This is a genomic window from Arthrobacter sp. SIMBA_036 (assembly GCF_046535135.1).
Taxonomy (GTDB): domain Bacteria; phylum Actinomycetota; class Actinomycetes; order Actinomycetales; family Micrococcaceae; genus Arthrobacter.
On the sequence record NZ_JAWRXG010000005.1, the window covers coordinates 224880 to 279506 of the forward strand.

63 protein-coding genes, 1 tRNA gene and 1 pseudogene (2 of these 65 running past the window's edge) are annotated in these 54627 nt (G+C 62.9%); 23 read left to right on the plus strand and 42 right to left on the minus strand.

Going from position 1 to position 54627, the window contains the following annotated elements:
• Both SB659_RS09210 and SB659_RS09215 read left to right on the plus strand, forming a co-directional pair.
• A protein-coding gene (locus SB659_RS09210) for a hypothetical protein (RefSeq protein ID WP_284979379.1) crosses the window boundary here: on the plus strand, window positions 1-224 show its end. 481 nt of this gene lie to the left of the window's left edge; the window shows 224 of its 705 coding nt (coding positions 482-705); the start codon falls outside the window, past its left edge; the stop codon is at window positions 222-224.
• A 137-nt stretch (window positions 225-361) separates the two neighbouring features.
• Entirely contained in the window at window positions 362-946 is a 585-nt protein-coding gene (locus SB659_RS09215) for a helix-turn-helix domain-containing protein (RefSeq protein WP_284979380.1), read from the plus strand.
• A gap of 9 nt (window positions 947-955) precedes the next feature.
• Here the strand turns inward: SB659_RS09215 and SB659_RS09220 are convergent, their stop codons facing one another.
• From SB659_RS09220 to SB659_RS09240, 5 genes are all read right to left on the minus strand, one after another.
• Window positions 956-1312 carry a GNAT family N-acetyltransferase gene (locus tag SB659_RS09220; RefSeq protein ID WP_284979381.1) on the minus strand — a complete coding sequence of 119 codons (357 nt, stop codon included), beginning with the start codon at window positions 1310-1312 and terminating at the stop codon, window positions 956-958.
• Entirely contained in the window at window positions 1309-2697 is a 1389-nt protein-coding gene (locus SB659_RS09225; RefSeq protein WP_410550201.1) for an acyltransferase family protein, read from the minus strand. The genes SB659_RS09220 and SB659_RS09225 overlap by 4 nt, the downstream gene beginning before the upstream one ends.
• Before the next feature lie 86 nt (window positions 2698-2783).
• Window positions 2784-3179, minus strand: a complete 396-nt coding sequence (locus tag SB659_RS09230; RefSeq protein WP_410550202.1) for a DUF1304 domain-containing protein — start codon at window positions 3177-3179, stop codon at window positions 2784-2786.
• Complete coding sequence (locus SB659_RS09235; RefSeq protein WP_410550237.1) at window positions 3176-4096, minus strand: NAD(P)-dependent oxidoreductase; 921 nt, start codon at window positions 4094-4096, stop codon at window positions 3176-3178. Before SB659_RS09235 ends, SB659_RS09230 begins: the two co-directional genes overlap by 4 nt.
• 25 nt (window positions 4097-4121) lie before the next feature.
• Window positions 4122-5612 (minus strand): four-carbon acid sugar kinase family protein, encoded by a 1491-nt coding sequence (locus SB659_RS09240; RefSeq protein ID WP_284979385.1) that lies wholly within the window; start codon window positions 5610-5612, stop codon window positions 4122-4124.
• A 127-nt stretch (window positions 5613-5739) separates the two neighbouring features.
• Here SB659_RS09240 and SB659_RS09245 point away from each other — a divergent pair, with 127 nt between their 5' ends.
• The 4 genes from SB659_RS09245 (at window position 5740) to SB659_RS09260 (ending at window position 9162) form a co-directional block, all read left to right on the plus strand.
• Window positions 5740-6564 (plus strand): alpha/beta fold hydrolase, encoded by an 825-nt coding sequence (locus SB659_RS09245; RefSeq protein ID WP_410550203.1) that lies wholly within the window; start codon window positions 5740-5742, stop codon window positions 6562-6564.
• Between the two features lie 67 nt (window positions 6565-6631).
• The gene (locus SB659_RS09250) at window positions 6632-7351 is read left to right on the plus strand and encodes a FadR/GntR family transcriptional regulator (RefSeq protein WP_410550204.1); all 720 of its coding nucleotides are present in this window, start codon (window positions 6632-6634) and stop codon (window positions 7349-7351) included.
• Between the two features lie 63 nt (window positions 7352-7414).
• Window positions 7415-8563, plus strand: coding sequence for a zinc-dependent alcohol dehydrogenase (locus SB659_RS09255; protein ID WP_410550205.1), 1149 nt, complete (start codon window positions 7415-7417; stop codon window positions 8561-8563).
• 26 nt (window positions 8564-8589) lie between these two features.
• Window positions 8590-9162, plus strand: a complete 573-nt coding sequence (locus SB659_RS09260; protein WP_410550238.1) for a hypothetical protein — start codon at window positions 8590-8592, stop codon at window positions 9160-9162.
• Window positions 9163-9232: 70 nt separating this feature from the next.
• Here SB659_RS09260 and SB659_RS09265 read toward each other — a convergent pair whose 3' ends face one another.
• The gene (locus tag SB659_RS09265; protein ID WP_284979389.1) at window positions 9233-9664 is read right to left on the minus strand and encodes a universal stress protein; all 432 of its coding nucleotides are present in this window, start codon (window positions 9662-9664) and stop codon (window positions 9233-9235) included.
• A 157-nt stretch (window positions 9665-9821) separates the two neighbouring features.
• On the opposite strand from SB659_RS09265, the gene SB659_RS09270 reads away from it, so the two are divergent.
• Window positions 9822-10628 (plus strand): SDR family oxidoreductase, encoded by an 807-nt coding sequence (locus tag SB659_RS09270; protein ID WP_284979390.1) that lies wholly within the window; start codon window positions 9822-9824, stop codon window positions 10626-10628.
• 115 nt (window positions 10629-10743) lie between these two features.
• The gene (locus tag SB659_RS09275; protein ID WP_284977055.1) at window positions 10744-10953 is read left to right on the plus strand and encodes a dodecin; all 210 of its coding nucleotides are present in this window, start codon (window positions 10744-10746) and stop codon (window positions 10951-10953) included.
• A 57-nt stretch (window positions 10954-11010) separates the two neighbouring features.
• Here the strand turns inward: SB659_RS09275 and SB659_RS09280 are convergent, their stop codons facing one another.
• Complete coding sequence (locus tag SB659_RS09280; RefSeq protein ID WP_410550206.1) at window positions 11011-11904, minus strand: helix-turn-helix transcriptional regulator; 894 nt, start codon at window positions 11902-11904, stop codon at window positions 11011-11013.
• 226 nt (window positions 11905-12130) lie between these two features.
• Between SB659_RS09280 and SB659_RS09285 the strand changes: the two genes are divergently transcribed.
• Genes SB659_RS09285 through SB659_RS09300 form a run of 4 tightly spaced genes read left to right on the plus strand, consistent with a single transcriptional unit; the run spans window position 12131 to window position 15875 of the window.
• Window positions 12131-12952 carry an aldo/keto reductase gene (locus tag SB659_RS09285; protein ID WP_410550207.1) on the plus strand — a complete coding sequence of 274 codons (822 nt, stop codon included), beginning with the start codon at window positions 12131-12133 and terminating at the stop codon, window positions 12950-12952.
• A 31-nt stretch (window positions 12953-12983) separates the two neighbouring features.
• A complete protein-coding gene (locus SB659_RS09290) occupies window positions 12984-13955 on the plus strand; it encodes an aldo/keto reductase (RefSeq protein WP_284979392.1) in 972 nt (323 codons plus the stop codon).
• A gap of 37 nt (window positions 13956-13992) precedes the next feature.
• On the plus strand, window positions 13993-14823 hold the full coding sequence (locus tag SB659_RS09295; protein WP_284979393.1) for an aldo/keto reductase: 831 nt from the start codon (window positions 13993-13995) through the stop codon (window positions 14821-14823).
• 2 nt (window positions 14824-14825) lie between these two features.
• Window positions 14826-15875: a lactonase family protein gene (locus SB659_RS09300; protein WP_410550208.1), complete on the plus strand. Its 1050-nt coding sequence runs from the start codon at window positions 14826-14828 to the stop codon at window positions 15873-15875.
• A gap of 72 nt (window positions 15876-15947) precedes the next feature.
• On the opposite strand, the gene SB659_RS09305 is transcribed toward SB659_RS09300, so the two are convergent.
• The 12 genes from SB659_RS09305 to SB659_RS09360 form a co-directional block, all read right to left on the minus strand.
• Window positions 15948-16223 (minus strand): hypothetical protein, encoded by a 276-nt coding sequence (locus SB659_RS09305; RefSeq protein WP_410550209.1) that lies wholly within the window; start codon window positions 16221-16223, stop codon window positions 15948-15950.
• The gene (locus tag SB659_RS09310; RefSeq protein WP_284979396.1) at window positions 16220-16414 is read right to left on the minus strand and encodes a hypothetical protein; all 195 of its coding nucleotides are present in this window, start codon (window positions 16412-16414) and stop codon (window positions 16220-16222) included. Before SB659_RS09310 ends, SB659_RS09305 begins: the two co-directional genes overlap by 4 nt.
• Before the next feature lie 144 nt (window positions 16415-16558).
• On the minus strand, window positions 16559-17596 hold the full coding sequence (locus tag SB659_RS09315; RefSeq protein ID WP_410550210.1) for a HoxN/HupN/NixA family nickel/cobalt transporter: 1038 nt from the start codon (window positions 17594-17596) through the stop codon (window positions 16559-16561).
• Window positions 17596-18474, minus strand: coding sequence for an urease accessory protein UreD (locus tag SB659_RS09320; RefSeq protein ID WP_410550211.1), 879 nt, complete (start codon window positions 18472-18474; stop codon window positions 17596-17598). The genes SB659_RS09315 and SB659_RS09320 overlap by 1 nt, the downstream gene beginning before the upstream one ends.
• Window positions 18471-19088, minus strand: a complete 618-nt coding sequence (gene ureG, locus SB659_RS09325) for an urease accessory protein UreG (protein ID WP_284979398.1) — start codon at window positions 19086-19088, stop codon at window positions 18471-18473. The genes SB659_RS09320 and ureG overlap by 4 nt, the downstream gene beginning before the upstream one ends.
• 13 nt (window positions 19089-19101) lie before the next feature.
• Window positions 19102-19788: an urease accessory protein UreF gene (locus SB659_RS09330; RefSeq protein WP_410550212.1), complete on the minus strand. Its 687-nt coding sequence runs from the start codon at window positions 19786-19788 to the stop codon at window positions 19102-19104.
• Window positions 19769-20242, minus strand: coding sequence for an urease accessory protein UreE (ureE, locus tag SB659_RS09335; protein WP_410550213.1), 474 nt, complete (start codon window positions 20240-20242; stop codon window positions 19769-19771). The genes SB659_RS09330 and ureE overlap by 20 nt, the downstream gene beginning before the upstream one ends.
• A gap of 7 nt (window positions 20243-20249) precedes the next feature.
• On the minus strand, window positions 20250-21995 hold the full coding sequence (gene ureC, locus SB659_RS09340; protein ID WP_284979401.1) for an urease subunit alpha: 1746 nt from the start codon (window positions 21993-21995) through the stop codon (window positions 20250-20252).
• The gene (locus SB659_RS09345; RefSeq protein WP_284977069.1) at window positions 21992-22345 is read right to left on the minus strand and encodes an urease subunit beta; all 354 of its coding nucleotides are present in this window, start codon (window positions 22343-22345) and stop codon (window positions 21992-21994) included. The genes ureC and SB659_RS09345 overlap by 4 nt, the downstream gene beginning before the upstream one ends.
• A gap of 7 nt (window positions 22346-22352) precedes the next feature.
• Window positions 22353-22655, minus strand: coding sequence for an urease subunit gamma (locus tag SB659_RS09350; RefSeq protein ID WP_410550214.1), 303 nt, complete (start codon window positions 22653-22655; stop codon window positions 22353-22355).
• Window positions 22656-22860: 205 nt separating this feature from the next.
• A complete protein-coding gene (locus SB659_RS09355; protein WP_410550215.1) occupies window positions 22861-23481 on the minus strand; it encodes a DedA family protein in 621 nt (206 codons plus the stop codon).
• 59 nt (window positions 23482-23540) lie between these two features.
• Window positions 23541-24644 carry a D-TA family PLP-dependent enzyme gene (locus SB659_RS09360; RefSeq protein ID WP_410550216.1) on the minus strand — a complete coding sequence of 368 codons (1104 nt, stop codon included), beginning with the start codon at window positions 24642-24644 and terminating at the stop codon, window positions 23541-23543.
• A 268-nt stretch (window positions 24645-24912) separates the two neighbouring features.
• Here SB659_RS09360 and SB659_RS09365 point away from each other — a divergent pair, with 268 nt between their 5' ends.
• Window positions 24913-25188 (plus strand): hypothetical protein, encoded by a 276-nt coding sequence (locus tag SB659_RS09365; RefSeq protein WP_284977073.1) that lies wholly within the window; start codon window positions 24913-24915, stop codon window positions 25186-25188.
• A gap of 336 nt (window positions 25189-25524) precedes the next feature.
• A complete protein-coding gene (locus SB659_RS09370; protein ID WP_410550217.1) occupies window positions 25525-26019 on the plus strand; it encodes a hypothetical protein in 495 nt (164 codons plus the stop codon).
• Here the strand turns inward: SB659_RS09370 and SB659_RS09375 are convergent.
• The 4 genes from SB659_RS09375 to SB659_RS09390 form a co-directional block, all read right to left on the minus strand.
• Complete coding sequence (locus SB659_RS09375; protein WP_410550218.1) at window positions 26016-27170, minus strand: N(5)-(carboxyethyl)ornithine synthase; 1155 nt, start codon at window positions 27168-27170, stop codon at window positions 26016-26018. The two genes, SB659_RS09370 and SB659_RS09375, sit on opposite strands and share 4 nt — an antisense overlap.
• Before the next feature lie 5 nt (window positions 27171-27175).
• Window positions 27176-27325, minus strand: coding sequence for a hypothetical protein (locus SB659_RS09380; protein WP_284977076.1), 150 nt, complete (start codon window positions 27323-27325; stop codon window positions 27176-27178).
• A 143-nt stretch (window positions 27326-27468) separates the two neighbouring features.
• Window positions 27469-27702 carry a hypothetical protein gene (locus SB659_RS09385; RefSeq protein WP_284979408.1) on the minus strand — a complete coding sequence of 78 codons (234 nt, stop codon included), beginning with the start codon at window positions 27700-27702 and terminating at the stop codon, window positions 27469-27471.
• A gap of 177 nt (window positions 27703-27879) precedes the next feature.
• Window positions 27880-27952 (minus strand) — tRNA-Lys (locus SB659_RS09390).
• A gap of 134 nt (window positions 27953-28086) precedes the next feature.
• Between SB659_RS09390 and SB659_RS09395 the strand changes: the two genes are divergently transcribed.
• From SB659_RS09395 to SB659_RS09405, 3 genes are all read left to right on the plus strand, one after another.
• On the plus strand, window positions 28087-28746 hold the full coding sequence (locus SB659_RS09395; protein ID WP_284977078.1) for a hypothetical protein: 660 nt from the start codon (window positions 28087-28089) through the stop codon (window positions 28744-28746).
• 295 nt (window positions 28747-29041) lie between these two features.
• Window positions 29042-29659, plus strand: coding sequence for a DUF47 domain-containing protein (locus SB659_RS09400; RefSeq protein WP_410550219.1), 618 nt, complete (start codon window positions 29042-29044; stop codon window positions 29657-29659).
• Window position 29660: 1 nt separating this feature from the next.
• Window positions 29661-30677, plus strand: a complete 1017-nt coding sequence (locus SB659_RS09405) for an anion permease (protein ID WP_410550220.1) — start codon at window positions 29661-29663, stop codon at window positions 30675-30677.
• A gap of 26 nt (window positions 30678-30703) precedes the next feature.
• Here SB659_RS09405 and pstB read toward each other — a convergent pair whose 3' ends face one another.
• The 4 genes from pstB to pstS all read right to left on the minus strand — a co-directional run bounded on the left by pstB (window position 30704) and on the right by pstS (window position 34836).
• Window positions 30704-31483 carry a phosphate ABC transporter ATP-binding protein PstB gene (gene pstB, locus SB659_RS09410; protein WP_410550222.1) on the minus strand — a complete coding sequence of 260 codons (780 nt, stop codon included), beginning with the start codon at window positions 31481-31483 and terminating at the stop codon, window positions 30704-30706.
• 67 nt (window positions 31484-31550) lie between these two features.
• Window positions 31551-32654 carry a phosphate ABC transporter permease PstA gene (gene pstA / locus SB659_RS09415; RefSeq protein ID WP_284977082.1) on the minus strand — a complete coding sequence of 368 codons (1104 nt, stop codon included), beginning with the start codon at window positions 32652-32654 and terminating at the stop codon, window positions 31551-31553.
• Complete coding sequence (pstC, locus tag SB659_RS09420) at window positions 32655-33587, minus strand: phosphate ABC transporter permease subunit PstC (RefSeq protein WP_284977083.1); 933 nt, start codon at window positions 33585-33587, stop codon at window positions 32655-32657.
• Window positions 33588-33717: 130 nt separating this feature from the next.
• Window positions 33718-34836 (minus strand): phosphate ABC transporter substrate-binding protein PstS, encoded by a 1119-nt coding sequence (gene pstS, locus SB659_RS09425; RefSeq protein WP_284977084.1) that lies wholly within the window; start codon window positions 34834-34836, stop codon window positions 33718-33720.
• Window positions 34837-35120: 284 nt separating this feature from the next.
• Here pstS and SB659_RS09430 point away from each other — a divergent pair, with 284 nt between their 5' ends.
• The 4 genes from SB659_RS09430 (at window position 35121) to disA (ending at window position 39746) form a co-directional block, all read left to right on the plus strand.
• Complete coding sequence (locus SB659_RS09430; protein WP_284977085.1) at window positions 35121-36248, plus strand: FUSC family protein; 1128 nt, start codon at window positions 35121-35123, stop codon at window positions 36246-36248.
• Between the two features lie 95 nt (window positions 36249-36343).
• Window positions 36344-37045, plus strand: coding sequence for a phosphatase PAP2 family protein (locus tag SB659_RS09435; RefSeq protein ID WP_410550223.1), 702 nt, complete (start codon window positions 36344-36346; stop codon window positions 37043-37045).
• Between the two features lie 32 nt (window positions 37046-37077).
• Window positions 37078-38451 (plus strand): DNA repair protein RadA, encoded by a 1374-nt coding sequence (gene radA, locus SB659_RS09440; RefSeq protein WP_284979416.1) that lies wholly within the window; start codon window positions 37078-37080, stop codon window positions 38449-38451.
• Between the two features lie 218 nt (window positions 38452-38669).
• A complete protein-coding gene (disA, locus tag SB659_RS09445) occupies window positions 38670-39746 on the plus strand; it encodes a DNA integrity scanning diadenylate cyclase DisA (RefSeq protein ID WP_284979417.1) in 1077 nt (358 codons plus the stop codon).
• 51 nt (window positions 39747-39797) lie between these two features.
• Here the strand turns inward: disA and SB659_RS09450 are convergent, their stop codons facing one another.
• Entirely contained in the window at window positions 39798-40505 is a 708-nt protein-coding gene (locus SB659_RS09450; protein WP_410550224.1) for a hypothetical protein, read from the minus strand.
• 105 nt (window positions 40506-40610) lie between these two features.
• Here SB659_RS09450 and SB659_RS09455 point away from each other — a divergent pair, with 105 nt between their 5' ends.
• Window positions 40611-41573 carry an A/G-specific adenine glycosylase gene (locus SB659_RS09455; protein ID WP_410550225.1) on the plus strand — a complete coding sequence of 321 codons (963 nt, stop codon included), beginning with the start codon at window positions 40611-40613 and terminating at the stop codon, window positions 41571-41573.
• A gap of 29 nt (window positions 41574-41602) precedes the next feature.
• Here the strand turns inward: SB659_RS09455 and SB659_RS09460 are convergent, their stop codons facing one another.
• The gene (locus tag SB659_RS09460; protein WP_410550226.1) at window positions 41603-42136 is read right to left on the minus strand and encodes a DUF2127 domain-containing protein; all 534 of its coding nucleotides are present in this window, start codon (window positions 42134-42136) and stop codon (window positions 41603-41605) included.
• Between the two features lie 72 nt (window positions 42137-42208).
• A complete protein-coding gene (locus SB659_RS09465; protein WP_410550227.1) occupies window positions 42209-42997 on the minus strand; it encodes a helix-turn-helix domain-containing protein in 789 nt (262 codons plus the stop codon).
• An 82-nt stretch (window positions 42998-43079) separates the two neighbouring features.
• Between SB659_RS09465 and SB659_RS09470 the strand changes: the two genes are divergently transcribed.
• Window positions 43080-43595, plus strand: a complete 516-nt coding sequence (locus SB659_RS09470; protein WP_410550228.1) for a VOC family protein — start codon at window positions 43080-43082, stop codon at window positions 43593-43595.
• A gap of 24 nt (window positions 43596-43619) precedes the next feature.
• On the opposite strand, the gene SB659_RS09475 is transcribed toward SB659_RS09470, so the two are convergent.
• The 12 genes and pseudogenes from SB659_RS09475 to SB659_RS09530 form a co-directional block, all read right to left on the minus strand.
• Window positions 43620-43979: a VOC family protein gene (locus SB659_RS09475; RefSeq protein ID WP_284979423.1), complete on the minus strand. Its 360-nt coding sequence runs from the start codon at window positions 43977-43979 to the stop codon at window positions 43620-43622.
• A gap of 2 nt (window positions 43980-43981) precedes the next feature.
• Window positions 43982-44242: a DUF4235 domain-containing protein gene (locus SB659_RS09480; protein WP_284977095.1), complete on the minus strand. Its 261-nt coding sequence runs from the start codon at window positions 44240-44242 to the stop codon at window positions 43982-43984.
• A gap of 96 nt (window positions 44243-44338) precedes the next feature.
• Window positions 44339-44515 (minus strand): CsbD family protein, encoded by a 177-nt coding sequence (locus SB659_RS09485; RefSeq protein WP_284977096.1) that lies wholly within the window; start codon window positions 44513-44515, stop codon window positions 44339-44341.
• Window positions 44516-44604: 89 nt separating this feature from the next.
• A complete protein-coding gene (dhaM, locus tag SB659_RS09490; RefSeq protein ID WP_410550229.1) occupies window positions 44605-45315 on the minus strand; it encodes a dihydroxyacetone kinase phosphoryl donor subunit DhaM in 711 nt (236 codons plus the stop codon).
• Window positions 45312-45968: a dihydroxyacetone kinase subunit DhaL gene (gene dhaL, locus SB659_RS09495; RefSeq protein WP_410550230.1), complete on the minus strand. Its 657-nt coding sequence runs from the start codon at window positions 45966-45968 to the stop codon at window positions 45312-45314. Before dhaL ends, dhaM begins: the two co-directional genes overlap by 4 nt.
• 2 nt (window positions 45969-45970) lie before the next feature.
• Window positions 45971-46972, minus strand: a complete 1002-nt coding sequence (dhaK, locus tag SB659_RS09500; protein WP_284979426.1) for a dihydroxyacetone kinase subunit DhaK — start codon at window positions 46970-46972, stop codon at window positions 45971-45973.
• A 118-nt stretch (window positions 46973-47090) separates the two neighbouring features.
• Window positions 47091-47600: an amino-acid N-acetyltransferase gene (locus SB659_RS09505; RefSeq protein WP_284979427.1), complete on the minus strand. Its 510-nt coding sequence runs from the start codon at window positions 47598-47600 to the stop codon at window positions 47091-47093.
• A 51-nt stretch (window positions 47601-47651) separates the two neighbouring features.
• Window positions 47652-49795: pseudogene (locus SB659_RS09510) on the minus strand (alpha/beta fold hydrolase).
• A gap of 97 nt (window positions 49796-49892) precedes the next feature.
• Window positions 49893-51110 (minus strand): glycosyltransferase, encoded by a 1218-nt coding sequence (locus SB659_RS09515; protein WP_410550231.1) that lies wholly within the window; start codon window positions 51108-51110, stop codon window positions 49893-49895.
• A gap of 95 nt (window positions 51111-51205) precedes the next feature.
• Complete coding sequence (locus SB659_RS09520) at window positions 51206-53698, minus strand: ATP-dependent Clp protease ATP-binding subunit (protein ID WP_284979430.1); 2493 nt, start codon at window positions 53696-53698, stop codon at window positions 51206-51208.
• A 371-nt stretch (window positions 53699-54069) separates the two neighbouring features.
• The gene (locus tag SB659_RS09525) at window positions 54070-54396 is read right to left on the minus strand and encodes a histone-like nucleoid-structuring protein Lsr2 (protein ID WP_284977104.1); all 327 of its coding nucleotides are present in this window, start codon (window positions 54394-54396) and stop codon (window positions 54070-54072) included.
• Window positions 54397-54526: 130 nt separating this feature from the next.
• Window positions 54527-54627, minus strand: the 3' portion of a protein-coding gene (locus SB659_RS09530; protein ID WP_284979431.1) for a hypothetical protein. 73 nt of this gene lie beyond the right edge of the window; 101 of the gene's 174 nt are visible here — the last part of the coding sequence; its start codon lies off the right edge, out of view; the stop codon is at window positions 54527-54529.

The window sequence follows — 54627 nt, forward strand, 5'->3', positions numbered from 1 at the left end:
TGCGGGCTACGTGCCGTGGGCAGGTCATTACCGACGAGCATGACGCCATTGTTTCCCTCAGTGGCTCACGGAAGGACTGGCCATTCGGAGCCACGAGGAACGGATTGCCATACCGGGCGTCCACCGCCCTCCCGCCTCTCCTGCCCCGACGCCGCGCACCGCGACCGAGGCCTGGCCATATGGGCATTATGGAAGTCGAAGGACCCTCCAGCACTCCTAATTGATGACTACCAGTCCCAGCATCGGACCCGGACCGTGGCCCGACCTGGACCGTACCGTGTCAGTTGCCGGTTCTTTCGCCGACGGATACGGTGAACCTGACAAAGGGCACGCAGGAGGCAAGCGATCAGGGGGCTTTCGCATGCCGAATTCCAGCGTTATGAGCTCCGTCCGTACGGAGTTCCTGGCGGCGGTGGCCGAAGGGGTCGGCCCCTATGAAGTAGCCGAACACCTGGGCGTTCCCTTGGATACGGTCCGGCTCTGGTTGTCCAGGCTGGGAGAGCTCACCACGGGACTCCACGTCATCAGCGGCCCCAATTGCGGGAGCAGCAACGCAGTCGCCTTTGTGCCAGGACTGACAGTCATCCACACCCCGGACGTGTTTGATGCCTCTGCAGACCAAGTTGTCACCTTCACCGCGGATGTCATGAACGACGGCGGAACACCCTTGCGGGGGATCACCCTGATTCCCTACTTTCGGCTGGGAAAGTCGCGGAACAAAGCCCGCGCCAACAGCGGCAATCTCGAGGCACTGCCCTGCTCGCCGCATCTGTTGGGCACCCTGGAAGCGGGCGACATGTGCTCCCAAAGGTTCAGCTATTGCATTACCTCACAAGACGTTCGCCGCGGGGCGGACTTGGTGAGCGGAGTGGCAGTCAGGGCCACCACGGGTGAGGGGCAGGAAGTTAGCGAGGAATGCGAAGCTCGGGTGCGACTCTACTCCTAGCAGCCGCGGTCAGTCGTTATCCGGCTCGCCCACGGGCTTTTCCAAAGGCCAGTCGACATCCTGTCCGTATCCTTCGTGCTTCTTCAAGTAGGCCGCTATGTACGGGCAATGCGGAATGATCCGTTTGCCCGACGCCACGACGTCATCGAGTGCGAAGTGGGCGAGCACCTTCGCCAGGCCTTGGCCCGTGAACCCGGGCTTCGTCTCGGTATGTGTGAAGTCGATGTGGCCAGGCCGGTCGAGGAACTGTGAAATCACTGCCAGCTCGCCACCGACGTGAAGCTCGTAGCGGTGGAATTTGTCGTTGCGTGTGGTGGTAACCCCCGCCGGGAACGACTCTGCCAGGGAATCCGTGTACTCGCTCATGACTCGAGGTTGGCACGTAAACCCGGCTCTGGCAACGTGGCCCGAATTTCCGTTGACGGCTCCGGAACGATTTCTTCCAAGGGAGGCAGCACAGGGGTTGGGACCCTGCCCAAAAGCAGCACCGCGAGGGCGAAACACGCCGCTCCCCCGCCCAGCAACGCCAGCGTCAGGCCATTGAAAGCTGCGTCCGCCACAGGGACAAAAACCACGACGGCGGCCGTCACCACAGCGACATGCGACGGGCCGCGCGCGTGGCTGGCCGCCGTCGGACGGTTCTCCAAACGCCCGAAAATCCAGACGACGGGCAACAAGGCAGCAATGACTGCGAAGAAGACCGGGATCCGGGCCCACCACCATTCGGCGGCGTCGTCCGGAGGCAGGGAAATATCCGTGAGCAACAGCAGCCCGGATAGTGCCACCAAGACCGGAAGGTGCCAAAGGTAGACCGTCATGGAACGCCTACCAGCCACAGCGATGACCATCTGGACCCAGCGAATGTTCGCCACGGCATCGATTCCATTCCGGAGGAGCTGGAGGGACGCGGTCTGTGAGATAGCCAGCAGGAGTAGGCACAGGTTAGGAGGATTGAGGTCCACCACCATGTTCCCAGGGTAGACGCCCACCCCCGTGACGAGGCCCAAGAGGACGTTGCTTGATGCGATCGCGCCAACCAACCACGTGCGGCCGCGGTTGTCGAAAAACCCGTCGGCCCGGAGGAACCCCAGCTGCTGTACCGCACACCAGACGAAGATCATGTTGATAAATGCCAAAATCGGAAGGGCGCCACGCAGCGAATCGACCGTGATGATGAGCACCACCAAGACGGCCAAAGTCAGCATCGGCGCACGGCTGTGCAACCGGGACATGACCGGGATGCTGAGTTGGGCGGTGAGGTACGCCGCCAAGAACCAGAGCGGCATCGCGGCGCCGGTGGTCATCAGCTGGATGACCCTGGGGTCCACACCCAGCAGCAACGCCGCCCAGAGGCCTCCCCACATCATGGCGAGGAGGGCCATGGCCGGGCGGACCAGGCGTAGGAGCCGGATTTGGGCGAAGTCGAATCCGTTACCGCCGCGGGCTCGCAGGCGCCGCCATGATTGGAGCCCGGTTTCGCCGCCCAGCACGAAGAACAGCGGCACGATCATGAACACCCACCCCACGGGGTCGAACCAGCTCTGGTCCATCAACGTGTTCCGGGTTGTCACTGTTCCGTCCCTATGCAGGACGGGGTTGACCATCAGGCAATGGGCAGCCACCACCAAGAGTAGGCAAGTAAACCGGACAAGATCGATGGCCGGCTCCCTCTGCGGTGCCGGTTCCCTCTCCGGTGCCGGCTCGCCCTGCGCAGTCCGCTGCTCGGCGGCCGGGTGCCCGTTCCTCTCCATGACTCTCCCTATGAAGCACGCCCGTGCGTGTTGCCTCCATTCTGCTCCCGCAGTGGTACTTGGGCCAGCAAGCCAGCCCCGTGGCCTTAGCTACCCAGGGCCACAGCAAGCACGCCGAGCACGACGGCGAGCGCCGGCGTCGTGCCTTGGATGGCCGCCGCCCGGAGGTACTTTTTGCCGCTGGCCGCGAGGACCAGCGCGGCAAGCAGCATCGATCCGCAACTGGCGAAGATGAGCGTCCAACCGACCTGCGGAGCGCCCATGGCCACGGCAACGATGCCGATCAGCGCGCCGACGGCCAGGAATAGGTTATAGAAGCCCTGGTTATAGGCGAGCGACTTCGTGGTCTCGGCGTCGGCCTGCGAGGTGAGGCTGAACCGCTTCCACGTGGCCGGCTTGGTCCACGTGATGGATTCCATGGTGAAGATGTACACGTGGAGCACGGCAGCGATGAAGGCGAATACCAGGGAGGCCAGGGTCATGGCTTGATCCTAGCCTCCGGATTCCGCTTGGTCGGCGCAAGGACCTTGATAACGGCTGAGTCGTCTGCGGCGGCAAGGCCCTGGGCCTGACCCAGAAGGTAGAGCTGTTCAGCAGCAGCCGCCACAGGGGTGGCCAAGCCGGCGGAGCGGGTGGCTTTGCCCACGATGCCCATGTCCTTGACGAAGATGTCCAGGCGGCTGAGGACCTCTGCGCCGTCGTCGTTATAGGCCTCAAGCATCCGGGGGCCGCGGTTGGAGAGCATGAAGGACCCGGCAGCTCCGGCTTCGAGTGCGGCGAGGGTGTTGGCTTGGTCGAGGCCGAGGGCGTCGGCGAGGGCCATCGCTTCAGCGGCGGCTGCGATATGGACGCCACACAGCAACTGGTTGACGGTCTTGAGGGCCTGGCCGTCGCCCGGCTTGTCGCCCACGACGCTCAGGGTGGACGCCAGCAGTTCGAGCACGGGCCGGGCTTTTTCGAGTGCTTCAGGCGCAGCCCCGACCACGATCAGCAGGTCGCCTTCCCCGGCGCGCTTCGGGCCGCCAGATAGCGGAGCGTCCACCAGCGCCACGCCGTACCGGGAAAGCTGCGCCACCGTGGCGGGGATGGCTTCGGTGCCTACGGTGCTGCCAAGAATGACGACGGCGCCCGGCTTCAGGACCGAGGCCACGCCGTCCTCACCGAAGAGGACCTCGTTGAGCTGGTCGCCGTTGCGCACGGCAAGGAGGAGGGCGTCGGCGCCGTCGCATGCTTCGCGGGCAGAGCCGAAAGTCTTGATGCCGGCCTTTGCGGCGAGCTCCAGTCGGGCGTCGGCGATGTCGAAGCCGTGGACCGTTAATTCGGTTGCGAGGCGAGTCGCCATCGGTAGGCCCATGGCGCCGAGGCCCAGGACGGCGACGGTGAAGTTGTTGCTGGTCATCATGTTCTCCATTGAAACGTGGCGGTCAGAAGGTGTTGCTGAGTTTGCGCGTTACGTCGGTCAGGGATTGGTCGTTGCCCACGTTGCCGGCAAAGACGATGAACGGGATGCCCTTCGCGGGACCGTCCACCGGCTCCCAGAGGGACACGATGCCGGGGAGCATGGGACCGCGGACCACCGCATGGCGGATCTCCAGCCCGTGTGCTGCAACGTCGGAGGACGTGATGCCGCCCTTTGCAATGACGAACCGTGGCGGGAACGCCTTTAGCGTGCGGTTCACAACAGCGACGACGGCGGCCGAGACAGTGCGGGCGATCTTCAGGCTCGCCGCGGCGTCGTCTGTTTTGATGAGCAAGCGGCTGGTGTGGACAATGACATCGCCCTGATGGAGGGCGTCGACGACGTCGGATACCACTATTGCGACATAGGCGTCGGCTTCTTCGCCCAGCAGTTGTTCAACGTCGATCTCGACGGTCCGCGCCGAGCGGTGTTCGGCGGTGAGATGGTTCAGTTGGCGGGTGGTCACGCCGACGTGGGAGCCGACGACGATCAGGCCCCCAGCTGTTGAAGGAGAGTTGCCTGCGTAGGCTTCGTTGGAGGTCAGTGCGGCGCGGATTTCCTGGCCGATGCGGCCACGCACGAATGGTGGACCCACGCGGTAGAGGAGTTTCTTGCCGCGGCGTTCCGCCTCCTCAAGACCCAGGGCCAGGGCGCGGAAGTCGTTTTCGGTGACAATGTCGGCCACTATCGGGGTGGAGTTGGTGGCCCGTTCGAGGACATCGGCAATGGCGTTGGCGGAGATTGCGGGATCGTTGGCAGCGGCGCCGGCGCGGATAATGTCCAGGTCCAAGACAATCACGCGGTTCGCAGGGAAGCGGCCTTGCGACTTCTCTTCCACGTACTTGGCCAACTCGGAGTTGGCGAACCCGAAGGATGCATCTTTGGCGAATTCAGTCTCGGCAACGGGGGTGAGGGTGCCAGAGTCTTCTCCGGAGCCCCGCATGTAGTGCACACCCCCGATGGTGACCCGGCCGGCGTCGGGAAATGCCGGAACGATCACCACCCCGTCAGTGGTTTCACCGGTTTCGGCGGCGATGGTGGCCGCGATGACGTCCGGTTCCAGCGGGTAGTGCCCACGCAGGGTCGAGTCGCTGCGGCTGATGAAGCCCAGCACCAGCCCGGCCGTTGCGGCAGCGGCAAGGGCATTGCGAACGATCTCCTGGTTACGGCTTGCGGCCTCTTCGGGGTCCAGGCTCCTGGTGTTCGTGAGGACATACACGGCGGGCGTGGTCAGGTTCTCACGGATGTGCGCGAAGGCCCAGGTGAAGTCTGCTTCGTCCCAACGGGTGAGCACGGGGAGGTCGGCGACGGACTGCGTTCCAGTGGGGTCGTCGTCGAGGACTACCAGGACTCGGGGGCTGGTTGCGGACGATGCCGCGACGGCGTCGGCAACCAGCTGCGCGGGAATCCGGATCTCGGGCGGGAAACCGGCCAAAATCTCAGCTTCAAGGATCATGTGTCACTCCGTGGGGATGCGCGGCGATGGTGGAATGTAAGATGTCAGACATTTGCTGTTTTAGCATGGCACAGGGGCCTTCGGGGCGCAACGTTTCGCTAGGCTCAACCGTCGCTAGGCTGGACGCATGGCTGGCTCTTCGGTCCCCCTTCCGTTCGTGGATGTCCGCGGACCAGCCAGACCCGCAGCCGACGCCGCGCCCGCCGTACTGATTCACGGGTGGGCGTCAGGCTCGGTCTACTGGGAACCGCTGGCCTCGACACTGCTCGACGCCGGTTGGCCAGTCTGGATTCTTGACCTTCCGGGCTACCATCCCGGCGAGTTGTGGCCATCCGGCCGTGAATGGACGCTGGAATCCGCGGCTGCGTCTGTGTCCGCAGCCATCGCGGCCCGAACCGAGGTGCCGGTACACCTCGTGGGCCACTCGATGGGAGGCAGCGTTTCCCTGACCTTGGCAGCGGACCGACCGGACCTGGTGGCCACGGTGACGTTGGTGGGCATGGTTCCGGCTCCGCCGAAAGAGGCCTCTAAGCGCCTCCTGCTCTCGCAAGTGGAGCAAGGGTTCGTCGACGCCGGGACCAAGGCCAAACTCATGGATTCCTGGTTCGGGCCCCTCCTGCCGGAGGATGCCAGGGAGTTGCTCAGCAGTGGCTTTGATGTGCCCTTCCCCGTACTGTCCGCCAGCGCCACCGCGGCGATGACCGGCGTCGAACCTTCAGTGCCCGGGCGTGTTCACGCGCCCTTGCTGGTGATCGCGGGATCGGGTGACCGGGTGCGGTCCATGGACCAAATGGAGGCCTTTGTCCAGGCTAAACCGGGTGTCCAGGCTAAACCGGGGCGGCAGTTGAGGGTGGTTCCCGAGGCTGGGCACAGCGTGCACTGGGAACGGCCGGACGAATGCGCCGCGGCACTGGTCAAGTTCTGGAGCTCCGGCGGGCCGCCACCAGCGTAAGATGTCTGACATCCCTGCGGCCATAGGAAGACTCGGGCGCAGGCCGGAGTTGAGGAAACGGGGACACATGGCACGCAAGTCGCTTGTCGGCGTCGTAGCTGATGAGCTACTGGACCGGATCATCGCGGGCGAGTTTCCGCCCGGAAGCGTGGTCCCCGGTGAACTTGAGCTCAGCGCCAAGCATGAGGTGAGCCGCATGACCGTCCGGGAGGCCATGAAAACCCTCGAAGCCCAGCGGATTCTGAGCGTAGAGCGGGGGCGCGGCACCTTCGTAACCCCACTCAACCAGTGGGGCTCGCTCGAAGCCGTCCTGCGGGCTGCGTCCGAAGGAACCAACGACGCCGTCGCGGCCGTCCAGCTGATCGAGCTACGCCGCATGCTTGAAACCGGCGCCTGTGAACTGGCCGCCGGACGCGTCTCAGACCAGGAGCTCAGTGACCTTCAAGGACACCTGGAGAAGATGCGGCAGGCCCACGAAAGCAATGACCTCGACGCCTTCGTCAAAGCGGACCTCGCCTTCCATGACGTCATACTGCACGCATCCGGGAACGTTTTCGTGGCCGTCCTGTTCGAACCTTTGCACCGCGTCCTGGAGGCCCGCCGGGCTGAGACGTCCGCCTTTGCCGAGATCCAGGAACACGCAATCAGCCATCATCGAAAGATCGCCGCTGCCCTGGAATCGCGGAGCTCCAACGAGGCCCGGCTCGCGATGGACGCGCACATGCAGCAGACCTTGGATGACTTGAAGACGTATGTGCTGGACCCTGCTGCTACCCGGAGGGGCTAGACACAGATAATAAGTAGGCTTAGCATCTTGACGGTATCGATAGCGAGCTAACGAGGCGGCAAAATGCGAGCGATGGTGTACCGGGGCCCCTACAAGATTCGGGTCGAAGAAAAAGACATCCCACCCATAGAACATCCCAACGACGCCATTGTGCGCGTGACCAGCGCGGCAATCTGCGGCTCCGATCTTCACCTGTACCACGGCATGATGCCAGACACCCGGGTGGGCATGACGTTTGGCCATGAGTTCGTTGGTGTGGTTCACGAGGTAGGGCCATCGGTGGAGAACCTGCAGGTGGGCGATCGCGTGATGGTGCCGTTCAACATTTTCTGCGGCTCCTGCTACTTCTGCGCACGAGGCTTGTATTCGAACTGCCATAACGTCAACCCGAACGCGACGGCGGTGGGTGGCATCTACGGTTACTCCCACACCTGCGGTGGTTACGACGGCGGCCAGGCGGAGTTCGTGCGGGTGCCGTTCGCCGACGTCGGGCCCGTGAAAATCCCCGACTGGATGGACGAGGAGGACGCGGTGATGCTCACCGATGCCCTCCCTACCGGGTACTTCGGGGCTCAGCTAGGCGACATCCACGAAGGTGACACGGTGGTGGTGTTCGGAGCCGGCCCTGTTGGCCTGTATGCGGCGAAATCATCCTGGCTGATGGGCGCTGGGCGGGTGATCGTGATCGACCACCTCGAGTATCGGCTGGCCAAGGCCCGGGAGTTCGCGCACGCGGAAACGTACAACTTCGCGGAATACGACGACATAGTGGTGGAGATGAAGAAAGCCACGGACCACCTGGGCGCGGACGTAGTGATCGACGCCGTAGGGGCCGAAGCTGACGGAAACCTCACCCAGCACATTACCGCGGCCAAGCTCAAGCTTCAGGGCGGCTCCCCCGTAGCCCTCAACTGGGCCATCGATTCGGTACGGAAGGGTGGAACTGTTTCCGTGATGGGCGCCTATGGCCCGATGTTCAGCGCCGTGAAGTTTGGCGACGCCATGAACAAAGGACTGACGCTAAGGATGAACCAGTGCCCGGTGAAAAGGCAGTGGCCCCGGTTGTTCGAACACATCCAGAACGGTTACCTGAAACCGAGCGACATCATCACCCACCGGATCCCGTTGGAGCACATCGCCGAGGGCTACCACATCTTCTCCGCGAAGTTGGATAACTGCATCAAGCCGATCATCACACCGTCTGCGAGCTGACCATGCAAGAGAACGGAAGCAACAAGATGCCCTACACGGCAGAAAAGCCGCAGCCCAGGGAAACAGCGGAGGAGCTACGGGCAAGGATTCCCGGGTGGGGCGCAGACCTGGATCCCAAGGACAGGCCCTCGTTTCCCCGCGAGCAACCTGGCATCAAGACCGGCGCGCACTGGGACTTCCCGGAGCGCCAGGAGGAGAAATCGCCTCGGGAACGCTCCATTGAACACAGGTTCCTGACGCCCGTTTTCGGAACTTCAGCCCCGCCGTCGGGCCTGTCCGGTGTCATGCGGAAGTATGCCTACAAATACAGCGAGGGCCGGGCAGCGCACTGGCTGATCTTGTTGGCCGCTGACCGTGTCAACGCGTGGGAGAGCCATCTGCTGTCCTTGGGAACGCGGCATCCGGACAATCCCATTACGGAGACAGGGGTCCTCAGCGAATTCAAGAGCGGAGGCATGAGCTCACGGCGTGGACAGAAGCGGGCTGACACCAAGCATCAGTGGCTGGACCCGATCATTGTCGCCGGTCCGTGGCTGGCGGTAGGTGCCGGGGCGGTCCTGGCGGTGAAGGCGCTTGCATCCAGGAAAACGTCCCGTTAGCCCATCCAAACCCGTTAGCCCATCCAAGTAGCAGCAGCCTACTTGGATGGGCTCTACGTGGTGGAGCAGGCTACGCGTCAACCTCGGTGTTGACGATGTACACGTTGCAGGGGGCGCCGTGAGCCACGCTGTTGGCGATGCTGCCCAGTACCCGGCCCAGCCCCTTCATCCGCTTGTTGCCGACGACGATCACCGAAGCATCGGTGGCCTCGGCATAGCTGATCAGGGCATTGGCCGGATTACCACGGGCGGCGGAGTACTTGACCTTGCCCTTGGGAACATCGAGCGCCTCGGATACCTGACGGGCCACGTATTCCGCGGAATCGGCCGAGGACACAATGATGCGGTCGCTGCCACTGCCGAATTCCTCGATGCGGTCGTCGGAAAAGCCGCTGATCACGTGGAGCTCGGCTCCGGTGGCTGTGGCGAGCTTCGCTGCCGCCATTGCTGCACGTTTGGCCGTTTCGCTGTTGTCAACGCCGACGACGATAACTTCTGTCATGTGTTCTCCTGGGTCTCAGATTCACTGGGTGCTGCCCCACGAATCTACACGCCATCAGCGGCCCGGCACGGAAGCGATGCCGCAGGAGTGTTTACGACGACGCGCGGCCGGGTAGGGATAAATCATCGGAACGATCACACGACCGAAAGGCAAGATCATGGCAGAGCAAGCATTTGACCCGCGGACCGCCATAGTGACGGGATCGGATTCGGGCATCGGCCGGGCCACAGCTGTGGCGTTGGCGCAGGCTGGCATGGACGTTGGCGTCACCTGGCACTCTGATGAGCAGGGAGCGGAGGCGACAGCCGAAGAGATCCGCAGCCTGGGACGCAAGGCCGTGGTGAAGCAATTGGACACCACCAAGCCGTCCGAAACAGCGGCGACAGTGGACCAGCTCGCGGAGGAACTGGGCGGAGTGGACGTCTTCGTCAACAACTCCGGAACCGGCGATGGCACAAAATTCCTTGACCTGGACTACGAAACGTGGATGACCACCCTCAACACCAACCTCAATGGCGCCTTCGTGGCAATGCAGGCTGCGGCCAAGCGGATGGTGCAGGCCGGCCGCGGTGGCCGCATCATCGCCGTGACGAGTGTCCACGAGTTCCAGCCTCGCGTAGGAGCCTCAGCCTACGATGCCTCGAAACATGGCCTGGGCGGCCTGGTCAAGACCATGGCGCTGGAGCTCGCCGAGCACGGAATCACCGCCAATAATGTGGCCCCCGGCGAGATTGCCACCCCGATGACGGGGCAGACGGACGAGGATCCCACCAAGGAAGAACGGCCAGGAGTTCCCTTGGGACGCCCCGGCCACGCAAACGAAATTGCCGCCGTCGTCGCCTTCCTTGCCTCGCCTGCGGCCAGCTATGTCAACGGCGCCTCGTGGCCCGTGGACGGCGGAATGCTGCAGATGGGACCGCAGGCGGGTTCGCACATCACCAGCCACGACTGGCGGGAAAGCTGAGCCGAGGCAAGCTATGGCCGCACGGTGATCCGTGGGCTAGTCTGCATGGACGGCCGCCCCGGCCGGAATAACAAGATCCAATGACGTAGAACCGCATTTAATGATGAGGAGCACCATGGCTGGCCACACATATAGCGTTTCGGAAATCGTAGGAACCTCCACTGAGGGCGTGGACGATGCCGTCAGGAACGGCATCGAGACAGCCTCCCAGACCCTGCGGAACCTGGACTGGTTCGAAGTCAAGGAAATCCGCGGACACCTCGAAGACGGGAAAGTTGCCGACTGGCAGGTCACCATCAAGCTCGGATTCCGTTTGGAACGCTAATCCCACCTCGCCTCGCGAGATGACAGTTAATGCCGGTGTTTCAGAAGAACATCGGCATTAATTGTCATCCCGGCGAGCGGGTTCGGGTGTGGGCAGTGGCGCTGTGTCTACTGCGTCTACCGCGCCAAAGCTGCTGAGCAGCGTCAAAGCATCCGACGACGGCGAACCCGCCTTCGCCGAATACACCCGAAGTGACTGGTCGGCGTCGTCCGGGAGACTGAGCGTCTCAAAGTTCAGTTCCATATCCCCCACCAGAGAGTGGTGCAACCGAACGGTACCCGCGGGCCGCGCCGCGACCCGATGGCCGGCCCACCACTGGCGGAAGTGCTCACTTTGCACGGCGAGTTCGCCTACCAGTTGGTTGGTTTGGGGGTCGTTCGGATGGCGGCCCACATCCATGCGAAGAGCTCCGACCGCTTCTGCGGCCACAGTCTTCCAATCCCGGAACAGCTTTCCCGCTGCGGGGTCCAGGATGATCCAGCGCGTCAGGTTTCGCTCTGGAGCCGGCAATGCGGGGAAATCGGCGAACAAAAGGTACGCCAAGCGGTTCCCGGCCAAGATGTCCGAACGCCTTCCCAGCACCATGGCTGGAACGTCTCCGACGGCGTCGAGTAACTGCCTCAGGGCAGGGCGGACTTTCTGTGCCGGTCCGGGATTTCCTGCAGAACTGGCACAGTGTTCCATCAGGTCCATCATGTGCGCGTGCTCCCTGGGATCCAGGCGCAAAGCGCGGGCAACGGAGTCGAGGACCGCCTTGGAGGGGTGGATATTCCTGCCCTGCTCCAGCCGTGTGTAGTAGTCGGTGCTCACACCCGAGAGGCGTGCCACCTCCTCCCGGCGCAGCCCGGGGACGCGGCGCGAACCGCTGGAATCCTGCGCTCCTGCGTCCTCCGGTGAGAGGCGCGCACGCATGGCTTTAAGGAATTTACCGAACTCGGCGCTCTGACCCATTGTTCTATTCTGCGACGCGAATGTGTGAAAGGCCATCATAGTGGGTAGGTCTATGAAACCTAGGAAAAACAGGATCAGGCTGGGTTACTGACTGAGCTGCCAAAACTGCATAGGCTCATAGCAGAGCCTCCGAAACCGCTTTCTGGGCATGCCGGAAACATGCCCGAAAACCATGCCAGCCAATGCGTCGGAGAGCCAGCCAATCACATCGTCGAAGGAGATCGTCATGCCGGAGCTGACCTTGAACAATGGCGTCACTATCCCGCAACTGGGGTTCGGCGTCTTCCAAGTACCTGAGGAAGAAACCCAGAAGGTAGTGGAAGACGCGCTCGACGCCGGGTACCGCCACATCGACACTGCGGCCGCCTACCGGAATGAAGCAGGCGTAGGAGCCGCTATCGCCGCGTCCGGGATCCCCCGCGAAGAACTTTTCATCACCACAAAGCTGCGCAACGGCGAACAGGGCGAGGCCTATGACGCGTTCCAGCGCAGCCGCGAGGCTTTGGGCTTGGACGTTATCGACCTCTACTTGATCCACTGGCCGGTCCCATCCCAAGGGCTGTACACACAGGCTTGGAAGGAAATGGAGAAGCTGTACCAGGACAAGCAGATCCGGGCGATAGGGGTCTCTAACTTCCTCCCCGAACACCTTGACACGCTCCTGCGTGAGACCGAGGTGGTTCCTGCGGTCAACCAAATCGAGCTCCACCCGACCTTCCAGCAGGCCGATCTGGCCAACAAGTGCCGTGGACTCAGCATTGCCGTGGAGGCTTACAGCCCTCTGGGACAGGGCCAGGACCTGAACGCCGAGCAAGTGGCATTGGTGGCAGAGACCCACGGCACCACACCGGCCCAGGTGATCTTGGCGTGGCACCTCGCGCAGGGAACCATTGTGATTCCCAAGTCCGCGGACTCCACCCGCATGCGCGAAAACTTTGGCGCCGGTGACCTGAGCCTGACCGATTCCGAACTTGCGGCAGTGACCGCACTGGAGTCCGGTACCCGCATCGGCGCCGATCCCGCCGTCGCGGCTTTCACGCAGCTTTAGACCCCCGCTCGAAATCAAGGAGTCAAAGGACATGCAGTACACACATCTGGGCCGATCCGGCCTCAAAGTATCAAGACTCTGCCTGGGCACCATGAACTTCGGCCCCCAGACCGAGGAAGCAACAGCACACTCCATCATGGACTCTGCACAGGAGTCCGGCATCAACTTCTTCGACACCGCCAACGTCTACGGCGGCGTCGGGCACCGTGGTTGGACTGAGGAAATCATCGGCCGCTGGTTTGCCAAAGGCGGCGAGCGCCGCGAGCGGACCGTCCTGGCCACCAAGCTCTACGGCACCATGACGGGCAGGCCCAACGAGTCCAAGCTGTCCGCACTGAACATTCGCCGGGCATTGGATGCAAGCCTGAAGCGGCTTCAGACGGACTACATCGATATTTACCAGTTCCACCACATCGACCGTGACACCCCGTGGGATGAAATTTGGCAGGCGATCGAGGTAGCGGTCCAGCAGGGCAAGATCCTTTATTCCGGCAGCAGCAATTTTGCCGGTTGGCACATCGCCCAAGCCCAGGAAGCAGCGCGCAGGCGCAACTACACGGGCTTGGTCAGCGAACAGTCCATCTACAACCTTTTCAGGCGCGAACTGGAGCTGGAGGTCATTCCCGCGGCCCAGCAGTACGGTTTGGGCCTGATCCCCTGGTCCCCGTTGCAGGGCGGCCTGCTTGGGGGCGTGTTGAAGAAGGAAGAGCAAGGTGTGCGACGCACCGAAGGCCGGGCTTTGGAGACCCTCCGCAAGCACGAGGACCAGATCCGCCAATACGAGGATTTCGCGGACGAACTCGGTCAAAAGCCCGGAGACGTGGCCTTGGCTTGGCTCCTCCACCAACCAGCGGTTACCGCGCCGATTGTTGGACCCCGCACCCAGGAGCAGTTGGACTCGGCCATACGCGCGCTGGATGTCACGCTCGACGCCGACGCCCTGAAGCGCTTGGATGAGATATTCCCGGGCCACCGCACGGCCCCGGAGGACTACGCTTGGTGAGCACGGTCCGCCATATAGCCAAAGGAGATCATGCCCCATGACACTTGCCCCACTCATTGAGCTCAACGACGGCTTCAAGATTCCCCAAATCGGGCTGGGAACGTGGCCCCTCAACGACGCCCAGGTTGCCGACGCCGTCGTCGAGGCCGTGTCATACGGTTACCGGCACATCGACACGGCCGTGAAGTACGGAAATGAAAAGGGCGTTGGCGAAGGGATCCGGGCTTCCGGGGTGGATCGCGGCGAACTCTTCATCACCACCAAGCTGGACGGGGAATTCCAAGGGTCAGGCAAAGCCGTCGCCGGCTTGGATGGATCCCTGGAGCGGCTTGGGCTGGATTATGTGGATCTGCTCCTGATCCACTGGCCTCTTCCGCGCCGCGATGAATTCGTCTCCACCTGGAACACCTTCCAGGAGCTCCAGGCATCCGGCAAGGTCCGCTCCATCGGCGTATCCAACTTCAAACCGGCCCACTTGGACCGTTTGTTCCGGGAAACGGAGGTGGTGCCCGCGGTCAACCAAATTCAGGTCAGCCCCTCCATCCCGCGTCCCGCTGCCCGTGCTTTCAACGAACGGCATGGGATCGTCACGGAGTCCTACAGCCCCCTCGGCGCGGGCAGCGAGTTGCTGAATGCACCGGTTCTGCAATCCATCGGCGCCAAGCACGGCAAGACGCCAGGCCAAGTGGTGCTCCGCTGGCATGTGCAGCAGGGGCTCGTCGCCATTCCCAAATCATCCAATCCGCAGCGGATGAGGGAGAACCTGGATGTGTTCGACATTGAGTTGGACAAGGACGATCTCGCCAAACTGCAAACGCTCGACGCCGGACCTGACGCCGGCGTCGACTCCGATGTGCAGGGCCATTAAGGATGGGGAACTTGACTACGGAAACACTGATCTGGACCGGCTCCTACACTGCCGACAGGAACGCCAACGGCAAGGGCATCGCCGCGCTTTCAGTTGACGACAACGGCCAACTGACCAACATGGGGCTGGCTGTTGCCGCGGACTCGCCGTCGTTCCTAGCGGTGCACCCGTCGTTGCCGGTGGTTTACGCCGTGGCCGAAGACGCCGGGACGGTGCGCGCCTACCGCCGCACAGGCAGGACTGAGCTGGAGGCGTTCGGCGAGTCCTGGCCGGCGGGTGAGGCTACCTGCCACGTCGCCGTAGATCCGCACGGACGATTCATCGTAGCAACGTGTTGGGGTGATGGTCAGGTTGTCCTCTACGAACTGGACCACGACGGCGGCATCACCTCACGCACCAGCGCAACGGCCGCCGTCGACCCTCACACGGCAGCGTCACCGGAAGAACCCCGCCCGAGCCGGGCACATTCGAGCCTCATGCTTCCGGATGGTCGCGTCATGACCACCGACTTGGGTCATGACTTGGTTCGGGTTTGGAAGTATGAGCAGGGAACCGGCCTGGTGCCGGACCATCAGGTTGTCCTCCCGATGGGATCGGGGCCGCGGCACATGGCCCGCCACCAGAGCGGGACCGTTTTTGTGGACACCGAGTATTCGGTGGAAGTGGCAGCCCTGGGGATGCAGCCCGATGGCACGTACGAACTCAATGCCATGGTTCCGGCCAGCGCCAAGGGAGCAAGCGACGGCGACGCCGGGGCAGAGATTGCGTTATCGCCGGATGGCAGGTTCGCCTACGTCGGAGTCCGAGGCTCCAACCGCATCTGCGTGCTTCAGGTATCCGGGGACGGCGCCGCCCTCCAGCCCGTCGGTGAGGTGCCGTGCGGCGGCGAATGGCCCCGCCATCACCTGGTCCGTGAAGGCTGGCTGTACGTGGCCAACGAAGGCTCGGACGACGTCGTTGCCTTCACGCTGGACGCCGGGACGGGTCTGCCGGGCGGCCCCGTGGCCCGCATGGAAACGGGTTCCCCAAGCGTCCTGGTACTGGCCGATTAACTGACGCCGAGATGGCATTTAACACCAATCATCCGCTCAGACATTGGTGTTATCTGCCATCTCGGCGAGTCATTAGGCGGTCCAGACCTCGACGTCGTCTGTTCCGCAAATGAGTCGGCGGCCGGTCGGCTCGATGACGACCCACAGCAGCTCCTGGTGCTGGGAGACATCGTCCACGCGCCCCGCGCCCGCGCCCCATCCGAGGTCGTAGACCCAGACGGGATCGCCGGGGGCCAACTCGCTCCACTCTGCCGCAGGTACGTGCCGGTAACCGGCGGGTCGGTTCAGGCCAGTGCCGGTCAGGTTAGTGCCGGCCAGGTTAGTGCCGGTCAGGTTAGTGCCGGTCATGCCGAACCTTCAGAGGTCCGACGACGCCAAAGGGTCGGGCCGCCGTTGTAGGCCGGCAGCACGTGGCCTTCGGCGAAGAGTTGGACAGCGTCCGGGTCCGAGTCAGGGCTCCACAGGCCCGATGCGGGGCAGTGGGAGCCGGTGGGCATGACACGAGTGGCTCGTTCGCGCAGGAGGGCGATGCTCTTCATCCTTGAATCTCATCCTTGGTAGCTCGGGGCTTGCTGGTAACACTGATGTGAAGCAGATCTCTTCAACCCTATGAAAGTCCCAGAGAGTTCGTTATAGACGAATGCATAATGTTTGCTAGCAAGGGCATGCACTAGTCCAATGACCTAACGTACAGCCCTGCCCCGCCAAGCAGACACAGCCCAGACCACGATGAAGAGCCCCACCAAAATCAGCCCCGCGTCGCCCAGGTCTATCCCGCCAAGCCAAGTAGTCATGGGGTCGCCAAGACCGAACGCCTCGCCGGCGAAGCCGGCCAGGGTGATGACCGAGATGAACAGCGCCGATACCGCCGAGATGCCAGTAATGACGGCATTGAAACCCACCTTGCGCTGCGGGTTCTGGATGGCCGACTTGTACATCTTCATCATGGCCACCCCGTTGGCGGAATCGCACAGCGTCATGGCGGCGGTGAACGCGAGCGGGAGGGCCATCAACGCGAGCGCTGACACTCCGGCGAGGGACGCCGTCGTGGTGATGACCAGCAGCCCAATGGTTGTGGCGGTGTCGAATCCCAAACCGAAGAGGAACCCGATCACATAGATGTTCCGCGGCCGCTCAACCCTGGACAGCGGTTTGGCGAGCAACCTGGCAACCAGGCCTTTCGTTTCCAAGTCTTCGGCGCGTACTTCACCGCCGGCCTGCACCCTGCGGTACACCTGCGTTGCCCGCACGAAGGCCGATCCGTTGAACAACCCCATGGCCAGCAGGAACAGCCCGGACACCCCGCTGCCGATCAAGCCAAGCACCCTGTTCCCGGTGGTTCCTTCCTCCATGAACTGGCCGATCAGCGTGGCGCCGGCCACCACAAGCACTCCGGCCAGGATCACTACCGAACTGTGCCCCAGGCTGAACGCGAAACCCACACTCACCGGGTCTTTCCGCTGCGCTACGAACTTGCGTGTGGAGTTGTCGATCGCAGCGAGGTGGTCCCAGTCGTAGCTGTGCTTGATGCCCGCCAAGTAGGCGGTGATGACAAGGCCCCAAGCCAGCGGCTGGCCGCCACCGGCAAGCCCCAGCAGCAGGAGCACGACGGCGACGACGTGCAAGGCGGCCACCGCGCCGAAGGTGAACCAGAGCCGCGTCCCCAGGGAGAGCTTCTCCCTGTTCCGGTATATGGCGGCCAGGCCGTTCAGGGCAGTCATCAGTACTTCCTTAAGTTCACAGGCGCCTGGCCATGCCAACGTCCACGCAAAAGCCCTGTACAGGCACCCAACAAGTTGTTGAGCTCCTCCGTGCTGTTCGACAACGATCGCAACACCAGCCCGGCGGTGCCGGCAACGGACCGTGTCAAAGATGCTCCCGTATAGGCATCGAAATCCCGTGTCAGCTCACGTAGCTCACCGGCAAGCCCCTGGCTCACCCGTGGATCAACCACCACCAAGGAGCCAAGATGACTGAAGCCCTCCATGAACCCCATGCCCGTCACCTTGTTCAATGGCGGCCGGATCAGCAGGTTATCAAGGGCCAACAATTCGCTGCCGCGGCCGGTCTCAATCCGGATCTCGTTGCGCAGCCGCACCTCTTCGTACCTGAACGACGCGCCGTCCGGCGACCAACCCGGCGTGATGACCTCTGCCATGACAAGGCTCGACGTCGGGTCCAGGCTAAAGCGGGAACTCTGCCGATAGCTGGCCTCCCGGTACGCAATCACCTGGTCTGGAACCAACTCCAACCGGGCCCGCTCCCCCAGCCGAACGTTCATCCGCTGCTCGGCAAACGAGCCCGGAGTCCGATATATCTTCGTGGCCGACTGCGTGGTCAGGAGCAGGTCCGCCCCGTCCTCGACGTCCACATCAATCAGGAACAGATCGGCCCCCAAATAGGCCCCACCCGGATTCACCATCACATAACAAACCTGCCCTGACTCGTCCAGGTAATGCGGCCTGAGCACCCTCAGGGCCCCCTCATGGAACTGCCGCGAAGCCACGGACCGCCCCCCGCGGACACTGATCCCGAGTTCAAGGCGACCACGAGGTGACAAGGTAGCCGGACCCGGCAAAACGGCGAGGGTCTCCGTCACTGCGTCAGATCGAGCATCAGGACGTCGCGGCGGATCCAGTTCAGGACGGCGTCCAGCCCTTCGTCGGTCTTGAGGTTGGTGAAGCAGAAAGGTTTGTCTCCCCGGAATTCCTTGGAATCCCGTTCCATGATGGACAGGTCAGCCCCGACGTGGGGGGCGAGGTCGGTTTTGTTGATGATGAAAAGGTCGGATTTGATCATGCCTTGGCCGGCCTTGCGGGGGATCTTTTCACCTTGGGCCACGTCGATGATGTAGATGGAGAAATCGACCAGCTCGGGGCTGAAGGTGGCGGAAAGGTTGTCGCCGCCGGATTCGACGAAGATGATCTGCAGGTCCGGGTGCCGCGCCTTAAGCTCTTCGATGGCGGCTGTGTTCATCGACGTGTCCTCACGGATGGCCGTGTGCGGGCAGCCGCCGGTTTCGACGCCGATGATCCTGTCCTCGGGAAGGATCCCGTTGGCGGCCAGGATTTTGGCGTCTTCAATGGTGTAGATGTCGTTGGTGATGGCCGCCATGGAGATCTCCCGGCTCATGTGGCGGGTAATCCGTTCAACAAGCTGGGTCTTTCCTGCGCCGACGGGGCCGCCGATGCCGATTTTGATGGGTTCTGTCATGTGTCCTCCTCGGTTAGCTCATGAACATGCGGGCGCGTTGCCGCTCGTGCCGCATTTGTGAAATTTCCAGGCCGGGGCTCACGGCCCCGAAGTCGTCCCAGCACAACTGTGCTACATCCTCGACGGCGGCAGCAACGGCGTCGTGCGCGTGGCCAAGCACCCGCTGGCCGGCATTTTGGCCCAGCGGTATGGCGCGCACCGCGTTCTGGGTCAAGGAGGTCACAGTCGCAAAGAGATAGGCAGGCAGCGCTTCCTCAAAGGGAACACCCAGGGAGCGTGCAATGACCGCGAACGCCAAGGGTTGGTGCCCTGCCGCCAAGCCTTGGCCAACCAGTTCCATGTAGTGATCCAGGGCTGTGGAGGGGAAGACCTCGCTGCCGATCTCCAACAGCCGGCCCCCCATTTTCACCGAAGCCTCCCGCACCTCCCGGGCCAATAACTGCCCGGACAGCATGGCACCCAACTCCGCCACATCCACGTCCTCATAGAGGAACCGGATAGCCAGCGCATCGGAATACAGCAACTGCTGTCCCAGGAAAGCGTGCAGCCAAGCGCCGAAACTGGCTTCGTCGTGCACCATCCCGCGCTCAAGGTACGTTTCAAACCCCAAGGAATGCGCGAACGCTCCGGTGGGCAGCGCGGAGTCGGTCAACTGTTGAAGAGCCAGCTGGTAGGGCACCCTAGTGCGAGTGCTCAGCATGGCGGAACGGCACCGGCATGACCCGCTCTTGCCTCTCGTAGGGGGCTCCCACGTGCTTCAAGTAGTCCTCCACAGTGTGGTCGTACTGGCACACCATGACCTCGGCCCCATACTCGGAGGCAGCGTCGAAGAACTGCGCCTGCAAATGCCGGTTACCCAGCGAGTGCGCCACCACACCCATCTCGTGGATGGACCGCGGCCCGATGACCAGCACATCCGTCGGCAGCACGGAGACAACGATGAGGTTCCCGTCATCAACGGCGAGGATGTCGCCGTCGCGCAGGTCACCTGAGCCTGGGGGCAAGCGGATGCCGAGTTCCTTGCCATGGTCTGTAGTGACTCGTTGGATGCGTTTGACCAGGAGGGAGCTGGGGAGCACCACCTTTTCCTTGTGGTGCCCGGCGTAGGCACCGGGCTGTTCCTGCAGGTTTCCGAGAACTTTTTCGATGATCATGAGGGTCCTAGAAAAGGAAGTAGCGCTGGGCCATGGGCAGCACGTCGGAGGGCTCGCAGGTGGCTTCGACGCCGTCGACCGTGACTTGGTACGTTTCCGGGTCGACGGCGATGTCCGGGGTTTCGCCGTTGTACTTCAGGTCCGCTTTGCTCAGGTTGCGGATGCCGGAAACCGGCTTGATGACCCGCTGCAAGCCAAGTTCCCCTGGAACACCGGCGTCGATCGCGGCCTTGGACAGGAAGGTGATGGACGATGTCCGGAGCGCCGCGCCGTAGGTAGCGAACATGGGCCGCATGGTGCGCGGTTGTGGAGTGGGAATGGAACCGTTGGAGTCGCCCATCAGGGCATAGGCGATCTGGCCGCCCTTGATCACCAACTCCGGTTTCACCCCAAAGAAGGCCGGATCCCACAGCACCAGGTCCGCGAATTTCCCTTCTTCCACTGAACCGATCACATCTGCCATTCCCTGGGCGATGGCCGGATTGATGGTGTATTTCGCTACGTACCTCTTGAGCCTGAAATTATCCGATTCCGCGCCCAGGCCGTTGGCGGCGCCGTGCGAGGCACCGGTGGGATCGTGGAGAACGCCACGCTGGCGTTTCATGGCGTCCGCCACCTGCCAGGTCCGCGTGACCACCTCACCCACCCGCCCCATGGCCTGGGAATCGGACGAGGTGATCGCGAAGACGCCGAGATCGTGGAGTACATCCTCCGCGGCAATGGTTTCTGCCCGGATCCGCGAGTCCGCGAAAGCCACGTCCTCCGGAATGTCCGGGTTGAGGTGGTGGCAGACCATGAGCATGTCCAAGTGCTCTTCGATGGTGTTCCTGGTGTACGGCAACGTGGGGTTGGTGGACGCCGGAAGCACGTTGGGCAGGCCGGCAATTTTGATGATGTCCGGGGCGTGCCCGCCGCCCGCGCCCTCGGTGTGGAAGGTGTGGATGACCCGGCCATCGATCGCCTTGATGGTGTCCTCAACAAACCCGCACTCGTTCAGGGTGTCTGTGTGGATGGCCACCTGGATGTCGTATTCGTCCGCCACCTGGAGGGACATGTCAATCGAGGACGTTGTCGCTCCCCAGTCTTCGTGCACCTTCAGCCCCACGGCGCCGGCGCGGATCTGCTCGGCAAGAGGCTCGACGGCGGATGCGTGGCCCTTGCCGAAGACGCCGATGTTGATCGGAAGGCCCTCAGCGGCCTGGAGCATCCGGGAGATGTGCCATTTACCTGGAGTGATGGTGGTGGCTTTGGTCCCATCAGCCGGCCCGGTGCCGCCGCCGACCATGGTGGTGACGCCGTTGCAGAGGGCGGTGGGCACCTGCTCAGGGGAGATGAAATGAATGTGTGTATCGATCCCGCCGGCAGTGAGGATCTTCCGTTCCCCGGCGATGATCTCCGTGCTCGCACCGATGACGATGTCCACGCCATCGGTGATCTGCGGGTTGCCGGCCTTGCCGATCTTGAAGATGTGCCCGTCCCTGAGGGCGACATCGGCTTTGTAGATGCCGGTGTAGTCCAGTACCACCACATTGGTGATGACGGTGTCCGGGATGTCCTCTTCCCGGGTCAGCTGGCCGTTCTGCCCCATGCCATCGCGGATCACCTTGCCGCCGCCGAACACCACTTCCTCGCCGTAGGCCGTGTAATCCTTCTCGATCTCCAGGAACAGCTCGGTATCGGCCAAGCGGATGGCGTCACCGGTGGTTGGTCCGTACAGTTCCGCGTATTGCCGCCGCGGGATCTCGAAGCTCACTTGGTGGTTCCTTCCGTCGCCTCGGCGGCAAGGCCGGTGCCGCCGTCGAGCCTTCCATTAACAGCGTCACTGAGACCGTACACTTCGCGCGATCCGGCGAGGTCGATGAGCTGCACGGTCTTGCGGTCACCGGGTTCGAAGCGCGCCGCCGTACCTGCGGGAATGTCCAGGCGACGGCCAAACGCCGCCTCCCGATCGAACTCCAAGGCGCGGTTCGCCTCAGCGAAGTGGTAATGGGAACCTACTTGGACTGGGCGGTCGCCGCGATTAACAACCTCGACGGCGATTGCCTCACGGCCGCTGTTGCAGCGGATGGATCCTGGCTGGAGCCTGTATTCACCGGGGATCATGGCAGTCCTATCGGATGGGGTCGTGGACGGTGACGAGCTTGGTGCCGTCCGGGAAAGTGGCTTCGATCTGAACATCGTGGATCATCTCCGGCACGCCTTCCATGACATCCTCGCGGCGAAGAAGCGTGGTTCCGTAGCTCATAAGTTCTGCAAGGGTCTTGCCGTCCCTGGCGCCCTCAATGAGCTCGTAACTGATGATGGCCACGGCCTCGGGATAGTTCAGCTTCAACCCCCGGGCCTGTCGCCGCCGGGCGAGATCAGCCGCCACCACGATCATGAGTTTTTCCTGCTCACGGGGCAAAAGATGCATCGATACTCCTAACGTTGGGCGGCTGCGACGGCAGACGTCAGATACTCGAGGCCTGGAACAGCCGAGGACATCGGGGCAGCTACTACTCTCTTATAGCCCCTTACGCCCGGCACTTCCAGCCGTCCTACCGCTGGCGTCTGTGAACGGATTGTGACCAGCCTAAGGTGGAGGTGTTTCCACGGCGTTTCCGCATCCGCAGCGATTCCTATTCCGCCGGTGGCCGGGCCGCAGCGCGGTGCTTCCGCACCTGCCACACCACCACAATGACCACGCCGACGGCGGCCACCACCAGCGCGGAACCGCGCCCAACAGTCCGTGCCAGTTGCTCATATGAACTGCCCGCGACGAATCCCAGTGTGACGAACATGGATCCCCAGATGATCCCACCGGTGAAGTTCCAGACGGCAAAACGCCGGTACGGCATGCGGCTGAGCCCTGCGAGCGCAGGCATCACGGCACGGAAAAACGCCGTGAAACGGCCAAGGAAAACGGCCAGGCCGCCGCGTCTGGCCAAAAAGTCCTCGGCCCTCTTCAACCCGTCCCGTCGCTTGTCCAGGATCCTCATCGCCATGACCCGTGGGCCCACATGCTTGCCGATCTCATACCCCACGGTGTCGCCAAGGACGGCGGCAGCGATCACCACCACGATCATGATCCACAGCGGCATGCCAGTACTGTCCGCATAAACCCCGGACACCACGGCCGCCGTCTCGCCGGGGATGACGAAGCCGACGAACAACGCGTCCTCGGCGAAGACGAGCGCGAACACGATGGAAACCACCACCACCGGGCTGGCGTGGAGGAGCCCGTCGAACAACCACTGCATAGGGATGAGTCTGGCAGATACACCTGAGGCTGGGCAGGGGTTTCCGTGAAACTGCCCTGCTAGCTGTTGCGCCCCCGGGCAGCTACTTTCCACCTGTCCACCACTGCGCCGTCCTGCACCGCGTGGACTTCATCCACCAGGTTCATCGCCAGGCATACGTGGTTGGGGATCACCCTGACGCGTGAGCCCAGGGCGGGGAGCTCCTCCGAGTCTGGCCAGACCACGGTGGCGTGGTGCTCGGAGAGTGCAGTGATCCGGGCGTCCGGATACTCGGGAAGGCGGCCATATCCCGTAGCCCAGTCCGGACGATCGCTGCCCAAGATCTTGCTCCCGGCGTCCACCACCACCCTCCGGACATTGCCCCCTCTTGCCTCATGGCGGCTGACCACGGTCGCGGCAACGCTCAGGGCAATGTCTTCCCAAATGCAGCGCTCCAGTTCCAATTGCTGGGCGTCACCGAAAACGTAGACCCCCGGGCGCAACTCGGTGGCGGCTGTTTCACCGCCGATCAAGGCCGTGGGAGTGGATCCTCCACTAATGGTCCGGATGGCGAACCCGGCGGCGGTCAGTTCCCTCGCAGCTTGGGCGAGTGCCTCGTTTTCGTTGCCTGCCGCGCCGCTCGGCATTCCGGGCTTGTAGCTGTGGCCAGGAAACGTGAAGATCCCGGCCACGTTCAGCCCCGAGTCCGCAGCGGCTTTGGCTACGTCAACCACTTCATCGGGCAGCACGCCGCTGCGGTGATGTCCGCTGTCCACCTCAACCAGCACCTCGATACGGCTTCCTGCCGAACCTAGTTGGCGACCCATCGCCGTCGCGCCTTCCACGGAATCGACTCCAACCGCGATGCGGCACTCGTCCGCCAACGCGCGCAGCCTTTCCGCTTGGCGGGCATCCACCCACAGGGGGTAGGCGATGAACATATCCGAGGCACCGCCGTCGGCGAATACCTCGGCCTCACCAATGGTGGCCACCGTGAGGCCGGTAGCCCCGGCAGCGAGCTGTTTGGCCGCGATTTCCAAGGTTTTATGGGTTTTCACATGCGGCCTGAGCGAAATGCCCCTGCTGCGCATGCTCTCAGCCATCCGCTCGATGTTGCGGTCCAGGATGCCGACGTCGATCAGGATGGCAGGGGTTGGAATGTCAGCCGGGATCAGGTGGTTCATCCTTCGACAGTAACGCGCGCACCGTCGTCGAATAAATCACTGCGAGAGCAGCCCTGGGAACCACTAAACGTATAGAATGGCTACTACAAGAAAGCCTAGCTTCTGACGCACATCTCGGTCGGCCTCCGGCGGAGCGCAGCGAAAGACACCACGATGAAGGTACAACTTCCTCTGGACGACCTCCTTGCCGGCGTATGGGTTGACCGTCATTGTCCCCGCACCGGCCCCATGATCGCGGCCCAGGCAGCGCGAGCGTAAGCAGCATGGCATGGGTTTCGACCACCACGAACCGGAACAACGCCAACGGCTCGTGACCGCCATGGAAAGGGCGTCCCTGAGCCCGGGGGCCCTGTGGCCGTATTACTTGGGCATCGGCGGGTCCGTGGGCGAACTCGAAGCTGAGGCGTACCTCCAGGGAATGCTGTCCATCCCCACCCTTGAACGGGACCTTCTGGCGATGGCGGCGAATGAGTTGATAAACGACCTCGCGGGTCCCCACGCACCCTACTCCGAGGAAGTGCTGGGCGATTCGCCTGCGGAGTGACTCCACGCTGGCCCCACTTGGAAAAAGCGTGAAGGTGCGCAACTCTGAAGCGCGTCTTGGTCCCAGTCCGTCGGAACCGCTGACTGCATAACGGATCCGATAGGGAACTGTGAACTAGTCGTAGATCAGCGCCTGAGGTTCACGAATCCAAGGCCGTTGACTGGACCAATTCAGCGCTCTGCTCTGGACCAGCATGCGCCTACTACCACTTAATAGCGAACTGGATTTCCTCCACGGCTGCTGGCTGGAGTTAATTACGCTAGCCAACGGTCGGGAAATAGATAACACCGCTTCGCACTGAAGCAGCCAAAGGGCACCATTGGGGCGCATAGTTGGATGATGGCAACTTTTGATACCCGGAGTTTTTACACGCGCGGTGACTCCCTCAGTGTTGGCGATTCAAGGGAACATGTCGAGCGGGCGCTCATGAACTCCGGGGCGACCGATGTTCGTTTCAGTCAACGCGGGTGCCTGAGCGCCATCGCGTTCAGGGCCTGCGGCAGGCAGTTCCGCATCGTCATCTCGTTACCGCAGCCCAACGGAACTCCCGGTGTCCAAAGTGACGTCGTCGAGGCCCATGGCCAGGCAGTGACAACAAAAGCCCAAGAGCTCAGTGCCCGCAGGTTTTGGCAGGCTTTCGCCTTTTCGACAGACGCCAAACTCGCAGCGGTGGCAGCAGGCGTCGCCACGCTCGAATCGGAATTTCTCGCCCATGTGGTACTCCCCGGGAACCGTACCGTGATCGACGAACTCGAACCGGTCATCGCCTCTGCCTACCGGTCCGGACAGCGTCCCTCAATCGGCAATGCCGCCTCCCGGGGTACCGATTAGATGCCCTGTTCAGGCAAGTGCGGGTAGTCCGGCTTTCGTTGCTGGAACCGCAGCACGTCCGGGTTCAGGATCACGCCGTCACGGATTTCGATCGCGCGGCGGATCGTTTCGTTTCCTGTCCAGGCTGCGGGACCGGTGATCACGGTTTCCAGGAAGGGCAGCAGGGCTTCGCTGATCTCCCAACTGGAGGACTTCCAGAGGTAGGAGGGGCTGTGGTCCACCGCGTAGTAATCGATGTGGTCCCCTACCGTGAACATCGGCTCGGTGAACGTGGTGGTTTTCGCCCAGCTGAAGCCCATCCCCTCATCGCAGGAAACGTCCACGATCAGGCTGCCGGGCCGGAAAGCGTCAAGGTCCTCGGTTCGCAGGTAGGTCAAAGGTGAATTGGGGTTTTGTAGGGTGCAGTTGACCACGATGTCGCGTTCGGCAAGGAACGGCGCCAGCGGGACACGCCCGCGTTCGGTGATGACCTCGCTGAGGAACGGCGCTTTGGGGTCGTGATCGAACTGGACAATCCGCACCGAATGGATGGGCGAACCCACGGCGGCCACCCCACGATTGGTCAGCACCTGGACGTCATGGATGCCGTGAGCATTGAGGGCCGTGACGGCTCCGCGGGCGGTCGCGCCGAACCCGATGACGACGGCGCTGAGTCTCGGGCCGTAGTCCCCGGTGGAGCCGGTCAGGGCCAGGGAGTGCAGCACGGAGCAGTAGCCGGCCAGTTCGTTGTTCTTGTGGAATACGTGCAGCCCGAATCCGCCGTCGCTGGCCCAGTGGTTCATCGCTTCGAAGGCGATCAGCGTGAGTTTCTTATCGATTGCTATCTGGGTGATGGCGCGGTCCTGGACGCAGTGCGGCCAGCCCCAAAGGGTCTGCCCGTCACGTAGTTCCGAAAGGTCTTCGGGTTGCGGTTTGGGAAGGAGGACGACGTCGGCCTCCGCCAGCAATTGCGCGCGCGGGACGACGCGCCCCACAAGTGGGGCCAGATGGGAGTCCGACATGCCGAAACGGTCGCCGTAGCCTTCCTCAAAAATGAGGTGCTGCCGGATTTCGGGGGCGATGCGCTTGAGGTGCAGCGGGTGAATGGGCAGGCGCCGCTCGTCAGGTTTTCGCGTGCTGGAGAGGACGCCGAGGGTGAGGTGATCGGTCATACCGGTCACTTCTTTTTCGGGCTTGTGGACTTGGCGGCAGTGGCCTTATCAAGTGAGCTGGCGGGTGCCTCGGCGGCCTTCTTATCGGCGCGCTTTTCCTTGATGCTCTTGGCGGATTTCTTGGATGCTGTTTGGCGGGGGGATTTGTCAGCCATGATTGCTCCTGTAGCGGAACCGAAAGGTTCCTGACTTCGAACGATACAGCTATTCACCGAATCCAGGGCCCCAGAGCCGTCCAGCGGATGGTGTCCGTACCGTTTAATCAGTGGCAACGGCTGTCATCGGCGTTTCAGCCCTGTCATTCCCCCAGGTCGTCCGCTATCCGGCGAAGGTCCTGAACCCAACCGGTCGAACGGCTGGGCACTCCTGAACTTGCTTCAAAGTTGCCAAGAGCTTCCGCTATGCGCTCGAGTGCTTCGGAGATATTGGCCTTGACCGCCGCATATCCTTCCTCCGAACGGGGATCGGAGGAAGCCGTAGACAGCAGTTCCGCTCCCGACTTGATAACCAGCGAAGCCTCGTATTCGTTCATACATGCACCCTCGTGGCTTCCTCGCCTTGGGACCTGCGGTATTCCCCGTCAACACAACCATACATCTGTGATACCTGCCCGAGACTGATCCCCCGTATGGCCACTAAATGCCGTCCTCAATGGCACTGATGATGCAAAAGTCCCCCGGAACCGTGTGGTTCCGGGGGACTTGGAGGGTGGGCCCTGTGGGGATCGAACCCACGACCCACGGATTAAAAGTCCGATGCTCTACCAACTGAGCTAAAGGCCCTCCAGCTGTTGAAACAGCCATGAATACTGTACCCCAAGGTCAAGCCCACCATGGAACCGGGCGCCGCGACTGGTTACCGGTCTCCCGGATAACCGTTACTCGACCCCGTCAGGGCACAGGAGTACGGTGAACTCATGAGCGAACAGCCAGGATCACCTACGTACGGCGGCGCAAACAGGCACCACAAGCCCAAGCCCTTCGCACCCATTGACTTCGAACCGTTCGCCGGTGGCGCCGACCCCGCACGCGTCTCCGAAGCCGCCCACCTTGCGGCCCAGGCCTTGGTCCGCCGCGGCCGCGACAGCGATGATCCCAAAGTCACCCATCGCTTGGTGAAGTTGGCTGACGAGCAGGGCCTGGATGCCATCGCCGAGATGTGGGCCGAAAGCCCCGCACGCTCTCTCCCCGGCGCGCTGTGGCGGCTGTACGCCCTGCGCGCGGCCACCGTCCAGAACCCTGAACGGATCTCTGTCTACTTCAAGGCCGGGCGGGACACTGCCCAGGTTGCCAACGTTGTAGCAGGCGCGGCCGAACCGCCGGGCGCGGACGAAATGAAAACGATGGCTGATGCCATCTTGTCTGGAGCTTTCGACGGCGATTTCGACGTCGCGCTGGAACGATCCGCCGCGTTCTGCCGCGTGGTTGCGCTGGGGCAGGCCACCTTGGCCGATGGCGCAGAGCACAGCAATGAGGGCCACGCCAGCAAGCTGACCCGCAACTCCCATCAATTGGTCAAGACCGCTGAAGACCTTGAACATGCAGCGAACGCTTGGCGCTTGGGTGAGCTCGACTGAAGTAACGGCGCTGAACCTACCCACGTGCAGCGCCACGTGTCAATGTTGACTTAGCTGGGCCGACGTAGAAAACTAAAACTGGTGTCGAACCGCGAAACCCCCGGGCTTCAACTTACAGCCGCTTCGAGCGGCCTACCGCCGAGAGGCGTATCCGGTTCGGCACCATTTTTATGCCCCAGCGCACTGCAAACGGCTTCTTCGCACCAGTCGCCACGGGACCGGTAAAGTTGACACTTAAATGGCCGCCGGCACGTCGGTGCGGCCATTGCCAACCCGTCCCCGGACCGGAAGTGACATGAAGCTGCGCCTTTTTCCCCAGGAACCTGCCGGGCTGGCAGTGCTCGCGCAGATGGCTGGCGTCATCGTAGCCGCCACCGGCACCCTTTCGGAGATTCTGGGCACGCCCTCCAACGAGCTCGATCGCCTGGCCGAACAGCTTCACGAGCACGAGTCCCAATCCCTGGACCTGCACTTTGCGCTCATGACGCATATGCGCACCAGCTTTGTGAACCCGCTTCCGCGTGAAGACATGTACACCCTTTCACGGCACCTCAACGAAGCGATGGAAAAGCTCGATGCAGCTGGCGAGCTGGTGGCTCTCTACAAGCTGGACAGGCTGCCCAAGCGGGCCGCGGACCAACTGGAGATCATCAGCCGCCAAGCGGAACTGACAGTCGACGCCATGCGGAAACTTGAGGACCTTGATGAGCTGGAGGACTACTGGATAGAGATCCTCAGGCTTGCCAAGCGCGCGGAACGGACTCACCGCATCTGGGTTGCGGAGATGCTCAAGGATATGAAATCAGCGCAGTACGCACGCCATCGGGACATCGCCAACCAGTTGGTGGAAGTCACCAAGGATATGCGAAAGGTTGCCACCCAAGTAGGCAGCATTATCGTCAAGGAATCGTAGGGTGACCGTCGTATTCCTTGTCCTCGTGGTGGGTCTCGCCTCCGGCTTCGCGTTCCTTAACGGTTTCCGCGATGTCTCCAACGCCGTCGCGCTGTCTACCAGGACCCGGGCCCTCACGCCGTCTGTTGCCGTGCTGTTGGCCGGAGTTTTCAGTTTCCTGGGCGTCATGCTCAGCGGCAGCTTCATCCTGGCCTTCACCCAGTCCTGGGTGACCTTGCCCAGTGGGGCCGGGGGCTTGAGCATGCTGGCCTCCGCCCTGGTGGCCAGCATCCTCTGGGGTATCTACGGGTGGTGGCGCGGGATCCCCCTATCCTCCACCAACGCACTGGTGGGTGGACTGATCGGCGCAGGAACTGCGAGCGTGCTGGTGGGCGGTGACTCCATCCGGGGATTCGACGGCGTCATCCTCGCCCAAGTGGTGCTGCCGCTGCTGCTCTCCCCCGTCATTGCCTTTGTTGGGGCCTACTTATTGGTGTGGCCGGTAACGTGGGCCGCCCGCTACAGCCAACCCAATGTGGTGAACAGCCGCTTCCGCCGAGCCCAAGCTGTTTCGGCCGCCGCAGTTGCATTCGGACACGGGCTCCAGGACGGGCAGCGTACGGCCGCCGTCATAGTCCTGGCGGTCGTGGCGGCCGGTCTCACGGGCGGGGACGCGGTTCCCCTCTGGGTCCTGCTCCTGACAGCCGTCATGCTCACGGCAGGAACGTTGTTCGGCGGCTGGCGGATATCGCACACCCTCGGCTACAAGCTCCTCCGGGTGGACCCGCTGAGGGGCTTTGTGGCACAAACCCTCACGTCCGTGATGCTCTTCATCGGCGCTATCGGCTTGCACCTACCGCTGTCCACGACCCATACGTTGACCTCGGCTGTGCTGGGAGCGGGAACCAACCAACGCTTTGCCGGAACCAACAGGCGCCTGGTCCGTAGGATCCTGTTGTTCTGGGTAGCGACGCCAGTGGCCGCGGCAGCCGCGGCATTCGTTCTGGAACTGGCGTTCTCGCCGCTGGTCCGGCGCTAACCGGTCAATACGACGACGGCGGGTCCCTATCCGAAGCGGCCGGAGACGTAGTCCTCGGTAGCTTTCTGGCTGGGGTTGTTGAAGATGCTTGTGGTGTCCGCGAACTCGATCAACTTGCCGGGCTTTCCCGTTCCGGCGATGTTGAAGAAGGCGGTCTTGTCAGAAACGCGGGCAGCCTGCTGCATGTTGTGCGTCACGATCACCACGGTGTACTGGTCCTTGAGCTCGTTGATGAGGTCCTCAACGGCCAGGGTGGAAATCGGGTCGAGCGCGGAGCAGGGCTCATCCATGAGGATCACCTGGGGTTCGACCGCGATGGCACGGGCAATGCAGAGACGCTGCTGCTGCCCACCGGAGAGGCCCGAACCGGGTTTATCCAGGCGGTCCTTCACCTCGTTCCACAAGTTGGCTCCAACCAAGGACTTCTCCACCAAAGCGTCAGCGGCACCCTTGGAGATCTTCTTGTTGTTCAGCTTCACGCCGGCCAGCACGTTATCCCGGATGGACATGGTGGGGAACGGGTTGGGCCGCTGGAAAACCATGCCCACTTGGGTGCGTACCGTGACGGGGTCCACGCCGGGACCGTAAAGGTTGTCCCCGTCCAACAGGACCTCACCCTCCACCCGCGCGCCCGGGAGGACCTCGTGCATGCGGTTCAAGGTGCGGAGGAAGGTGGACTTGCCACAACCGGAGGGTCCGATGAAGGCCGTTACTGACTTGGCCTCAATGTGGATGTTGACGTCCTCTACGGCCAAGAAGTTGCCGTAGTAGACATTCAAGTCTTTGACGTCGATGCGCTTGGACATGGTGTTCCTTTGTTCCTCAGGGTTGGAAGTTTATCGGAGGGCCGGCAATCAGGCGATAGCCCGCTACCTACCGGCCCGTCTTCGGTGCAAACAGACGGGCTATGAGGCGCGCTCCGAGGTTCAGGAGCATCACCAGGATGATCAGCACCAGCGCGGCACCCCAAGCCCTTTGGTCCGAGGGCTCCGGGTTGGAGGGCGACGTCGGGTTCAGGATCTGCGTGTAGATGAACGTTGGCAATGATGCCATCCATCCGCCGAACACGTTGTTATTGATGGTTGTGGCGAACCCCGCGGTCACCAGGATGGGTGCGGTCTCGCCGATGACCCTGGCGATTGCCAAGGTGACGCCGGACGCGATGCCGGAGATCGCCGTCGGAATAACCACCTTGGTGATGGTGCGCCATTTGCGCACGCCTAATGCGTAGGAGGCCTCGCGGAGCTCGTTAGGGACGATCTTGAGCATTTCCTCGCTGGACCGAACCACTACAGGGATCATCAGCACGGAAAGCGCGACGGCGGCGACGGCGCCGGTCTTGGTGCCGGGGCCAACAACGGCGAAGAAGAACGCTGCGGCGAAGAGGCCGGCCACGATGGACGGGATGCCGGTCATGACGTCCACGAAGAAGGTGATGGCGCGTGCCAACCGACGGTCGTTGCCGTATTCCACAAGGTAGATAGAGGTGAGCAGGCCTACGGGAACGGAGATGACAGTTGCCAGGAGGGTGATCTCAAGGGTGCCAAGCAGGGCGTGGTAGACGCCGCCGATGACTTTGCCCCCACCGTCCATTGCTTTGTTGTCGAACGCGCCGGTAACGCCATTCATCGACGTCGTGAGAAAGCCGGGCGCGGTGAGCCCGGGAATGCCGTTGACCAGCACCGTCCAGATCACCGAGATCAGGGGTAGGAGCGCAATCAGGAAAGCCCCAACAACGAGGCAGGTGGCGAGCTTGTCCTTGGCTTTGCGGGCACCTTCAACGGCGCCGCTCCAGGAAACGAGGCCGACGGTGAACAAGATGGCGGACACAAGGCCCCAACCGAAAGCGTTGAACCCGATGAGCGCCAGGATCGCGGCGCCAACCACCAAAGCGATGACCAGGACAACATATGGCGCGAACTTGGGCAGTTGGCCTTTGGTGAGCGCAGAGCGCTTGCGGACTACTGTGGCGGTCATTTAGTTGGCTCCCGAGAATTCTTTGTGCCTGGTGATAATCCACCGGGCAATCATGTTCACGCCCAGTGTGATGACGAACAGCACCAAACCTGCGGCGATCAAGGTGTTGACCTTCAGGCCGCTGGCTTCGGGGAAGTTGAGGGCGATTTCCGCGGCAATCGTCTGGTTTCCGGACTGGATGAGGCTGGCAGTCAACACCCCGGAGGAAAGGACCAATGCAACCGCCATGGTCTCTCCCAACGCCCGGCCGAGGCCCAGCATGACGGCGCTGACAATGCCTGCGCGGCCAAACGGCAACACGGCCATGCGGATCATTTCCCAGCGGGTGGCACCAAGTGCGAGCGCCGCTTCCTCGTGCAGTTTTGGCGTCTGCAGGAAGATTTCGCGGGTGAGGGACGTGATGATGGGAAGGACCATGACCGACAGGACAATGCCCGCGGTGAGGATGGTCTTTCCGGTGGCCGACGCGGGGCCTTGGAAGAGGGGGATCCAGCCCAGGTTCTTCGCCAGCCAGTCATAGGCGGGTGAAATTTCCTTGGCCAGGAATGCGGCTCCCCATGCGCCGTAAACCACGGAGGGAATCGCGGCCAGCAGGTCCACCACGTAGCCCAGCCCGGAGGCGAGCCGACGCGGAGCGTAGTGCGAGATGAAGAGGGCCACGCCGATGGCAACGGGGGTGGCAATGACGAGGGCGATCACCGCGGCGATGAGTGTTCCCACCACGATGGGGCCGATGTAGGCGAAGAAGCCTTGGCCGCCTTGGATGCTCTCGGGGGGTGCCACGAGTGCCGGAATCGCCTGCACTACCAGGAATAACGCCACTCCGAAGAGAACCGCCAGAATCAGGCAACCTGCCGCCATGGCGGCCGTGGAGAAGACCTTGTCCCCAGTGCGTCCGGCACTTCGGGAGGTTGTCAGGGAGTTGGTGGTCACTTCGGAATCCTTCAGTCTCAGTGAACTGGTTTTTCATGGCCGAATCCCTGCCCCGCCCTGAGCGGTTCGCTCCGGGCGGGACAGGGAATCAGCAGTGTGCAACCGGGCTCGGAAAGCCCCGTCGGAAACCTTAGGACTTGACCTTGATGGTTTCGATAGCAGCCTTGGCCTTGTCCTGCAGCGTCTTGGAGAGCGGCGCGGACTTAGCGGCATCCGCGGCGGTCTTCTGTCCGTCGTCGGAAACCACGTAGGTTTCAAAAGCCTTCACCAGGTCGGCAACTGCCTGGGTCTGGTAGGTGGTGCAAACCACGTGGTACGAGACGAGCACTACCGGGTAGGCACCTGCAGCCGTGGTGGTGCGGTCCAGCTTGATGGCACCATCGTTGGTGGCGCGACCGGAGACGGGCTTGCCGGCTTCAACAGCCTTGGAAGCGGCGTCGGCGGAGATCTTCACGAAGTCCTGGCCAACCTTGATGGAAGCGATTCCCAGCTTGCCGGAAACGGCGGAGTTATCGGCGTACGTCACAGCACCCGGGGTGTCGGTGACGGTCTTCACGACGCCGGAGGTGCCCTTGGCGTTCTCGCCCTTCAGGGAAGCAGGCCAAACGCCGGCGGCCTTGTCGGTCCAGACCGAGGGAGCGGCAGCCGAGAGGTAGTCGGTGAAGTTGCTGGTGGTACCGGAGTCATCAGAGCGGTTCACCGGGGTGACCTTGAGGTCCGGGAGGGTGACGCCGGCGTTGAGCGCGGCAATCGCGGGATCGTTCCAGTTGGTGATCTGGCCGCGGAAGATTTTGGCCACCGTAACGGCGTCGAGCTTCAACTCCTTGACGTTCGGGATGTTGAAGGCCACTGCGATCGGGGAGATGTAAACGGGGATGTTGATGGCGCCGTCGGTACCGCACTTGGCCTTCGAGCTCGCGAGCTCGGCGTCGGTCAGGTAGGCGTCCGAACCGGCGAACTGCGCCGAACCGTCGATGATTGCCTTGCGGCCCGCGCCGGAGCCGTCCGGGGAGTACTGAACAGTGGCACCCGGGTTGGCGGTGGCAAAACCGGCCTTCCAAGCGTCCATTGCTGCGCCGGTGGAGGAAGCACCGATGCCGGTCAACGTGCCGGTAACCTTGGCGCCGGATGCCGACTGCGTGGCAGCGGAAGTGTTCGTTGCGTTGTCTGAACCGCAAGCAGTGAGCGCCAGAGCGCCAACTGCGATGACCGCGATTGCCGCGTTGCGGCCGAAGCGAGTTGCCTTCACTTGGATGTACCCCTTCCAGGGATTTCTCTGATGCGGGCCGAACGGAGATTTCGGCGTGCGCGAGCTGTGGGACCTTTTGTTCCTTTACTGAAGGTAAGGAGCGCAGGTAACGGGATTTGTGGAGAAAGGTGAACAGGAGGTGAACGACGGCGGACCATTGGGTTATGTGGTGAGTGGCACCTTGAAGAGGCGCGCAGGATTTCATCGTTGCAGGCACCGGTCCAATCGACTCGGGCCCGATCGACGGGCCCAAATAGGCTGCCGGGGCAAATAGACTGGAGCACATGGCTGCCCCGAAAGGACTCTCCGCAAGCAAGAGGTTCTTGAGCGCCCGCTTAAGGACCGGTCTGGTTCGAAGCCGGAAATCGTTGCTGCCTGCCATCCAGATGACCGCTTGCGCGGTGGGCGCCTACGCCTTCGCCGAATACGTGCTGGGACACCAGGGGCCCCTGTTCGCCGCCACCTCTTCGTTGATCGCCCTCGGTTTCTCCCGTGATCCGCGCCTTCGACGCGTCATGGAAGTCGGGATTGGTTGCACGCTGGGCATCGTGGTGGGCGACCTCCTGCTCCATTGGATTGGCGCCGGAATCTGGCAGGCCGCCGTCGTGCTTCTTTTTTCCATCCTCCTTGCCAGGTTCCTGGACAGCGGGGTCATTTTCACCACGCAGCTGGGCCTGCAATCGCTGCTGGTGGTGTTGTTGCCGGCGCCTGCGGGGGGCCCGTTCACGCGAAGTTTGGACGCGGTGGTCGGGGGCGTGTGCGCCCTTCTTGTCACCGTGTTGGTGCCAAAAGACCCGCGCCGGGAACCACGGAAAGACGTCGAGCAGATCCTCTACGAGCTCGCGGAGGTACTACGCGAGTGCGCCAAGGCGTTGATCAACTCCGATTCCACCGTTGCCTGGCATGCCTTGATCCGCGGGCGTAATTGTCAGCCATTGGTGGACAGGATGAGGCAAACGCTCCGGGCCTCGGGTGAAGTTGCCACCCTTGCCCCGGCCCATCGGAGGCACCGGGACGAGCTCGCCAGCTTGGAGCAGTCATTGGAATACATCGACCTTGCCCTCCGCAACAGCCGGGTGTTTGCCAGGCGGCTGACCAGTGCCATCAACCATGCGGCCTTATCGGATGAGGCGGTGGATAGTATCTCCGAAGTCCTGCAGGAGACCGCTGCGGCCATCGATGAGATGACCATAGGCCTGGCCGAGCAGAACGAAGGGACGCGTCGCGCCCATCTTCGCAGCGCCCGCAATGACCTGAGCATGGTGGCTTCGCGCCTGCATCCCAAGATGCTTGATGTCCAGCGGCTCGAGGGCGAGACCGTGGTGATGCTGTTCCGGCCACTTATGGTGGACCTGCTTGAGGCCAGCGGAATGGACCCGGACGAAGCCCGCGCGGTCTTGCCTCCTTTGTAGGGCAGCTCCGGCGCCCATAGAGGAAAGCGTTCATTGTCAGCTTGCTCCCAGCGTGCTCCAAGGTAAGACGCGTTGTAGTGGGGCAAGATAGACCAATGATCTCTGCGCTTTCTACCCGGTTCCGCGCCGCCCCGGCCCTCCGGCTGCCGCAGCGCCCCCTGTTCTTCTGGGCTGGCGCATTGCTGCTCCTCGGCGACGCCATCTTTTGGCTGATGTTTGCCTCCGTTCTCTCCGGGACCGGCCTGGCCACCTCTGATGTAGCCGTACACAGCTTCATGGTCGGTTCCCGAAACCCGGTGGCAACTGCGTTGTTGGCTGCCCTAAGCACGGTTACGTCGCCTCTGTGGATGACCGTCATCGGGGTGCTCATCGCCTTGATTTGGGCCGTCTGGAAGCGTGAACTGTGGCGCCCCGCGTTGCTCATTGGCTCCATGGTGGTGGCTGTGATCCTTTCAACGCTGATCAAGCATTATGTTGCCCGCTCCAGGCCGTCATCCGCCGATTTCCTCATGGGTCCCGATGACGCCCTCTCCTTTCCGTCCGGCCATACGCTCGGTGCCGGGATCTTTGCCTTGGTCCTCGCGTATCTCTTGGTGTCCCGTTCAGGGACCAGGGCTAAAGCGGTGCTGGCTTTCGCGGGCGCCTTGATTCTCACCCTCCTGGTTGCCTATAGCCGCTTGTACCTGGGCTATCACTGGCTCACGGACGTGGTCGCATCGATGGGAATCGCCCTTGGAGTGACTGGTATCGCTGTCTTCGTGGATGCGGCGCGCTACGGCAGATCGGCCGACCGCTAATACTGTCAGTCCCCGCGGCTACCCTTGGACCCATGGCTTCAAAGACCTCACGTGCTTCCAAGACACCCGCTTACAAGTGCGCCGAATGCGGCTGGACCGCCATCAAGTGGGTGGGCCGCTGCGGTGAATGCCAGGCATGGGGCACCGTTGAGGAGTACGGCGCCACAGTAGCGCGCACGACGCCGGCCGCCACAGTTTTGGAGCCAGCCCGCCGGATCGCTGAGGTGGATGGGACCACCGCGGCGTTCCTGCCCACGGGGGTGGACGAGCTCGACCGCGTTCTGGGCGGAGGCCTGGTACCTGGCGCCGTCATCCTGCTCGCCGGGGAACCCGGCGTCGGAAAATCCACGCTCCTGTTGGACGTCGCCGCCAAGTTCGCCCGCACCGGACAGGACGTCCTTTACATCACCGGCGAGGAGTCGGCGGCCCAAGTGAAGCTCCGGGCGGAACGGATCGACGCCGTCGCCCATACCCTCTATCTTTCGGCGGAAACCGATCTGGGGCAGGCACTCGGGCAAGTGGAAAAGCTCGAGCCGAAACTGCTGATCGTAGACTCCGTTCAGACGCTGAGCAGCGCGGACGTCGAAGGCAGTGCCGGCGGTGTTTCGCAAGTGCGTGAAGTGGCTGCCTCCATCATCTCCGCCGCCAAACGGCGCAACATGACCACGCTGCTGGTGGGCCACGTGACCAAGGACGGCGCCATCGCCGGGCCGCGGCTGTTGGAGCACCTCGTGGATGTGGTCTGCCAGTTCGAAGGAGAGCGCCACTCCAGGCTCCGGCTGCTCCGGGCAGTCAAGAACCGTTACGGAGCCACTGACGACGTCGGGTGTTTCGACCTGAACGAGGCCGGCATCGAGGGCCTCGCCGACCCAAGCGGCCTCTTCGTTTCGCGCACGCGCGAGCCTGTCTCGGGAACCTGCATCACTGTCACCATGGAGGGCAGGAGGCCCCTGCTGGCAGAGGTCCAGTCGTTGCTGGCAGAGAGCGCCAACGCCCAACCACGCCGGGCCACCAGTGGCTTGGAGAGCTCGCGGGTCGCCATGCTGTTGGCGGTCCTGCAGCAGCGGGCCGGCTGCATGCTGCACAAGGACGACTCCTATGTGGCAACAGTGGGCGGGGTGAAACTCAGCGAACCGGCCACGGATCTGGCAGTTGCACTGGCTGTTGCGTCGGCGAAAGCCAGGAAGGCTTTGCCGCAACGGCTGATCGCGTTCGGCGAGGTAGGCCTGGCCGGAGAGGTTCGCCCGGTCCCCGGGATCAACCAGCGGATCCAGGAGGCGCACCGGCTTGGGTTCACGCATGCGATCGTTCCTGCAAGTCCGGCCGGTGCCGGGGTTATCCCGGACGGCTTTTCCGTGCGCGAAGTGGGCCACTTGGCCGAGGCACTGGAACTGCTGATCAGTTAGCGGTCCGGAATGGGCCATGGGTTAACCGCATCGGCCAAGCATTTGGGGCGATCAGGAACATAACGATATGACCCACTTTCAGGCTTGCTGGTGCGGTTAACGGTGCTGCGAAGCCCTATCATTGTGCTAGTCGTCATCAGGGCATTTTCTTCACGTCCTTCAGATGCCGGATTCAGCTTGTTTGCGAGCCATGGCTTGCACCTTCGAAGGGAAACCCTATGGCCCGGAGCCCGGAAGAATCGCTCAAAGCGACTCTGGCCAGAGTCGCACCCGGAACTCCTTTGCGGGATGGCCTCGAACGCATCCTCCGTGGACGCACCGGCGCGCTGATTGTCTTGGGCGCTGACAGGACCATCGATTCCATCTGCTCCGGCGGGTTCGATATCGGCATCGACTTCTCGCCCACGCGGCTCCGTGAGTTGGCAAAGATGGACGGCGCCATCATTTGCGATAAGGATGCCAGCAACATCGTCCGCGCCGCCGTCCAGCTGGTACCGGACTCCAGTATCGAAACCCAGGAGTCCGGCACCCGGCATCGCACCGCCGAACGTGTTGCCATCCAGACCGGCGTCCCGGTGATTTCCGTCAGCCAGTCCATGCAGATCATCGCGCTGTACGTCAACGGGCTGCGCCACGTATTGGAGGGCTCCGAGAAAGTCCTCGCCCGGGCCAATCAGGCGCTTGCAACCCTGGAACGGTACAGCGCGAGGCTGGACCAAGTCACCAGTTCCCTCTCCGCCCTGGAGATCGAAGCTTTGGTTACCGTCAGGGATGTTGCGGTCACCCTGCAACGTCAAGAGATGGTGCGCCGCATCTCCGAGGAGATCGCCCAGTACGTCCTGGAGCTCGGTGAAGACGGGCGCCTGCTATCCCTGCAGGTCGACGAGCTCACTATGAGCCGTGGCCCCGGAAGTGATGTGATCATTCGGGACTATTCGGATCCTGATGCCAGCCCGGAGGACATCGAAAACTCCGTGCAGGCCCTCCTCAACCTTGGGCCTACAGAGCTGATAGATCTGAGCAGGATTGCCCACATCATCGGATTCGCCGGCGGTGTTGAGCAGTTGGACGCGGTGGTCCAACCTCGTGGCTACCGGCTCCTCTCGGGACTAAAGTCGGTGCCTAAAGCAGTCGCCGATCGCTTGGTGGACTACTTCGGCGGCCTCCAGAACCTCATGGCCGCCACCATCGATGACCTCATGACCGTGGACGGCATCGGCGATCAACGTGCAAGGACTGTCCGTGAGGGCTTGAGTCGCATGGCTGAGGCCAGCCTGCTGGACAGGTTCCTCTAGGTCGATTCCGCTTCCGCCAGGCAGGTCCGTCTGGCAGGCCCCGCCTCGCCGTCAGTTCAGCTGGAAGACGGCTTTGGGGCTGGTCTTGTTCCCGAGGTGCGCCTCGAACGTGTAGTAAGCCCCGCCGCCACCGGGCTTGGCGTTGACCACTCCGCAGCCCTCCACCGTGCGGTTGCGCTGCCAGGAGAAGTTCGCGGTCTCGCTCTTGCCGGGCTGGATGGTCTTGATCAGGTCCACCGCCCCGGTCTGGCAATCCTTCGAGGAGAAGATCCGGTCCGAGCCGCTCATCACCAAATACTCCATTTGGGACGTACCAACATTGACTTGGCACGGGGCCGCCCCGCCGTTGGTCACAGTCATGGTCAGCACCGGCTTCTCATCAGCTCCATAGGATCCCTTGTCCGTCTTTGCCGAGACGCTCATGAGGTTGAGGTCGCAGACAGGCGAGGCCGACGGACTTGGCGTCGGCGATGCAGAAGGTGAGATCACCGGCGTCGTTGTTGCGGATGCCGCCGGCGTGCTGACCGCCTGCGGAGAGGACTTGCTGGCGAGGGCACGGCTTACAGCCATCACCCCGGCCACGAGCAGCGCGAGAACCACCACCAATGCAATGAGCGCAACCAACCTCCGACGCCGGTACACCGCCGGGCTCGGGGGCCGGCGGTTAGTGGGAGTCCCTGCGGCAGACGAACCGCGGGCAGCACCCTTAGCCGACGCTGATGAGCGCGCGCTCGACTGCTGCTTACCCTGATTGACCATGACTCTAGGCTAGGCGTGGCTGCATCCAGGCACCTAACCTACACGCCGCATGGCCCCAATCGGCTGCAATGTCCTGCCGCACGCTTGGATTAGAGTGGACGCAGTATGACACTTCCAGACGCTATCCCCCACGCCGATCAGCTTCACAAGCTCCACGATGCGTTGAATCAGTGGTTCGCCGAGGCGGCTCGTGACCTCCCGTGGCGGGACCCCGGTTGCAGCGCGTGGGGCATCCTGGTCAGCGAGGTCATGCTCCAGCAAACCCCCGTGGTCCGGGTGCTCCCCGTCTGGCGGGAATGGATGGAACGGTGGCCCACACCAAGCCAGCTTGCCGAAGAACCTTCCGGGGCAGCTGTACGGCACTGGGGCCGGCTTGGATATCCCCGGCGGGCGCTGCGGTTGCACGCTGCCGCCGTCGCCATTCGCGATTTCCACAGCGGCGCAGTGCCGGACAACTACTCCGAGCTCTTGGGGCTGCCGGGCGTGGGAAGTTACACAGCCGCGGCGGTCGCTGCCTTTGCTTTTGGTCGCCGGGAAACAGTGGTGGACACCAATATCCGGCGTGTCCACGCGAGGCTCATTTCCGGGACTGCGCTTCCCGCCCCGGCGTTGACGGCCAGGGAAATGCGCCTCGCAGAGGCCCTCCTTCCGGACGAGCAGGCGCTGTCTGTGCGCTGGAACGCGTCCGTCATGGAGCTAGGGGCGATGGTCTGCACGGCCCGCAGTCCCAAGTGCGCCGACTGCCCCGTTCGCGCCGGCTGCGCCTGGGTGGCAGCGGGCGAGCCGCCGCCGTCGTACACGCCCAAGGGCCAGTCCTGGCACGGCACGGACCGCCAAGTGCGCGGCGCCGTGATGGCTGTGCTGCGCGAAGCTGCAGCACCGGTCCCGCTTGCGATGTTCGAGCAGGCACCTGCGGACCTCGGGTTCGCACCCAGCGGCGTCGGGATTCCGCTCGCTGCGCTGCACCGGCTCAACACCGCCCCGGAGCAGCTTGAACGCGCGCTGGACGGGTTGCTAAGCGACGGTTTGGCGGAGATGCACGACGACGGGCTGCGGCTCCCGGTGTAGCTTCAACTGCCGGGGCGTAGCGGCAACTGTTAAGCGTTCACTCTTCGGATCCGTTGAAGGCGGTACTCGCGCCAGGTGATCCACACGATGAAGATGTCGAAGGCGGTCAGGAGCACCATTCCCCAAGAGAAAGCGACGAGGATCCGGTAGGTCTGGTAGGCGATGAAGACCAGCAGGAAAGCGATCATCCACGGATAAGCCCAGAGCTTCTCCTTCAAGACAGCCCACACCAGGACGATCTTCACCAATCCGTGAAGGAGAAGGTAGATCGCCCCGAAAAGGGATGCCGACGCCGAAAGGCTGGAAGTCATATGAAGCAGGCTGTTGGCCACAACATCATTGGGGTCCTTGGCCAACTCGTGCTGGGTGAGAAACCGGACCAGGTCCCCTATCTGGCGCGGCGTGACCAGTAGCAGCAGGACGCCGCCGACCAGCTCTAGAACACCGTCCAAGCCCTTCAGGATAAGGCTGACCCTGAACGTCCTATCAAGAAGTGCCGACTCTGCGGGCACCGCTGATGAGGCTGAAGCTCCCTGCCCGGATCGCTCTCCACTTGTAAGCATGCTTACTATATTACGCACCTATGCCCCGTAGCCGTCCTGCTTGTTTGCCCGGACGTGGCGTGCGGTTCCCTACTACGTTTGGCCAGCGGAACGCCGGTACCCACTGGGCGTAAAGCCCAGATACTTGCGGAAATCATTGGTGAGGTGCGCGTGGTCTGCGTAGCCGAGCTCGACGGCGATTGCGGCCAGGTCCGCCGTCGGATTGGACCGGGCACGCTCGGCCGCATCCTGTAGCCTGCGACGCCTGATCAGGGCGGAAGGACTCAAACCGACGTACTTCTTGGCCACCCGTTGGAGGGTCCGGGGAGACACCGCCAAGCGGGATGCGACATCCTCCATCAGGACCAGCTCCGGTTCTGCGGCTATGAGGTCCACCATCCGGTTGGCCAGAAGTGCCTCTTCGGACGCAACGTGGCCACCGGAGCCCAGCCACTGCACGAAGGCGCCTACTGCCCGCTCGTGGCGGCCACCGACGTCGCACGAGTTCATTGCAGCGGCCACCGCCCGGTGGAGGTCCTCAGCGGCCAGCTCTGTCTCTGAGTCCCGCAAGCTGGCTGGATCATGGCCCAGGAGGGGCAAAGCTGCGGGGCGCAGTAGTGCGCCAACCGCCCAACCACTCCCGCTCAGGTCCCGGTACGCGGCGCGGGTGGTGGGCCCCGATAAAATAACACCCTCGCGTTCCACCACCACGTTGCACGCCGGGTACGCGATGAGGTGTTGGCGGGACGTCCTCCCCGGTTCGATGTCCCATTCCGGAATCCAGAACCACTGCACCAGGTCCGCAACCGGGGTCGGTGCAGGAAAACGATTAAAAGTCGGAAGCCGCGCCGGATACAGGATTCCCTTGGTGGATCCCTCCATCACATCCCCCGTCCGAGGACAGTCTTGAAGCTGTCGCGAATCTCCAAGCGCTGGATACCGGGCAGCACCTAGCGTGGTTCTCATGACAGATACTACAAGCACCCAGACAACAACAACCGGCGCCAACGGTGAGCACACCACCAACGGGATTCCCAACGGCCTGACCAGCCTCACACCGTTCCTTGCCGTACCCAATGCGAAGGAAGCCATCGCCTTCTACAGCGAAGTCTTCGGTGCCCGGGTTGTAGGCGCCACGGAAATGGGCGGAGTGGTGGTCCACGCCGAGCTTGACTTCGGAAACGGCCACCTTCAACTCGGCGAACCCAACCCCGCTTACCACCTCGTCCCAGCTCCTGACGGAGAAGACGACTGCTACTCCCTGGGCTTCTACTGCCCCGATGCGGACAGTTTGGTGCGAAAGGCGGAGCAAGCAGGCGCTACCATCCGGGAACCCTTGACCACGTTTGTCTCCGGAGACCGTTACGCAAGCATCCGGGATCCGTTCGGCGTCCGCTGGTCCGTCATGACTCGCGTCGAGGACCTCTCAGAAGAGGAAAGCAACCGCCGTGTCGAGGAATGGGCCGCCCAGCAGGGCTAGGCCCCAGTCAGGAGGCAGGCCCCGTCAGGACGCGCAGAGGCAGAACGGGTGCCCTGCCGGGTCCAGGAACACCCTGAACGTTTCGCCGGGCTGGTGGTCGGCCTTGGTCGCTCCCAAGGACAGGACAACCTCTTCGCCCTTGTCCAGATCCTCCACGGATACATCCAAATGCATCTGCTGCGGGATGGTCTGGCCGGGCCACACAGGCGCCTGGTAAACGTCCACCTGCTGGAAGGAGATGCAATTACTGCCGTCACTGGGGCGGATATCCAACCAGTCCCCTTCGCCGGTGACTTCCCAGCCCAGCAATTCGCCATAGAAGGCTGCCAGTGCGGGCGCATCCGGGCAGTCGATGACCGTGCTTGGGTTCTTTGCAATCGCCATGGCTAAACCTCGTCTGCCGTCTTCTTCATGTGGGCCAGTGCGCTCTTGGTGCCTCGCTGGGTCAGGACGTGGACCACTGCGCCCACGGCCGCGGACACAATAGCGAATACCAGGACGCCGGGAAGGGAGTCGTCAAGATCGGTCCCGTCCTTGGGGGCAGGCTTTCCCGTCTTCTTCTGCCAGAGACCCTCAAGCGTCTTGTTTGCGATCGCTCCGGCCCCAAGGCTGACCGCAATGCCGAACAGTTTCACCAATACATTCACGCTGAATCCTTCGTTGGAAATCCCACGCATGGCTCCTGCAAACCATGCCTAAAACACGACAGGGCCGCTGCAACCGCAGCGGCCCTGTCAACATTCCTAGTCCTTCTTGAAGGCGTCTTTTACCTTTTCGCCAGCGCCCTTGAGGTCGCTCTTGACCTGGTCGCCTTTGCCCTCGGCTTCGAGGCCCTTGTCGTCCGTCAGCTTGCCAGCGGCTTCCTTGGCCTTACCACCGAGCTTCTCGCCAGCGTTCTGCATCTTGTCGTCAGCACCCATGTCGCACCTCTTTCGTCGTAGGAACCTTGTACCTCTACAAGATCACTTATCAGGATACTTAGCAACGTTTGGACTGGAAACCCCCAAAATTACAGCTCACCGAAGCCGTCAGCAACCAGCTGTTCGACGTACCCCACAGCCTTTAACGCATCCTTTCCCCGCGCCTCAACATGCAGCGAAGAGCCTTTGCCGACGCCGAGGGACATGAGGGACATGACGGACACGCCGTCCACTCCATTGACCGTTACGACCGCATCCAGGCCAGCCAAACCGCCGGCAATTTTCGCGGCCGGCCTGGCGTGCATACCAAGGGGGTTGATGAGCATGAAATCACCGCTCGCGTCAGGTTCGTCGACGCCGGGCTTGTCGATGCCTGGCTCATCCGCCGAGCCCGGCCGCGGCACCGACCCATGGGAGCCAAAACCGGTCGCCTCCGCAGCCTGGCGGACCTCCTCGGCACCGGCTCCTCCCTGGGCAGCGACGGCGGCAGCCACGAGTCCCTCCACCAAGGGCGCGTCGGCAAGGCGTACCGCGTCAGGGTCGCTGGCGAACTCCGCGGCAGACTCCGCCGTCATCACCGCGGAACCCAGATCGGTCATCACCACCACGCCGTCCCCGCCGGAATCAACCAGTGACTGCTCGACGGCGGCCAGCACCTTCTCCAAGCTGGTTCCGATGCGGTCATCGTCGGTGCCCCCGGCGGCGACGAGGCCGACGTCGGGCGCCATCTGGGCAGCCAGTTCCACCGCGCCCTCAGCGATCTTGCTGCTGTGTGAGACAACCACGATGCCTACGGTCATTCGGGGCCCGTCCCCGCGCTGCCGGGCGAGCTCGCTGCGTCCACGGCCGCCCGCAGAATCAGCGCACTGGAGGCTGCCCCAGGGTCACGATGCCCGGCGCTCCGCTCACCCAAGTAACTGGCCCGGCCCTTACGCGCCACCAGGGGATCGGTCGCCGTGGCGCCAGCCTCCGCGGCTTGGGCTGCTGCTTCCAGGACGTCCAGGGGACCTCCGGTAGCGGCGGCATCGCGAGCCGCATCGACGGCTGGTGTCCATGCATCAATCATGGTCTTGTCGCCCGGTTCCGCCTTGCCGCGGGCCACTACGCCGTCGCGTGCGGCGGCAAGTGCCTCGGCCATCGCCCCGGCATCAACGTCCGTGAGATCCCCCAGCGAGGTAGCTGCCCGGAGGTACGCGGTGCCGTACAAAGGTCCGGCTGCGCCACCCACTTTTGACATCAGGGTCATCGCAGCAACCTTCAGGGCGGCACCGGGGGTCTCCGGCGGGGCTTCTTCGAGCTTCTGCACCACAGCTTGGAAACCGCGGTCCATGTTCTCGCCGTGGTCCGAGTCCCCGATGGCGCGGTCCATCTCAATCAGTTCCACACGGTGTTCAGCCATGGCTTTCGCCGAAAGCTTCAACCAGTCAACAGCCCATTCGACACCGAGCCCCATGTTTATGCGCCCCAACGCAGCGCGGCGGTGTGCACCGGAGCGTCCCAGAGCCTTGTCATCTCGTCATCGAGGCGCAACACGGAGACCGAGCATCCCTGCATCTCGAGGGAGGTGACGTAATTCCCCACCAGCGAGCGCTCCACAGTGGCCCCGCGCTCAGCGAGGACCTGCGCCGCGCGCCGATACACGATGTATAGCTCGCTCTGCGGCGTTCCACCCATCCCGTTGACGAACAGGAGTACTTTGTCCCCCGAGGAGAGGCCGAGGTCCTCCAGGACCGGTTCCAGCAGGCGGTCGGTGATAGCGTCCGCGCTTTCCATGGCGATGCGGTGCCGTCCCGGTTCCCCATGGATGCCGATTCCAATTTCGATTTCGTCGTCAGCGAGTTCAAAGCTGGGTGTGCCGGCGTGTGGAACGGTGCAGCCGGACAGCGCCACACCCATTGTCCGCACGTTGGCCACCACACGCTCAGCGATCGCTGTGACGGCGTCCAGGTCATCGCCGCGTTGGGCGGAGGCACCCGCGATCTTCTCCACCAGTACAGTTCCGCCCACCCCACGGCGTCCTGCCGTGTACAGCGAATCCTCCACCGCGACGTCGTCGTTGACCAGCACGGAACGGACACGCACGCCTTCTGCTTGTGCCATCTCGGCTGCCGTTTCGAAGTTCAGGACGTCACCGGTGTAGTTCTTCACGATATGCACGACGCCGGCGCCGGCGTCCACTGCGACGGTGGCTGGAATGATCTGGTCCGGGGTAGGTGAGGTGAAGACTGCGCCGGGCACAGCGGCGTCGAGCATTCCGAGGCCAACGAACCCGGCGTGCAGGGGTTCGTGCCCACTGCCTCCACCGGACACCAGGGCAACTTTGCCCGCTACCGGCGCAGCCTTTCGGACAACGAATTTGGGATCAGCGTGGACGGTGACGATGTCGGCGTGTGCCATCCCGAAACCTTCGACGGACTCGTCCACCACTGCGCGGGGATCATTGATGAGCTTTTTCATGTGATGCTCCTGGGCATGCTGCGGCTAGTGCTCTGACCCTACTACTGGCAGTGGGGGCCACGGTAGGCCTGAGCGCATCGAAGAACGACGCCGGAGATATAACCGACAGGGCCTGAAGCTAGAGCTCCCTGATCATCCGGGTATTGCCTAAGGTGTTCGGCTTCACGCGGGCCAAGTCCAGGAACTCCGCCACGCCTTCATCGTGCGAGCGCAGCAGTTCTGAGTACACTTGGGGATCCACCGCGGACTGGTCCGCCATGACCTCGAAGCCGTGGCGCTTGAAGAAATCGACCTCGAACGTCAGGCAGAAAACCCGGCTTACTCCGATCGCTTTGGCCGCGGCCAGCAGGTCCTCCACCAGGACGTGCCCCACACCCCTTCCGCGCCAGGAATCAGCTGCTGCCAAGGTCCGGATTTCGGCAAGGTCCTCCCACATGACGTGAAGCGCCCCGCAGCCAATGACTTCGCCTTCGGACGATTCGGCGATTCGGAACTCCTGGAGGCTCTCGTAGTAAGCCACGGTTTCCTTGGCCATCAGAATCCGCTGTTCGGCGAGGGGAGCCACGAGCCTCTTGATGGCCGCCACGTCGCTGGTGCGGGCAGGGCGGAGGCTGAAGGTCGGATTCACAACCCCATACTAGCGACGCTGATGCTACCGCCCGGCCTCCACCTCTTGGTGTTACAAGCCCAGTTCCTCTGGCAGGGGCACATCCTCACCCAGCACCTGCTTGGCCAAAAAGTGCTCGACGACGCCGTACCAGACTTTGGCATGTTGCGGCTGCAGCACCCAGTGATTCTCATCCGGGAAGTACAGGAAACGGTGCGGGCCCTGCCCGTTCTCGTCAGCAGGCAGTTGCGAGGAGGACAGGAGCTCATACCAAAGCCGAAGACCTTCCCCGATGGGTACCCGGTAGTCCTTGTCACCATGGATCACGAGCATGGGCGTTTTGATGTTGGCCACGTTCAGGTGCGGCGAGTTCTCCAGTGCCATGTCCGTGGTCATTTCCTTGAGCCAATACTGGGCATCGTCCGTTGTGGGACCAAATTGGTCAAGGGCCCACAGGCTGGCGTGGGTGACGATCGCCTTGAACCGATCGGTTTGTCCGGCCACCCAGTTGGCCATGTAACCACCGAATGACCCGCCCATCGCGGCAGTCCGGGTTTCGTCGACGTCGGCCCGCGCCACCACAGCGTCGGTGATCGCCATGAGGTCGGTAAACGGCTTCTTGCCCCACTCCCCCACCCTCGCTGGATGAAGTCCTGGCCGTACCCTGTGGAGAGGGCAGGATCGGGTAGCAGTACCGCGTACCCCTTGGCCACAAGGAGCCACGGGTTCCAACGCCACGTCCACGCATTCCAAGACCCCAACGGCCCGCCATGGATCCACAGCAGGAGGGGTGCCGGCTTCTCCGCGGAGGCCCCTTCGGGAAGGGCAAGGTATGCGGGCACGCGGGAACCGTCCTCGGCCGTGGTTTCCACACGCTCGAGCTTGCCTGGGTACGCGGGGCGCTCCACGGGCCCCTGCAAACGGGAGACCGCACCGCTGGCGAGGTCGATCCGAACCGCCTCCGGGGGGAACTCGTACGAGCTGCGCAGCGCATAGGCCGTCGTTCCGTCGGGCGAAATCAGGACGTTGGAATACGCTGCAGCGTCGTCCGTTATCCGCGTTACCCCGCCGTCGGTGACGTCTACCCGGAAAACCGGCGACGCGCCGTCGTCGTCCGCGGTGGCCAGGATGGCACTGCCGTCCGGGAGCCATGCGAGCGCGCTGGGCCAGCGGTCCCATTGGTGTGCCAGCGGGGCCAAGACCGCGCTGTCGTTTCCGCTGTCGGCCCCTGCCGCCTCACCGCCCGAGACTTGGAGCAAGTGCAGCTTCACCTGCGGCGCCTGGGTTGGCGTCGTGTCACTTTCGCTCTCCACCACCAGCCACTGGTTGTCCGGACTGACGGGCCCGGGGAAGTAATTCATGCCCTCGTGGTCAAGGAGCACCTTAACTGCGCCGCTAGCGACGTCGACGGCGGCCAGCACCTGCCGGCTGTCCGCCTTGGCGAGCGGTTTTGCCATGCTCGTGTAGATGGTCCTGCCATCGGGGCTCACAACGGCCTTTGCCTCGCGTAAGGAACCCCCGACGCCGGGTGTCAGGTTGCGGAGCCGGAGCGGCGCGGTGCTGTCCACGGTGGACGGCTTGCCCGACTCCCTCTCTTCGCCGTCTTCAACAGCGAAGAGCCGCGGCTCGGCGGGGCCCAGGTCGGCGTCCCAAAAGCGCACCGGGTATCCGGTGTGCAGGATGGCAGAGACTTTGTGATCCTTGCGGATTTTGCGGCGTTCCTCGTCGTTTTCTTCATCGGTTGATCCGGCGAGCACCGGGGCGATGACGAAGATGGTGTCGGCGGCTCTGGCGGCCAGGACGGAACTGATGCCGCCGGACCGGGAGTGAACCACCCGTGCTTCTCCACCGTCGAAGGGCAAGAGCCACAATCCGTTCACGGGGTCGGCTTGGCGGTTTTCGGGATCGGGGCCTTCGGGATCGGCGCGGGAGGACGTGAAGTAGAGGTCCCCGGTTGATGCGAAGACCGCGCCTGCCTCGCCCTTGGAACTGCGGGTGATCCGTCGTGCCCGGTTTTTGCCGGAAGGGTCCACCTCCCACAGCGCGGTGGAAAACTCGGTTCCTTTGCCATTCAGGGTGGTCACCGTGGTAACCAGGCGCTTGCCGTCCGGACTGAGTGTCAGGCCGCTGACCCTTGGGATGGACAGGTAGTAGTCCATGTCGTGGAAAGGCGTTTCGGGGATGCGGTCCGCGGCAGGGTTATCAGCAGGTTCCATGCTCAGATTCAACACTCATTGTGGCTTCAATCACAGCGCGGTTCACTCAGAGTGAAACAGTACTTTCAGATATTCCACTTCACGTGGGCTGCGCTTGCTACTTGGATGGGAGGCTGCGGAGGGCTTTGAGCACAGCGACGGTACCGTCTTCTGCCGCGATCCTTTTTGCAAGTTGCCTGGCTTCAGCGGTGTACGACGGCGTGGTGACGGCCCGGTTGATAGCCTCACCAAGGCGCTCCGGAGTGAGCTTTTTATAGGGAATCGGTGCCGGGCCAGCACCCAGATCCGCAACCCTGGAGGCCCACAGCGGCTGATCCGTGTAGACCGGGACGCCCACAGTTGCCACCCCCGAACGCAAGCCGGCCGCCGTCGTTCCGGCTCCTGCGTGATGAATCACGGCTGCCATGCGCGGGAAAAGCCAATCGTGCGGGACATGTCCGACGCCGATCGCGTCGTCACCCAGCACCTCATCCACACCCTGCACCACTGCCCTCACGCCCGCCCGACGGGTGGCCTCGAGGATAAAACCGGGATCCATGTCCGCGCTGCTTCCAAAGCCGACGAAGACCGGGGGCGGGCCGTCGGCAAGGAAGTCGACCAGATTCGGGGACGGGCGCCAGCGGTGGTCCGTGGCGGGCCACCAGTAGCCGGCCATGACCAAGCCCGGGTGCCAATCCGCTGGGCGCGGCAGGACGGTGGGGCTGATGCCATAGAGGATCGTGGCCCGGGCGTTCCTGCGGCGGCGCTCGGCAGCCGCTCGGCTTTGTTTCTTGAGGCCCAAGGTTTTACGCATGCGTGCACTGGGCGCGTCGTAAGGTGCGGGGCCCGCAGCGGCGCGTTCACCGATGATCTTGTTGCCTGCCGCGCCCAAACTCCTGCCCAAGCCCATAAGCACGGGCGGGTAAGCAGTGCTTGGTTCCGTGGGCTGCAAGTGGGCGCCGAGGACCGGAATTCCGAAGGCCTCAGCAATGTCGTAAGCATAGGGCGACACCGAATTGGCCATGATAACGTCAGCGCCCGCCTCCACGGCGGCCAGCGTCCCCCTCGCCGCGTGGTCCATGTAGTCGCCGAGCTTGCGCCAGAAAGTCAGCAAGTCCGTTGGGGATTCTTTTGCCCCGGGGCTTGGGTGCCTGATCAGTTCAGCCAAGTCACCAGGCAACGGCCTGAACTCACATCCGGACTGAAGAACCAGGCTTGCGTACGGCGGGTTAGCGGCAATGGCCACCTCATAGCCCGAGGCCTCGAGGCGGCTTCCCAGGCCGGCCATCGGCGCAACGTCACCCCGTGTCCCCGGCGCAACCATGAGCACCCGCATTGACCCTCACTTCGATAGTGGATTAGAACCCCCAACGCGAACGCCCCGCCCATTCCTCGCGGAATAGACGGGGCGCCGTGCTGATGCGGTTATGCCTACGCGGTGGGAGCGATCTCCGGGATGCGCGGCTTGGCGTTGCCTGCGAACGTGAACTTGGCGTCGTCCCCTTCGCCGTCCACATCCACTACCACGATGTCGCCGGCGTGGATCTCGCCGAACAGGATCTTCTCGGACAGCTGGTCCTCGATTTCGCGCTGGATGGTGCGGCGCAGCGGCCGGGCACCCATTGCGGGATCGTAACCGCGGGTAGCCAAGAGGACCTTGGCGGCCGTGGTGAGCTCGATGCCCATGTCCTTGTCCTTGAGGCGACGCTCCAAGCGGGTCACGAACATGTCCACGATCTCGATGATCTCGTCCTGGGTCAGCTGCGGGAACACCACGACGTCGTCAACGCGGTTGAGGAACTCAGGGCGGAAGTGCTGCTTCAGCTCTTCCGTGACCCGGGCCCGCATCCGGTTGTAACCGGTCTGGGTGTCCGTGCCGGACTGGAAACCAGTGGCCACGCTCTTGGAGATATCGCGGGTACCAAGGTTGGTGGTCATGATGATCACAGTGTTCTTGAAGTCCACCACGCGGCCCTGGGAGTCGGTCAGGCGGCCGTCTTCCAGAATCTGCAGCAGGGAGTTGAAGAGGTCCGCGTGGGCCTTCTCAACTTCATCGAACAGGACCACGGAGAACGGACGCCTGCGGACCTTCTCGGTCAGCTGGCCACCTTCTTCGTAGCCAACATAGCCCGGAGGAGCACCGAAGAGACGCGAAACCGTGTGCTTCTCGGAGTACTCGGACATGTCCAGGGTGATGAGGGCGTCCTCTTCACCGAACAGGAATTCGGCAAGTGCCTTGGCGAGCTCGGTCTTGCCGACGCCGGTGGGGCCGGCGAAGATGAACGAGCCACCGGGACGCTTGGGGTCCTTCAGGCCTGCACGGGTGCGGCGGATAGCCTGGGACAGCGCCTTGATGGCTTCGTCCTGGCCGACGACGCGCTTGTGCAGTTCGTCTTCCATCTTGAGCAGGCGAGAGGACTCTTCCTCGGTGAGCTTGAAGACCGGGATGCCCGTGGAGTTCGCAAGAACTTCAGCGATCAGGTCCTCGTCAACCTCGGAAATGTCGTCCATGCCGCCGGACTTCCAGTTGCGCTCCTTCTCGGCGCGCTCGGCAATGAGCTTCTGCTCTTTGTCGCGCAGCGAGGCAGCACCTTCGAAGTCCTGGGCGTCAATGGCGGATTCTTTCTCCATTTTGACGTCCGCAATGCGCTCATCCATGGCCTTGAGCTCCGGCGGAGCAGTCATGCGACGGATGCGCAGCCGTGCACCGGCTTCATCGATCAGGTCGATTGCCTTGTCTGGCAGGAAGCGGTCCGAGATATAGCGTTCGGCCAGCTGCGCGGCTGAGGCGAGGGCGCCGTCGGTAATCGTTACGCGGTGGTGTGCCTCGTAACGGTCCCGCAGGCCCTTGAGGATCTCGATCGCGTGGGCGACGGAGGGCTCCTTGACCTGGATCGGCTGGAAACGACGCTCCAGTGCAGCGTCCTTTTCGATGTGCTTGCGGTACTCATCCAAGGTGGTGGCACCAATGGTCTGGAGTTCACCGCGGGCAAGCATTGGCTTCAGGATGGACGCAGCATCGATGGCGCCTTCGGCAGCACCGGCACCAACGAGGGTGTGGATCTCGTCGATGAACAGGATGATGTCGCCACGGGTGCGGATTTCCTTGAGGACCTTCTTGAGGCGTTCTTCGAAGTCCCCGCGGTACCGGGAACCGGCAACCAGCGAACCGAGGTCAAGCGTGTAAAGCTGCTTGTCCTTGATGGTCTCCGGGACATCGCCGCGGACGATCGCCTGGGCGAGGCCTTCGACGACGGCGGTCTTACCCACGCCGGGCTCACCAATCAACACAGGGTTGTTCTTGGTGCGACGAGACAGGACCTGCATGACCCGCTCCATCTCCTGCTCGCGGCCGATCACAGGATCGAGCTTGTTCTCGCGGGCAGCCTGGGTCAGGTTGCGTCCGAACTGGTCAAGCACCACTGAACCGGCAGGGGTACCTTCCGGCTGGCCCTGGCCGGAGCCGCTGCCTGCGGTCTCCTTGCCCTGGTAGCCGGAGAGCAGCTGGATAACCTGCTGGCGGACCCTGTTGAGGTCTGCACCGAGCTTGACCAGCACCTGGGCTGCCACGCCTTCGCCTTCGCGAATCAAGCCGAGCAGGATGTGCTCAGTTCCGATGTAGTTGTGGCCGAGCTGCAGTGCTTCGCGGAGCGAGAGCTCCAGCACCTTCTTGGCGCGGGGGGTGAAGGGGATGTGACCGGATGGAGCCTGCTGGCCCTGGCCGATAATCTCCTGTACCTGCTCCCGAACACCATCGAGCGAAATGCTCAGGGACTCGAGCGCTTTGGCTGCAACGCCTTCACCCTCGTGGATCAGACCCAAGAGGATGTGCTCGGTACCGATGTAATTGTGGTTGAGCATCCGTGCCTCTTCTTGGGCAAGAACGACCACGCGACGGGCACGGTCCGTAAATCTCTCAAACATTTCGCCACACTCCTAGCTACGACGTACTTTGACTCTACGTGGAGGAGCAGCACTTTTGGGGCGTGTTCGCCACAGGGGAAACATGGGCCGGCGCTGGAATAAATCGCGCTGGAGGCCTTGACCCCGGACGGCGGGTGGTGGCATCCTCGGGCGCCGGGTTACACCGACGCCCGCCTGTCACGCCCGGGCCATTCCCAAATCGCATTCGGATGGCTCCTACAGGCCTAACGTCACCCTATATAGGAGCAATTCATCAGTGGCGAGCACCGGGATTCACAGGAAATTCCTAGGTTGGCGACGAGCGGCAACGCACTTTCGGAAGTTAAAGCCGAAAGCCCCGGCACTGTGTGCCGGGGCATTCATGCGGTGAATCAGGAATTTGCCTTTTGGTAGGCTTCCTGAATTTCAGCCTGAATACGTCCGCGACTGTTGACCGTGTAGCCGTTATCACGGGCCCATTGCCTGATCTGCGCGGAATCCTGATTGCGCGGAGTGGTCGCACGGCCGCGCGTGGCACGGCCGGAGGATGTCTTCCTGGCCTTGGCAACGAAGGGTTCCAAAGCCTGGCGCAATGATGCAGCGTTGGCGGTGGACAGATCCATTTCGTAGCTCACGCCGTCCAAGCCGAAGCGGACCGTTTCGTCCGCGTCCCCTTCATCCAGGTCATCGACGAGGATGATTTTTACTTTCTGTGCCATGAGTAGCCTCTCTTTTGGAGGGTTGGATAATCAGAAATTCCCCGACTCCGTATTTCTGATTATCGTTCACGCCCACGGCACACGTCAAAGGCACATTTGGATTCCCGTTAAGGCCTTTGTGAATTTTGGGCTATTTAGTGGCGGGGCCCTGCGGCGCTGGGCCGGAATTTCCCAAATCGGCTTCAGCTTGCGCCCGTGCCTCGGCTTGGCGTTCGGATTTGTCGGCATTGA

Bases quoted from the DNA above. Each gene is read 5' to 3' on its own strand.
- SB659_RS09215 (WP_284979380.1), top strand. From the start codon at position 362: ATGCCGAATTCCAGCGTTATGAGCTCCGTCCGTACGGAGTTCCTGGCG.
- SB659_RS09220 (WP_284979381.1), bottom strand. From the start codon at position 1,312: ATGAGCGAGTACACGGATTCCCTGGCAGAGTCGTTCCCGGCGGGGGTT.
- SB659_RS09225 (WP_410550201.1), bottom strand. From the start codon at position 2,697: ATGGAGAGGAACGGGCACCCGGCCGCCGAGCAGCGGACTGCGCAGGGC.
- SB659_RS09230 (WP_410550202.1), bottom strand. From the start codon at position 3,179: ATGACCCTGGCCTCCCTGGTATTCGCCTTCATCGCTGCCGTGCTCCAC.
- SB659_RS09235 (WP_410550237.1), bottom strand. From the start codon at position 4,096: ATGACCAGCAACAACTTCACCGTCGCCGTCCTGGGCCTCGGCGCCATG.
- SB659_RS09240 (WP_284979385.1), bottom strand. From the start codon at position 5,612: ATGATCCTTGAAGCTGAGATTTTGGCCGGTTTCCCGCCCGAGATCCGG.
- SB659_RS09245 (WP_410550203.1), top strand. From the start codon at position 5,740: ATGGCTGGCTCTTCGGTCCCCCTTCCGTTCGTGGATGTCCGCGGACCA.
- SB659_RS09250 (WP_410550204.1), top strand. From the start codon at position 6,632: ATGGCACGCAAGTCGCTTGTCGGCGTCGTAGCTGATGAGCTACTGGAC.
- SB659_RS09255 (WP_410550205.1), top strand. From the start codon at position 7,415: ATGCGAGCGATGGTGTACCGGGGCCCCTACAAGATTCGGGTCGAAGAA.
- SB659_RS09260 (WP_410550238.1), top strand. From the start codon at position 8,590: ATGCCCTACACGGCAGAAAAGCCGCAGCCCAGGGAAACAGCGGAGGAG.
- SB659_RS09265 (WP_284979389.1), bottom strand. From the start codon at position 9,664: ATGACAGAAGTTATCGTCGTCGGCGTTGACAACAGCGAAACGGCCAAA.
- SB659_RS09270 (WP_284979390.1), top strand. From the start codon at position 9,822: ATGGCAGAGCAAGCATTTGACCCGCGGACCGCCATAGTGACGGGATCG.
- SB659_RS09275 (WP_284977055.1), top strand. From the start codon at position 10,744: ATGGCTGGCCACACATATAGCGTTTCGGAAATCGTAGGAACCTCCACT.
- SB659_RS09280 (WP_410550206.1), bottom strand. From the start codon at position 11,904: ATGGGTCAGAGCGCCGAGTTCGGTAAATTCCTTAAAGCCATGCGTGCG.
- SB659_RS09285 (WP_410550207.1), top strand. From the start codon at position 12,131: ATGCCGGAGCTGACCTTGAACAATGGCGTCACTATCCCGCAACTGGGG.
- SB659_RS09290 (WP_284979392.1), top strand. From the start codon at position 12,984: ATGCAGTACACACATCTGGGCCGATCCGGCCTCAAAGTATCAAGACTC.
- SB659_RS09295 (WP_284979393.1), top strand. From the start codon at position 13,993: ATGACACTTGCCCCACTCATTGAGCTCAACGACGGCTTCAAGATTCCC.
- SB659_RS09300 (WP_410550208.1), top strand. From the start codon at position 14,826: ATGGGGAACTTGACTACGGAAACACTGATCTGGACCGGCTCCTACACT.
- SB659_RS09305 (WP_410550209.1), bottom strand. From the start codon at position 16,223: ATGACCGGCACTAACCTGACCGGCACTAACCTGGCCGGCACTAACCTG.
- SB659_RS09310 (WP_284979396.1), bottom strand. From the start codon at position 16,414: ATGAAGAGCATCGCCCTCCTGCGCGAACGAGCCACTCGTGTCATGCCC.
- SB659_RS09315 (WP_410550210.1), bottom strand. From the start codon at position 17,596: ATGACTGCCCTGAACGGCCTGGCCGCCATATACCGGAACAGGGAGAAG.
- ureG (WP_284979398.1), bottom strand. From the start codon at position 19,088: ATGACAGAACCCATCAAAATCGGCATCGGCGGCCCCGTCGGCGCAGGA.
- SB659_RS09330 (WP_410550212.1), bottom strand. From the start codon at position 19,788: ATGCTGAGCACTCGCACTAGGGTGCCCTACCAGCTGGCTCTTCAACAG.
- ureE (WP_410550213.1), bottom strand. From the start codon at position 20,242: ATGATCATCGAAAAAGTTCTCGGAAACCTGCAGGAACAGCCCGGTGCC.
- SB659_RS09345 (WP_284977069.1), bottom strand. From the start codon at position 22,345: ATGATCCCCGGTGAATACAGGCTCCAGCCAGGATCCATCCGCTGCAAC.
- SB659_RS09350 (WP_410550214.1), bottom strand. From the start codon at position 22,655: ATGCATCTTTTGCCCCGTGAGCAGGAAAAACTCATGATCGTGGTGGCG.
- SB659_RS09355 (WP_410550215.1), bottom strand. From the start codon at position 23,481: ATGCAGTGGTTGTTCGACGGGCTCCTCCACGCCAGCCCGGTGGTGGTG.
- SB659_RS09360 (WP_410550216.1), bottom strand. From the start codon at position 24,644: ATGAACCACCTGATCCCGGCTGACATTCCAACCCCTGCCATCCTGATC.
- SB659_RS09365 (WP_284977073.1), top strand. From the start codon at position 24,913: ATGGGTTTCGACCACCACGAACCGGAACAACGCCAACGGCTCGTGACC.
- SB659_RS09370 (WP_410550217.1), top strand. From the start codon at position 25,525: ATGATGGCAACTTTTGATACCCGGAGTTTTTACACGCGCGGTGACTCC.
- SB659_RS09375 (WP_410550218.1), bottom strand. From the start codon at position 27,170: ATGACCGATCACCTCACCCTCGGCGTCCTCTCCAGCACGCGAAAACCT.
- SB659_RS09380 (WP_284977076.1), bottom strand. From the start codon at position 27,325: ATGGCTGACAAATCCCCCCGCCAAACAGCATCCAAGAAATCCGCCAAG.
- SB659_RS09385 (WP_284979408.1), bottom strand. From the start codon at position 27,702: ATGAACGAATACGAGGCTTCGCTGGTTATCAAGTCGGGAGCGGAACTG.
- SB659_RS09395 (WP_284977078.1), top strand. From the start codon at position 28,087: ATGAGCGAACAGCCAGGATCACCTACGTACGGCGGCGCAAACAGGCAC.
- SB659_RS09400 (WP_410550219.1), top strand. From the start codon at position 29,042: ATGAAGCTGCGCCTTTTTCCCCAGGAACCTGCCGGGCTGGCAGTGCTC.
- pstB (WP_410550222.1), bottom strand. From the start codon at position 31,483: ATGTCCAAGCGCATCGACGTCAAAGACTTGAATGTCTACTACGGCAAC.
- pstA (WP_284977082.1), bottom strand. From the start codon at position 32,654: ATGACCGCCACAGTAGTCCGCAAGCGCTCTGCGCTCACCAAAGGCCAA.
- SB659_RS09430 (WP_284977085.1), top strand. From the start codon at position 35,121: ATGGCTGCCCCGAAAGGACTCTCCGCAAGCAAGAGGTTCTTGAGCGCC.
- SB659_RS09435 (WP_410550223.1), top strand. From the start codon at position 36,344: ATGATCTCTGCGCTTTCTACCCGGTTCCGCGCCGCCCCGGCCCTCCGG.
- radA (WP_284979416.1), top strand. From the start codon at position 37,078: ATGGCTTCAAAGACCTCACGTGCTTCCAAGACACCCGCTTACAAGTGC.
- disA (WP_284979417.1), top strand. From the start codon at position 38,670: ATGGCCCGGAGCCCGGAAGAATCGCTCAAAGCGACTCTGGCCAGAGTC.
- SB659_RS09450 (WP_410550224.1), bottom strand. From the start codon at position 40,505: ATGGTCAATCAGGGTAAGCAGCAGTCGAGCGCGCGCTCATCAGCGTCG.
- SB659_RS09455 (WP_410550225.1), top strand. From the start codon at position 40,611: ATGACACTTCCAGACGCTATCCCCCACGCCGATCAGCTTCACAAGCTC.
- SB659_RS09460 (WP_410550226.1), bottom strand. From the start codon at position 42,136: ATGCTTACAAGTGGAGAGCGATCCGGGCAGGGAGCTTCAGCCTCATCA.
- SB659_RS09465 (WP_410550227.1), bottom strand. From the start codon at position 42,997: ATGGAGGGATCCACCAAGGGAATCCTGTATCCGGCGCGGCTTCCGACT.
- SB659_RS09470 (WP_410550228.1), top strand. From the start codon at position 43,080: ATGACAGATACTACAAGCACCCAGACAACAACAACCGGCGCCAACGGT.
- SB659_RS09475 (WP_284979423.1), bottom strand. From the start codon at position 43,979: ATGGCGATTGCAAAGAACCCAAGCACGGTCATCGACTGCCCGGATGCG.
- SB659_RS09485 (WP_284977096.1), bottom strand. From the start codon at position 44,515: ATGGGTGCTGACGACAAGATGCAGAACGCTGGCGAGAAGCTCGGTGGT.
- dhaM (WP_410550229.1), bottom strand. From the start codon at position 45,315: ATGACCGTAGGCATCGTGGTTGTCTCACACAGCAGCAAGATCGCTGAG.
- dhaL (WP_410550230.1), bottom strand. From the start codon at position 45,968: ATGGGGCTCGGTGTCGAATGGGCTGTTGACTGGTTGAAGCTTTCGGCG.
- dhaK (WP_284979426.1), bottom strand. From the start codon at position 46,972: ATGAAAAAGCTCATCAATGATCCCCGCGCAGTGGTGGACGAGTCCGTC.
- SB659_RS09515 (WP_410550231.1), bottom strand. From the start codon at position 51,110: ATGCGGGTGCTCATGGTTGCGCCGGGGACACGGGGTGACGTTGCGCCG.
- SB659_RS09520 (WP_284979430.1), bottom strand. From the start codon at position 53,698: ATGTTTGAGAGATTTACGGACCGTGCCCGTCGCGTGGTCGTTCTTGCC.
- SB659_RS09525 (WP_284977104.1), bottom strand. From the start codon at position 54,396: ATGGCACAGAAAGTAAAAATCATCCTCGTCGATGACCTGGATGAAGGG.